This is a genomic window from Paraburkholderia sp. NMBU_R16 (assembly GCF_013282575.1).
Lineage (GTDB): Bacteria > Pseudomonadota > Gammaproteobacteria > Burkholderiales > Burkholderiaceae > Trinickia.
In genome coordinates this window covers 1-56,411 of the sequence record NZ_JAAAYE010000002.1, presented here as the reverse complement: position 1 = coordinate 56,411, position 56,411 = coordinate 1, and the positions used below count along the sequence as shown (strand labels likewise).

Annotated in this window: 54 protein-coding genes and 1 pseudogene (1 of these 55 running past the window's edge); 30 read left to right on the top strand and 25 right to left on the bottom strand. The window is 64.3% G+C overall.

Features of this window, described 5'->3' with window-relative positions:
* From GWC77_RS01160 to GWC77_RS01130, 7 genes and pseudogenes are all read right to left on the bottom strand, one after another.
* Positions 1-847, bottom strand: a pseudogene (locus tag GWC77_RS01160) (ATP-binding protein); its annotated part reaches 1,058 nt to the left of the window's first position; the annotation flags it as partial.
* A 71-nt stretch (positions 848-918) separates the two neighbouring features.
* Positions 919-2,214 (bottom strand): dicarboxylate/amino acid:cation symporter, encoded by a 1,296-nt coding sequence (locus GWC77_RS01155; protein ID WP_173255021.1) that lies wholly within the window; start codon positions 2,212-2,214, stop codon positions 919-921.
* Positions 2,215-2,426: 212 nt separating this feature from the next.
* Complete coding sequence (locus GWC77_RS01150) at positions 2,427-2,651, bottom strand: helix-turn-helix domain-containing protein (RefSeq protein WP_254366714.1); 225 nt, start codon at positions 2,649-2,651, stop codon at positions 2,427-2,429.
* A 52-nt stretch (positions 2,652-2,703) separates the two neighbouring features.
* The gene (locus GWC77_RS01145) at positions 2,704-4,011 is read right to left on the bottom strand and encodes a type II toxin-antitoxin system HipA family toxin (protein WP_254366712.1); all 1,308 of its coding nucleotides are present in this window, start codon (positions 4,009-4,011) and stop codon (positions 2,704-2,706) included.
* 75 nt (positions 4,012-4,086) lie between these two features.
* Complete coding sequence (lipA, locus tag GWC77_RS01140; RefSeq protein ID WP_173255146.1) at positions 4,087-5,076, bottom strand: lipoyl synthase; 990 nt, start codon at positions 5,074-5,076, stop codon at positions 4,087-4,089.
* A gap of 32 nt (positions 5,077-5,108) precedes the next feature.
* Positions 5,109-5,858, bottom strand: a complete 750-nt coding sequence (gene lipB, locus GWC77_RS01135; protein WP_173255019.1) for a lipoyl(octanoyl) transferase LipB — start codon at positions 5,856-5,858, stop codon at positions 5,109-5,111.
* A 105-nt stretch (positions 5,859-5,963) separates the two neighbouring features.
* Positions 5,964-6,290 (bottom strand): DUF2917 domain-containing protein, encoded by a 327-nt coding sequence (locus GWC77_RS01130; RefSeq protein ID WP_173255018.1) that lies wholly within the window; start codon positions 6,288-6,290, stop codon positions 5,964-5,966.
* A gap of 101 nt (positions 6,291-6,391) precedes the next feature.
* Between GWC77_RS01130 and GWC77_RS01125 the strand changes: the two genes are divergently transcribed.
* Positions 6,392-7,387, top strand: a complete 996-nt coding sequence (locus GWC77_RS01125) for a transcriptional regulator GcvA (protein WP_173255017.1) — start codon at positions 6,392-6,394, stop codon at positions 7,385-7,387.
* Here GWC77_RS01125 and GWC77_RS01120 read toward each other — a convergent pair.
* The 5 genes from GWC77_RS01120 to GWC77_RS01100 all read right to left on the bottom strand — a co-directional run bounded on the left by GWC77_RS01120 (position 7,342) and on the right by GWC77_RS01100 (position 11,208).
* On the bottom strand, positions 7,342-7,611 hold the full coding sequence (locus GWC77_RS01120; protein ID WP_173255016.1) for a DUF493 family protein: 270 nt from the start codon (positions 7,609-7,611) through the stop codon (positions 7,342-7,344). The genes GWC77_RS01125 and GWC77_RS01120 overlap by 46 nt on opposite strands.
* A gap of 16 nt (positions 7,612-7,627) precedes the next feature.
* Positions 7,628-8,860 carry a D-alanyl-D-alanine carboxypeptidase family protein gene (locus GWC77_RS01115; RefSeq protein WP_173255015.1) on the bottom strand — a complete coding sequence of 411 codons (1,233 nt, stop codon included), beginning with the start codon at positions 8,858-8,860 and terminating at the stop codon, positions 7,628-7,630.
* Between the two features lie 257 nt (positions 8,861-9,117).
* Positions 9,118-9,750: an alpha/beta hydrolase gene (locus GWC77_RS01110; protein ID WP_173255014.1), complete on the bottom strand. Its 633-nt coding sequence runs from the start codon at positions 9,748-9,750 to the stop codon at positions 9,118-9,120.
* Between the two features lie 16 nt (positions 9,751-9,766).
* Positions 9,767-10,087 carry a ferredoxin gene (locus GWC77_RS01105; protein WP_173255013.1) on the bottom strand — a complete coding sequence of 107 codons (321 nt, stop codon included), beginning with the start codon at positions 10,085-10,087 and terminating at the stop codon, positions 9,767-9,769.
* 173 nt (positions 10,088-10,260) lie between these two features.
* A complete protein-coding gene (locus tag GWC77_RS01100; protein WP_173255012.1) occupies positions 10,261-11,208 on the bottom strand; it encodes an AraC family transcriptional regulator in 948 nt (315 codons plus the stop codon).
* A gap of 247 nt (positions 11,209-11,455) precedes the next feature.
* On the opposite strand from GWC77_RS01100, the gene GWC77_RS01095 reads away from it, so the two are divergent.
* The 3 genes from GWC77_RS01095 (at position 11,456) to GWC77_RS01085 (ending at position 15,007) form a co-directional block, all read left to right on the top strand.
* On the top strand, positions 11,456-13,090 hold the full coding sequence (locus GWC77_RS01095; RefSeq protein ID WP_173255011.1) for an SMP-30/gluconolactonase/LRE family protein: 1,635 nt from the start codon (positions 11,456-11,458) through the stop codon (positions 13,088-13,090).
* Between the two features lie 73 nt (positions 13,091-13,163).
* The gene (locus tag GWC77_RS01090; protein WP_173255010.1) at positions 13,164-14,003 is read left to right on the top strand and encodes a LuxR family transcriptional regulator; all 840 of its coding nucleotides are present in this window, start codon (positions 13,164-13,166) and stop codon (positions 14,001-14,003) included.
* Positions 14,004-14,089: 86 nt separating this feature from the next.
* Positions 14,090-15,007, top strand: a complete 918-nt coding sequence (locus GWC77_RS01085) for an autoinducer binding domain-containing protein (RefSeq protein WP_173255009.1) — start codon at positions 14,090-14,092, stop codon at positions 15,005-15,007.
* A 31-nt stretch (positions 15,008-15,038) separates the two neighbouring features.
* On the opposite strand, the gene GWC77_RS01080 is transcribed toward GWC77_RS01085, so the two are convergent.
* The 4 genes from GWC77_RS01080 to GWC77_RS01065 are packed head-to-tail and all read right to left on the bottom strand — an operon-like array spanning position 15,039 to position 18,785.
* Complete coding sequence (locus tag GWC77_RS01080) at positions 15,039-15,707, bottom strand: ABC-type transport auxiliary lipoprotein family protein (protein ID WP_367948982.1); 669 nt, start codon at positions 15,705-15,707, stop codon at positions 15,039-15,041.
* 51 nt (positions 15,708-15,758) lie between these two features.
* Positions 15,759-16,724, bottom strand: a complete 966-nt coding sequence (locus GWC77_RS01075; RefSeq protein ID WP_173255008.1) for an MlaD family protein — start codon at positions 16,722-16,724, stop codon at positions 15,759-15,761.
* 47 nt (positions 16,725-16,771) lie between these two features.
* Positions 16,772-17,650, bottom strand: a complete 879-nt coding sequence (locus GWC77_RS01070; protein ID WP_173255007.1) for an ABC transporter ATP-binding protein — start codon at positions 17,648-17,650, stop codon at positions 16,772-16,774.
* Positions 17,651-17,657: 7 nt separating this feature from the next.
* A complete protein-coding gene (locus tag GWC77_RS01065) occupies positions 17,658-18,785 on the bottom strand; it encodes an ABC transporter permease (RefSeq protein ID WP_173255006.1) in 1,128 nt (375 codons plus the stop codon).
* 162 nt (positions 18,786-18,947) lie between these two features.
* Here GWC77_RS01065 and GWC77_RS01060 point away from each other — a divergent pair, with 162 nt between their 5' ends.
* The 3 genes from GWC77_RS01060 (at position 18,948) to GWC77_RS01050 (ending at position 21,036) form a co-directional block, all read left to right on the top strand.
* The gene (locus GWC77_RS01060) at positions 18,948-19,877 is read left to right on the top strand and encodes a biotin--[acetyl-CoA-carboxylase] ligase (protein WP_173255005.1); all 930 of its coding nucleotides are present in this window, start codon (positions 18,948-18,950) and stop codon (positions 19,875-19,877) included.
* Positions 19,874-20,689 (top strand): type III pantothenate kinase, encoded by an 816-nt coding sequence (locus GWC77_RS01055; RefSeq protein ID WP_173255004.1) that lies wholly within the window; start codon positions 19,874-19,876, stop codon positions 20,687-20,689. The genes GWC77_RS01060 and GWC77_RS01055 overlap by 4 nt, the downstream gene beginning before the upstream one ends.
* Positions 20,690-20,796: 107 nt before the next feature.
* Positions 20,797-21,036, top strand: a complete 240-nt coding sequence (locus GWC77_RS01050) for a hypothetical protein (protein WP_173255003.1) — start codon at positions 20,797-20,799, stop codon at positions 21,034-21,036.
* Positions 21,037-21,114: 78 nt separating this feature from the next.
* On the opposite strand, the gene rfaE2 is transcribed toward GWC77_RS01050, so the two are convergent.
* From rfaE2 to GWC77_RS01025, 5 genes are all read right to left on the bottom strand, one after another.
* Positions 21,115-21,603 carry a D-glycero-beta-D-manno-heptose 1-phosphate adenylyltransferase gene (gene rfaE2, locus GWC77_RS01045; RefSeq protein WP_173255002.1) on the bottom strand — a complete coding sequence of 163 codons (489 nt, stop codon included), beginning with the start codon at positions 21,601-21,603 and terminating at the stop codon, positions 21,115-21,117.
* The gene (locus GWC77_RS01040) at positions 21,603-22,469 is read right to left on the bottom strand and encodes a ferritin-like domain-containing protein (RefSeq protein ID WP_173255144.1); all 867 of its coding nucleotides are present in this window, start codon (positions 22,467-22,469) and stop codon (positions 21,603-21,605) included. Before GWC77_RS01040 ends, rfaE2 begins: the two co-directional genes overlap by 1 nt.
* Before the next feature lie 444 nt (positions 22,470-22,913).
* Entirely contained in the window at positions 22,914-24,137 is a 1,224-nt protein-coding gene (locus GWC77_RS01035) for a patatin-like phospholipase family protein (RefSeq protein ID WP_173255001.1), read from the bottom strand.
* Positions 24,138-24,354: 217 nt separating this feature from the next.
* Positions 24,355-25,077: a PhaM family polyhydroxyalkanoate granule multifunctional regulatory protein gene (locus GWC77_RS01030; RefSeq protein WP_173255000.1), complete on the bottom strand. Its 723-nt coding sequence runs from the start codon at positions 25,075-25,077 to the stop codon at positions 24,355-24,357.
* 132 nt (positions 25,078-25,209) lie between these two features.
* Positions 25,210-26,208: a fumarylacetoacetate hydrolase family protein gene (locus tag GWC77_RS01025; RefSeq protein WP_173254999.1), complete on the bottom strand. Its 999-nt coding sequence runs from the start codon at positions 26,206-26,208 to the stop codon at positions 25,210-25,212.
* Between the two features lie 134 nt (positions 26,209-26,342).
* Between GWC77_RS01025 and GWC77_RS01020 the strand changes: the two genes are divergently transcribed.
* From GWC77_RS01020 to metH, 5 genes are all read left to right on the top strand, one after another.
* A complete protein-coding gene (locus tag GWC77_RS01020) occupies positions 26,343-27,233 on the top strand; it encodes an IclR family transcriptional regulator (RefSeq protein ID WP_173254998.1) in 891 nt (296 codons plus the stop codon).
* 160 nt (positions 27,234-27,393) lie between these two features.
* Positions 27,394-28,584, top strand: a complete 1,191-nt coding sequence (locus GWC77_RS01015) for a DUF3108 domain-containing protein (RefSeq protein ID WP_173254997.1) — start codon at positions 27,394-27,396, stop codon at positions 28,582-28,584.
* Between the two features lie 266 nt (positions 28,585-28,850).
* The gene (locus tag GWC77_RS01010; RefSeq protein WP_018441084.1) at positions 28,851-29,108 is read left to right on the top strand and encodes a DUF3567 domain-containing protein; all 258 of its coding nucleotides are present in this window, start codon (positions 28,851-28,853) and stop codon (positions 29,106-29,108) included.
* A gap of 192 nt (positions 29,109-29,300) precedes the next feature.
* Positions 29,301-30,377, top strand: a complete 1,077-nt coding sequence (locus tag GWC77_RS01005) for a homocysteine S-methyltransferase family protein (protein WP_173254996.1) — start codon at positions 29,301-29,303, stop codon at positions 30,375-30,377.
* 2 nt (positions 30,378-30,379) lie between these two features.
* Entirely contained in the window at positions 30,380-33,097 is a 2,718-nt protein-coding gene (metH, locus tag GWC77_RS01000) for a methionine synthase (protein WP_173255143.1), read from the top strand.
* 221 nt (positions 33,098-33,318) lie between these two features.
* Here the strand turns inward: metH and GWC77_RS00995 are convergent, their stop codons facing one another.
* Positions 33,319-33,576, bottom strand: coding sequence for a hypothetical protein (locus GWC77_RS00995; RefSeq protein ID WP_173254994.1), 258 nt, complete (start codon positions 33,574-33,576; stop codon positions 33,319-33,321).
* Between GWC77_RS00995 and GWC77_RS00990 the strand changes: the two genes are divergently transcribed.
* Positions 33,575-35,398 (top strand): NEL-type E3 ubiquitin ligase domain-containing protein, encoded by a 1,824-nt coding sequence (locus tag GWC77_RS00990; protein ID WP_173254992.1) that lies wholly within the window; start codon positions 33,575-33,577, stop codon positions 35,396-35,398. The two genes, GWC77_RS00995 and GWC77_RS00990, sit on opposite strands and share 2 nt — an antisense overlap.
* Before the next feature lie 140 nt (positions 35,399-35,538).
* Here the strand turns inward: GWC77_RS00990 and GWC77_RS00985 are convergent, their stop codons facing one another.
* A complete protein-coding gene (locus GWC77_RS00985; RefSeq protein ID WP_173254990.1) occupies positions 35,539-35,865 on the bottom strand; it encodes a DUF1840 domain-containing protein in 327 nt (108 codons plus the stop codon).
* A gap of 275 nt (positions 35,866-36,140) precedes the next feature.
* On the opposite strand from GWC77_RS00985, the gene argS reads away from it, so the two are divergent.
* From argS to GWC77_RS00960, 5 genes are all read left to right on the top strand, one after another.
* Positions 36,141-37,922: an arginine--tRNA ligase gene (gene argS, locus GWC77_RS00980; RefSeq protein WP_173254988.1), complete on the top strand. Its 1,782-nt coding sequence runs from the start codon at positions 36,141-36,143 to the stop codon at positions 37,920-37,922.
* A 100-nt stretch (positions 37,923-38,022) separates the two neighbouring features.
* The gene (locus tag GWC77_RS00975; RefSeq protein WP_173254986.1) at positions 38,023-38,817 is read left to right on the top strand and encodes an SPOR domain-containing protein; all 795 of its coding nucleotides are present in this window, start codon (positions 38,023-38,025) and stop codon (positions 38,815-38,817) included.
* Positions 38,818-38,841: 24 nt separating this feature from the next.
* Positions 38,842-39,483: a thiol:disulfide interchange protein DsbA/DsbL gene (locus GWC77_RS00970; protein WP_173254984.1), complete on the top strand. Its 642-nt coding sequence runs from the start codon at positions 38,842-38,844 to the stop codon at positions 39,481-39,483.
* A 7-nt stretch (positions 39,484-39,490) separates the two neighbouring features.
* The gene (locus GWC77_RS00965) at positions 39,491-40,273 is read left to right on the top strand and encodes an SDR family oxidoreductase (RefSeq protein ID WP_367948980.1); all 783 of its coding nucleotides are present in this window, start codon (positions 39,491-39,493) and stop codon (positions 40,271-40,273) included.
* A 249-nt stretch (positions 40,274-40,522) separates the two neighbouring features.
* Entirely contained in the window at positions 40,523-42,106 is a 1,584-nt protein-coding gene (locus tag GWC77_RS00960) for an ABC transporter substrate-binding protein (protein ID WP_173254980.1), read from the top strand.
* 74 nt (positions 42,107-42,180) lie between these two features.
* Here the strand turns inward: GWC77_RS00960 and GWC77_RS00955 are convergent, their stop codons facing one another.
* Positions 42,181-43,755 carry a tetratricopeptide repeat protein gene (locus tag GWC77_RS00955; protein WP_173254978.1) on the bottom strand — a complete coding sequence of 525 codons (1,575 nt, stop codon included), beginning with the start codon at positions 43,753-43,755 and terminating at the stop codon, positions 42,181-42,183.
* Between the two features lie 215 nt (positions 43,756-43,970).
* Between GWC77_RS00955 and GWC77_RS00950 the strand changes: the two genes are divergently transcribed.
* The 4 genes from GWC77_RS00950 (at position 43,971) to trpS (ending at position 47,309) form a co-directional block, all read left to right on the top strand.
* Entirely contained in the window at positions 43,971-44,324 is a 354-nt protein-coding gene (locus tag GWC77_RS00950; RefSeq protein WP_173254976.1) for a YciI family protein, read from the top strand.
* Positions 44,325-44,431: 107 nt separating this feature from the next.
* A complete protein-coding gene (locus GWC77_RS00945; RefSeq protein WP_173254974.1) occupies positions 44,432-44,863 on the top strand; it encodes a YciI family protein in 432 nt (143 codons plus the stop codon).
* 15 nt (positions 44,864-44,878) lie between these two features.
* Positions 44,879-46,174: an RNA polymerase sigma factor gene (locus GWC77_RS00940; RefSeq protein ID WP_173254972.1), complete on the top strand. Its 1,296-nt coding sequence runs from the start codon at positions 44,879-44,881 to the stop codon at positions 46,172-46,174.
* 133 nt (positions 46,175-46,307) lie between these two features.
* Positions 46,308-47,309, top strand: a complete 1,002-nt coding sequence (trpS, locus tag GWC77_RS00935) for a tryptophan--tRNA ligase (protein WP_173254970.1) — start codon at positions 46,308-46,310, stop codon at positions 47,307-47,309.
* Here trpS and GWC77_RS00930 read toward each other — a convergent pair.
* Positions 47,297-48,376, bottom strand: coding sequence for an MBL fold metallo-hydrolase (locus GWC77_RS00930; protein WP_173254968.1), 1,080 nt, complete (start codon positions 48,374-48,376; stop codon positions 47,297-47,299). The two genes, trpS and GWC77_RS00930, sit on opposite strands and share 13 nt — an antisense overlap.
* Positions 48,377-48,539: 163 nt before the next feature.
* On the opposite strand from GWC77_RS00930, the gene GWC77_RS00925 reads away from it, so the two are divergent.
* The 8 genes from GWC77_RS00925 to GWC77_RS00890 all read left to right on the top strand — a co-directional run bounded on the left by GWC77_RS00925 (position 48,540) and on the right by GWC77_RS00890 (position 56,336).
* Positions 48,540-48,956, top strand: a complete 417-nt coding sequence (locus GWC77_RS00925; RefSeq protein ID WP_173254966.1) for a MerR family DNA-binding transcriptional regulator — start codon at positions 48,540-48,542, stop codon at positions 48,954-48,956.
* Positions 48,953-50,788: a bifunctional isocitrate dehydrogenase kinase/phosphatase gene (aceK, locus tag GWC77_RS00920; protein WP_173254965.1), complete on the top strand. Its 1,836-nt coding sequence runs from the start codon at positions 48,953-48,955 to the stop codon at positions 50,786-50,788. Before GWC77_RS00925 ends, aceK begins: the two co-directional genes overlap by 4 nt.
* A 96-nt stretch (positions 50,789-50,884) precedes the next feature.
* Positions 50,885-51,655, top strand: coding sequence for a carbonate dehydratase (gene can, locus GWC77_RS00915; RefSeq protein WP_173254963.1), 771 nt, complete (start codon positions 50,885-50,887; stop codon positions 51,653-51,655).
* A complete protein-coding gene (locus GWC77_RS00910; protein WP_173254961.1) occupies positions 51,648-52,853 on the top strand; it encodes an acetyl-CoA C-acetyltransferase in 1,206 nt (401 codons plus the stop codon). Before can ends, GWC77_RS00910 begins: the two co-directional genes overlap by 8 nt.
* Positions 52,854-52,929: 76 nt before the next feature.
* Positions 52,930-53,610: an SDR family oxidoreductase gene (locus GWC77_RS00905; protein WP_173254959.1), complete on the top strand. Its 681-nt coding sequence runs from the start codon at positions 52,930-52,932 to the stop codon at positions 53,608-53,610.
* Positions 53,611-53,692: 82 nt separating this feature from the next.
* Positions 53,693-54,823 (top strand): acyl-CoA dehydrogenase family protein, encoded by a 1,131-nt coding sequence (locus GWC77_RS00900; RefSeq protein ID WP_173254957.1) that lies wholly within the window; start codon positions 53,693-53,695, stop codon positions 54,821-54,823.
* Positions 54,824-54,887: 64 nt separating this feature from the next.
* Positions 54,888-55,337, top strand: a complete 450-nt coding sequence (locus tag GWC77_RS00895; RefSeq protein ID WP_173254955.1) for a YchJ family protein — start codon at positions 54,888-54,890, stop codon at positions 55,335-55,337.
* 120 nt (positions 55,338-55,457) lie between these two features.
* Positions 55,458-56,336, top strand: coding sequence for a patatin-like phospholipase family protein (locus GWC77_RS00890; protein WP_173254953.1), 879 nt, complete (start codon positions 55,458-55,460; stop codon positions 56,334-56,336).
* Positions 56,337-56,411: the final 75 nt, after the last annotated feature.

Below are 56,411 nucleotides of genomic sequence, written 5' to 3'. Positions count from 1 at the left end.
TCAGTTGCCACGCCGGCGAGCCAAGCCACCGCCGGGTCGCAAGAAAGTGCGGGCCGAAGCGCGCGTCGCCGACGCGCACGATCTGCGCATTGGCATCGATCGTACGAACCGTGGCCATCGGCAGCTCGGCGATCGTCTGTTGGGCATATTGGCGTGTGCGCTCGATCGCCGCGGTGACCGACGCGGGCAGCGGCGCCACGGCGCGGTACTTCCAGGCCGGCACGGAGGACAAGAAGATAACGCCATGATTGTCGGCAACGAGCAACGGCTCACCCGCATCCGAGCCGGGAAACCATTCGAGGTTGAGCTTGACGACGGCGGCGCCGATGATGCGGCCGTCGCGATAGACCGGCTGGGAGATGAAATAACCGGGCTCGTGCGAGACGGTGCCGATACCGAAGAAGCGGCCCACCTGGCCCTTCATGGCATCGATGAAATACGGCCTGAACAGGTAGTTGGAGCCGGCGAACGTATCCGCGAGATTCCAGTTGCTGGCCGCGAGACAGAGCCCGTCGGCCCGCACGATGTAAGTCACCGTCGCATGCGCATGCCGGTTGGCATCTTCGAGATAGTGGTTGGCACGCGCGATGGCGTCAGCCGTCGGGTGTTCCAGTGCTTCTTGGACGAGCGGGTGACTCGCGAGGAGGTAGGAAAGCGATTCGTAGCGATCGAGCGTGCTGCTCAATGCATTCGCCGTGCGGTCGGCTCGCACGGCGGCTTGTTGCTGGATGTCGTCGACACCGCGCAGCCAGGTGATGCGCCACGTAACGACGCATGCCGCGATGAGCACGGCGGCGAGCGCGAAAACGACGACAGCACGACGTTTCACAGCAGCGGATTCCGGGCGAGGATAAAGGGCCATTGTGGCACAGCGCGCGAAATCCGCCGGCGCCGGCCGGAGCGCCGGCGCATCGAGGTTCAAGCTTTGACCGCCTCGCCTACTTCGACGTCGCCGCCGCTCAGGGCGCGCTTGAGCTTCGCGCGGTCGAGCTCCTTTTCCCATGCCGATACGACGACCGTGGCTACGCCGTTGCCGACGATGTTCGTCAGCGCGCGGCATTCGCTCATGAAGCGATCGATACCGAGAATCAGGACCATGCCCGCGACAGGGATCGTGGGCACGACGGCAAGCGTTGCGGCGAGCGTAATGAAGCCGGCGCCCGTGACGCCGCTGGCCCCCTTCGAGGTCAGCATGGCAACCGCGATCAGGGTGAGCTGCTGAGCCAGCGTGAGGTCCGTGTTCGTGGCTTGTGCGATGAAGAGCACGGCCATCGTCATATAGATGTTCGTTCCATCGAGGTTGAACGAATAGCCCGTGGGCACGACAAGTCCAACGACCGAGCGCGAGCAACCGAGCTTTTCGAGCTTTTCCATCAGCTGCGGCAGCGCGGCTTCGGACGAACTCGTGCCGAGCACGATCAGCATTTCTTCCTTGATGTAGGCGATGAACCGGATGATGTTGAAGCCCACGAGGCGAGCGATCGTCCCGAGCACGACGAGCACGAATACGATAGCCGTCAGATAGAACGTGCCGATCAGCTTCATGAGCGGCAGCAACGAACCGAGGCCGTACTTGCCGATGGTGAAGGCCATGGCGCCGAAGGCGCCGATCGGCGCGAGCTTGGTCACGATGCGCACGATGCCGAACAGGACGTGCGACAAGCTTTCGATGAAGTTCGTGACGGGCTTGCCGCGCTCGCCGATCGTGGCGAGCACCGTGCCGAAGAGCAGCGCGATCAGCAGGATCTGCAGGATGTCACCGTGCGCGAATGCGTCGGTGAACGTCTTCGGAATGATGTGCAGGAAGAAGTCGACGGCGCTGTCGCCATGCGCCGCCTTCTCGGCGTACGTGGCGACGGCCTTGCCGTCGAGCGTTGCGATATCCACATTGAAGCCGGCGCCGGGCTTGAGCACATGAGTGGCGATCAGGCCCAGTACGAGCGCGAACGTCGAAACGACTTCGAAGTACAGGAGCGCCTTGCCGCCGACGCGGCCGACCTTCTTCATGTCCTCCATGCCCGCGATGCCGGTCACGACCGTACAAAAGATGATCGGCCCGATCACCATCTTCACGAGGCTGATGAATGCGTCGCCGAGCGGCTTCATGTCGATCGCGAGCTTGCTCGCGAAATGACCGAGCACGATGCCCGCGACGATCGCAGCGATCACCTGGACATATAGGATTCGATAGAAGGGTTTCTTGAGCGGGGGCATCGGCTGTCTCCTTGCTTGAATTAATGGGTAGGGCCCAGGGGCCGCGGGCCATCTATCTGCAAGGTCAATGCCAACGCTAACCTCTATCTAAATATCTGATTTATATAGAGAATTTTCCGGACGCGCTTCCTTCGATTCCGGAGTTCCGGAATCACGGAAGGAGGCCGTCTGGATAGCTGGACGGCTCCGTCCGTCCCTCAATGCCGAAAAATTCAACCGGAGGTCGGCTCGCCCAGTTCTTTCTTTCTAATGGGGACGAGCCCGACGCGCAGGCCGAAGAGCTTCGCGATGCTATTGAGCGATTCGACGGTCGGATTCCCGGTCCCGCGCTCGATGTCCTGGATCACCCTGCGGCTCACGCCGCGGTGTGCGGCAAATTCCGCCTGCGTCAGGCCCGTCATCTCGCGCATTGCTTTCATGGCCTCGGGAAGCGTCATGTCGCCCCGGCCGATCCTTTCATAGAAGGCACGGCGCAGCGCGTTCTGATCGTCAGGAGTCAGTCGGGTCCGGCGCCGCATGATGGGCCTCTGGCGATTGAAGGGCTTTCAGTTGTCGGACCTGGGTATCGATGGACGTCATCAGGAATTCGATGATGTCGTGATCGACGCCCTGTGCCTCCATGATGTCGGGCAAGCGCTCGGTTTGCGCGGCAAACCGGACCAGCGCATCGGCAAGCGTGCGGCGCTCGCCATCGGTAACCGGCAGTGCGGCGAGCACATCGGCCCACTCCGTGAGTTCGACCCGCGTATCCGGTCGATACCATCTCAACGTCCGCGGGACCACTTGTGGATCGAGATACATCGGCGCGAAATCGAAAAGCGGAGTGAGCCGGATTTCACCATCGAGCACCTGCACGGCCGTATTGCGCGCGTGATTGTCGGTATTGCGCATCGCCAGATTGAGCACGTCGCGCTTGATGAATTCGAGCGTTTCCTTCGCCGGATCGGTCACGACCTTGCGGATTCCGGCTACGACGTCGAATAGGCTCGGACGTAGGTCGAAGCCGGCCAGTCCCAAGATGGATGCCACGCTTTCCTGATGGAGTCGAACGACTTTCCCGTCGTGCGCAATGCGGTCGAAGCGTGGGATCAACAGCACGTCGCCATGAAGGGCCGGCAATCGCGCGTGCGTGCGGATGCCGACCGCTGCCGCCACTCGCATGTAGGCCGCCTCGTTGCGCAAGACCTTTTCATCGGCTGGGCTGTTGCCCCGCGGCAGTTTGACGATGAAATGCTCGGTGGCCTCGGCATCGGGGAGAACTGCATCGCCGTGCAGCAAGCCCGCTCGATCCCGGGTAAACAGGTATTTCGGCGCCGCGCCCTGGACACCGGTGGTCCCGGTGCCGAGCATTCCAAGCAGGAACATCCTTTCCTTGAAGTCGTCGCTGCGCACCACGACGTCGTCGATAGTAAGCCCAGGCAGGCCACGCGCGGCGGGATGCCGCGCCACGTGCGCCTCGAAGTAGTCGACTGCTTCGGCGACGCGAATCCGGCCCACTGGGTTGAAGGCGCCCGCGCAAATCAGCGGAAAATCCGCATCGGAACCGTCGGGCAGTTTCAATTCGCCCAACAGGAAGCGGCGCCCCCCCCCCTGCGGGACAAGATCGTAGAGGAAGGCCGGCAGAGCGCGATCCCCCCGGATATCCATATCCACGGGCTCGGCCAGCGAGAGCGGCGTATCCGGATGCTCGACGGCATACATGACCGGATAATTCCAACGGCAAATACCGGCTTGGAATCCGATTTCCGCGCAAACGACCCAGCGATCATCCAGGAATATCTGGAGGGTGCAATCCATGAGGCAACTCCGTATGCCTCATAAATGTAGCACAATGCAGCTAGAATCGCTCATATGCTCCTTAAACGAAGCACTTTATATTTCCGCCACGACACCGGCGCCGTGCGCCTGAAGATCAGCGTGGTAGCTCGAGCGCACCATCGCGCCGACCGCGGCATGCGTGAAGCCCATCGTGTAAGCCTCGGCCTCGTACATCTTGAAAACGTCCGGGTGAACGTACGCGCGCACCGGCAGGTGATGCTCCGACGGCTGCAGATACTGGCCGATCGTCAGCATGTCGACATCGTGCGCACGGAGGTCGCGCATGACCTGAAGGATCTCTTCCTCCGTCTCGCCGAGCCCGACCATCAGGCCGGATTTGGTCGCGACTTCCGGATGCAGCGCCTTGAAGTCCTTCAGCAGCTTCAACGAATGCGCGTAGTCGGAGCCCGGTCGCGCTTCCTTGTAAAGCCGCGGTACGGTTTCGAGATTGTGATTCATGACATCGGGCGGCGCGCTCGTCAGAATCGAGAGCGCACGGTCGAGCCGGCCGCGAAAGTCCGGCGTGAGGATTTCGATGCGCGTTTGCGGCGACAGTTCGCGAACCTTCTGGATACATTCGACGAAGTGCGCCGCGCCGCCGTCCCGAAGATCGTCGCGATCGACGCTCGTAATGACCACGTACTTGAGCTTGAGCGCCGCGATCGTTCGCGCCAGATTGAGGGGCTCTTCGGTATCGAGCGGGTCCGGGCGGCCATGGCCCACGTCGCAAAACGGGCAGCGCCGCGTGCATTTGTCGCCCATGATCATGAACGTGGCCGTACCCTTGCCGAAGCATTCCCCGATGTTCGGGCAGCTCGCTTCCTCGCAGACGGTATGCAGGTTGTGCTCGCGCAGGATCTGCTTGATCTCGCTGAAGCGCGAGCTACCCGTCGCCGCCTTCACGCGTATCCACTCCGGCTTCTTCAGCTTTTCGATCGGCACGATCTTGATCGGAATCCGTGCCGTCTTGGCTTGGGCCTTTTGCTTCGCGCTCGCGTCATAAGCGGCGGTGGCGGGCTCGCGGACGTCGGCGGCGCCTGTCATGGCGGCGTCGCCCGGTTGGGCATGAAGGTCTGTCATTCGGTAGATCCAGTCGATGAGCGATGCGCGAGAGCGGTGTCGAAGTTGGCGGCAAGGCGCGCGGCCAGCGTGCCGGCCACATCGCGCCAGCTGGCGGTGACGCCGAAAGTGGCCATATCCACCGTTTCGAGCCCCGCGTAGCCGCACGGATTGATCGCGAGAAACGGGCGCAGATCCATGTTCACGTTGAGGCTGACACCGTGATAGCTGCATCCGTTGCGAATCTTCAGGCCGAGCGCCGCGATCTTCGCGCCGGCGTGGGTCCCCGCACGGGGCCCGGGCGCCACATAGATGCCGGGGGCACCGGCACGGCGCTCGCCGGCGAGATTATACGCCGCGAGCGTCTCGATCACGGCCTCCTCGATCACCGTGACCAGTTGACGCACGAGAATGCCGCGCCGTCTCAGATTCAGCAGCAAATAGGCGACGACCTGACCGGGCCCGTGGTAAGTGATCTGCCCCCCGCGGTCGACTTTGACCAGCGCAATGGCAGGGTCCGCCGCCAGCAAATGCGCCGGATTGCCGGCTTGGCCCAGCGTGAAAACAGGAGGATGTTCGACCAGCCAGAGTTCATCGCCCGTTGCGTCGGTACGCGATTCGGTGAACTCGCGCATCGCGGCAAAGCTGGCCTCGTAAGGTTCGAGCCCACGCCAGCGGACGGTCAGACCGACGTCAACCGTGGCCCTCGGGCTGTGCGGAACGCATTCCGGAGAGACGGCGGTTTCGGGGGTCGACGCGGAGCACATGATTCGCGCAGTTTACCGGAATCGGCCCGACGCCGCCGGGCAGACCCGGCGCCAAGGTAACCTGGGCGGCCGCGAGACGCCGCCGCCGCGCGCCGCGCCTGGACATCAGACGGCGTGCCACCCACCGCGCCAGCGCTCGGCGAGCCGCTCCGTGAGTGCCCCGAGCCAGTCCCCGACGAGCGCACGCCTCGTCAGCGGCGCGACGAATCGTGCCTGCGCCTTCTCGCTGCCTTCGACGCTGAGCCACAAGCGCTCACCGCGGCGCAGATGCAGCGCAGTGCCGGGTTGGAGCCAATAATCCTCGACGTCGTTGCTACGCGTCACCCAGAGCGGCGCTCCCTCGGCTGTCAGCCGGGTGCTGTCGCCGATCAACATGGAAGCCGTTTCGCCAGGTTCGATTTCGAACGTGATGCTTGAGGATATTTTTCTCATGATCGTTTTCCAAAAAGGGGCCTTCGATGACTAGAATCCTAGGCGTGGCGGACCTCAGCGTAAAACGATCAATTCTCACCGGTATGTGAAATAAATTCACAATGGACCTGCGACACCTCCCCCCGCTCAATGCGCTGCGCGTCTTCGAGGCCGCGGCGCGGCACGAGAGTTTTTCGCGCGCCGCCAACGAATTGTTCGTCACACATGGCGCCGTCAGCCACCAGATTCGTGCATTGGAAGAGCAGCTCGGCACCCTCCTGTTCGCTCGCGACGGCAGACGCGTCCGGCTCACCGAGACCGGCGCCCGCTATGCCAAGGCCGTACGCGCCGCGCTGATGGCGCTTGCCGATGCGACCTACGACGTACGCTCGTCCGACCGCGAGCGGCGCCTCATCGTCTCGTCGGCTTCGTCGTTCTCCGCCCGGTGGATCACCCCGCGCATCGGCAGCTTCATCGAACGCAATCCACAAATCGACGTCGAGCTGCTGTCGACCAATGCGCTCACCGATTTCACGCGCGACGATGTCGATCTCGCCATCCGCTACGGCAGCGGACGCTACCCGGATCTGTATGTCGAGCCACTGCTGGATGAAGTGTTCTTTCCCGTGTGCGCGCCGTCCTACAACGGTGGCGCGCTGCCGAAGACGCCGGCCGATCTGGTGGACGCGCGGCTTTTGCGGTCGGATGACGAGCTTTGGCGCCCTTGGTTCGATGTGGCGGGGCTCGCCAATATCAGCGAGCCGCGGCGGGGCGTGCTCTATCAGGATTCGTCGAATTTGCTGCAGGCGGCCATCGATGGCCAGGGCATTGGACTCGTGCGCCGGTCGATCGCCACGCACGAACTTGCGGCAGGACGGCTCGTACGCCTTTTCGACATCGATGCGCCGAGCACCGACAGCTATTACTTCGTATGCCCGCCGCCTCTCATCGCAACCGCGCGGGTGCAGGCCTTCCACACATGGATATTCGAGGAGGTGGAGCGCTTCCGGGAGCTATATGTGAAGGCCTGTAGGGGTGCGGCTGGCCCGGAGGCGGCGGGCAGCGCGCTGACTCAGAGCACGACCGACACCATAGGATGCCCGGTGAGCGCGCGATAGATATCGTCGAGCTGCTCGCGGCTCGTGGCGCGCACGGTCACCGTCAAGCCGATGTAGTTGCCGCCGCTCGACGCCCGCATTTCGATGCGGGACGCCTCGAAGGTCGGATCGAAATCGCGCACGACGGTCACGATCGTTTCCGCGAAATCGGGGTGGGACTTCCCCATCACCTTGATCGGAAAGTCGCATGGAAACTCGAACAACGATTCATTGACCGGGCTCATTTCGATTGGCTCCACGTCACTTCTTACTGAACATCAGCATCAACGAGTCCCAGATACGCCCACCGATACCGGCAGCCGGCACGGGCTGAAGCGCGACGATGGGGAACTGGGTGAGCGTCTTGCCATCTCCGACGATCTGGACCGTTCCGAGCGGCTGCCCCTCGGCGATCGGCGCGATGAGCGGCGCATTCAGCGCCACCTGCTGCTTGACCTTGTCGCCCATGCCGCGTGGCACGGTGATGTACTGGTCGCTCTTCACGCCGACGGGCACGCTGTTGGCCGCGCCCTTGTAGACGCGCGGCGTCTGTACCACCTGATTCGCCTTCACGAGCCGGACCACGTCGTAAGCGCTATAGCCGTAGTTCAGCATCTTCATGCTGTCCTGTACGCGCTCGTGCTCTTTTTGCTCGCCCATCATGACGCTGACGAGACGGCGCGATGCATCGGGCACACCGGGCAACGGGCGCTTCGCCGACGCGATCAGGCAGTAGCCGGCCGCCTGCGTGTGACCCGTCTTCAGACCGTCGACGGTCGGATCGAGCCACAGCAGACGATTGCGGTTCGGCTGCTTGATCTTGTTATAGGTGAATTCCTTGACCGCGAAGATCGAGTAGTACTCGGGATAGTCCCGAATCAGATGCGCGGAAAGCGTCGCCAGATCGGCCGCTGTCGTGTAGTGCTGCGGGTCGGGCATGCCGTTGACATCGGCATAGTGCGTGCCGGTCATGCCGAGCTTCTTCGCCTCGGCATTCATCATCTCGACGAAATGCCCTTCGGTCCCGCCGACGAGTTCCGCCAACGCGATCGCGGCATCGTTGCCCGACTGCACGATCATTCCGTAGACGAGATCGTGCACGGTCACCGGTTTTTCGGCTTCGATGAACATGCGCGATTCGTCGTTGCGCACGCGCCGCACCGCGAGGCTCGGCGTCACGACCTGATCCATCGAAATCTTCTTCGTGTGCAGGGCCTCGAAGACGAGATAAGCCGTCATCAGCTTCGTGAGCGAAGCCGGCTCGACGCGTTCGTTCGCGTTGCCCGAGGCAAGAACCTGGTTGCTCGTGGCATCGATGAGCACCCACGAACGCGCCGTCACGGCCGGCGGCGGCACTTGCGCCGCGGCGCCCGGCGCATAGCATGCAGCCGCCAATGCGGCGGCGGATGCCAGCGTGGCAGGCAGCGTGCGGACGATCGAAGGGCAAACGAAAGACGAGGCAATGGACGGCATGCCGAAGAAGGAAGAGCGCATAGGATTCAGTTCGTGCGAGAGAAGTCAGCGTGGCGGCCGCGCCGCCCGGTGCAAAGCGAGCGTTGGACAGGCGGTGGCGCGTTCGGTTCGGCGCTCGAGCGCCGGATCGTCGAGCGGTGGAACGCCCGTCGCGCGGCGACGCTCGTGCAAAAAAATTGCGCCCATTATACGCGGCGCAATCGCGTCGATTTGCATTTTCCGCGTACCTGTGGCCCCCAAACGCGGACGAGCGGTACAGGACCGGGCGAGCGGCCCGGCTACCGCCAGGCCTCGGTCACGATCCGCTTGAGGATATGCAGTTTGCGATGCAAGAAATGTTCGGCGCCCGGAACGACCACCACGGGCAGCTCCTGCGGCCGTGCCCATTCGAAAACGGAACCGATCGGCACGGTCTCGTCCAACTCGCTATGGATGACGAGCGTGTTTTCCGGCACGGGTGCAACGTCCCAGCGGCTCGCGGCCGTGCCGACGAACACGATTCGCTCGATGGCGACGCCGGCATCGCGCAGCCGCGCCGCCACATGCGAGAGCACGACCGTGCCGAACGAGAATCCGGCCAGCACGAGCGGCAGCGTGCCGTGCTCGGGGTCGGGGTCGGCGCGCATATGCTCGATGACCGCCATCAAGTCGTCGCGCTCGCCGACGCCGTTATCGTGCTCCCCCTGAGTGGCACCCACGCCGCGAAAGTTCGACCGGTAGACGACATAGCCCAGTTGCACCAGCGTGCGCGCGAGCGTCACGGCAACCTTGTTGTCCATCGTGCCGCCGAACAGCGGATGCGGATGCGCAACGAGCGCCATGCCGCGCGGCGCATCGGCGGGCATATCGACGGCGACTTCGATCTTGCCGACGGGCCCGTCGATCAGAAATTTCTTCGTTTGGGCATTCATGGTGCGCGTGGTTCCGTCAATCGATCTTGAGCCGCTCGACAATCGTGCCGTGTTGGAGGTGCGATTCGACGATCTCATCGATATCCGATTCGTCGACATACGTGTACCAGGTGCCTTCGGGATACACGACGACAGTCGGCCCCAGTTCGCAGCGGTCGAGACATCCGGCTTTGTTGATCCGGACATTGCCGGGGCCGGCGAGCCCCAGTTCTTTCACGCGTTTTTTCGCATAGGCCTGCATCGCCTCGGAGTTGCAGTTCGCGCAGCTTGGGCGATCGGCGCCGGGCTCGCGCCGGTTGACGCAGAAAAATACGTGGTACTTGAAAAAGGAATCCATGATTTCCAGAAAATGAAGCGGCGCCAGACGGTGGCCGCCGCGGCATCGGCCCACGAGGCCCGGCCGATTATAGCCAGTAAGCGGCCTTGTCCGCTCGGGCAGGGCGTGCGCACGGTCAGCACTGATGCCGACGCTCAGCCGGCCTGTCCCGCGTACGACGGGCCGGTCCGGAATCAGCCTTCGGAGATCGCCGACGTCTCGAAGCCGGCGTCGATGCGCTTCGATGAACGGGCTCGTCGGTAGTGGGTCGGCGTGACCGCGGTCTGCGCGCTGAACGCACGGCTGAAATGGCTCTGATCAGCGTAACCGCACCGGATCGCGATCTCGGAAAGAGGCAGCGTGGTGTTGGTCAGCAAATCCTTCGCCCGGTCGACTCGTTTCCGTGCCAACCATTGATGCGGAGCATGTCCCGTCGACCGCTTGAACGAACGTGAAAAATGACTACGCGAAAGACCGCAATAATTGGCCAGTTCGAGCAATGAGACCTGACCATCGAGGCGCTCCATCAGATAGTCGGTGGCCCGCCGCATCTGCCACGGAGCGAGACCACCGTTCACTCTGGCGATCCGAAACCGCATTTTCCCGTACGTGACGGCAATATGCAGATTCAGCGCATATGAGACGTGCTCGACAAACAATTGGCTCGCCCGTTCCTGGTGCTCGAGCGCCGGCAGCAAGCTTGTCCCCAAGGAAAAAATCACCGGATCGAGGGTGTTCTCGTGCGGAGGGCAAACAAGATCCTCGATCCGCTGAGTGCCCGCTTCCCATGCGATTTCGTCGAATGCTGCGCGTGCGATATGAATGTGCAGGCAATCGAATGTCGCCCTCATGTTGGCCCGCCACAACTGATCGAGGTTGTATATCGCGACTTCCCCGGCTCGATGATCCACCACCGGTCGAGGCTTGCCGTCGCACCACAGGTCCCAACTGGGCATCGCTTGCAGCATCAGATAAACGGCGAATGCGTCCTCGAGCGGATAGTCCGGAGTGAGACCGTGGTTGGCTACCTCGCATCGTTCCCTGTTGAGGAACATCGTCGACTTCTGCAACGTCGTCACGAACAGCGTCGGCGTGTCTCGCACGCCGATGTAAGAGGTATGTAATCTTTCGCGCGGGTCCATTTCGTCGATGACAGTAGTTTGCGAAAGTTGCGCCTTCGTAACAACGAGCCGGCAGCACCGTCGTGCGGTGCCCCTGGATACGACAATGCGAATTGCATAGTGCGAGCCAGTCTACAGCCATTAAATAAAAAATAAGAGCACGCAGAGTCAAGCACGGCACGCCGATTCAAGCCGGCCGGGCACGTTCTACGGATCATGGAATGCGTCCCGCCCCCCCTTGACGCAGCGTTCTTGCCGGAAAACCACCATGAACCGTGCCCTTGCCCGCTTCTTGACCGCTTGCTCGCTGCTGGCGAGCCTATGCGCCTCTGCGCAAACTTCCCAACCCAATGGCTGGCGCGCCCCAGAGGCAATCGTTGCGCCGTCGCATTTCTCAGGTGTGCATGGCTTGGCAATCGACGAGCATGGCCGCCTGCTTGCGTGCACGATCATCGGCAATTCGATCTGGCAAGTCGACCGCACCACCGGTGAGGCAAAGGTGTTCATCGGTAGTCCCGATGGGCAGGCCGACGACGTGGCCATCGGCCCGCAAGGCCAGATGGCATGGACCAGCTATCTGATGGGTGTCGTGCACTATCGCGCGGGTCCGCGCGCGCCGATACAGGTGGTGGCCAGCAACTTGCCGGGCATCAATTCAGTCGCTTTCGACCCGAAGACGGGCAAGCTCTATGTCAGCCAGGTCTTCGCCGGCGACGCGCTCTGGGAAATCGACGTGACGGGCACCCATGCGCCTCGGCTCATCGCGAAGGATCTCGGCGGCTTGGACGGCTTTCAGGTCGGTGCCGACGGCATGATCTACGGCCCGCTGTGGTTCAAGCACAGCGTCGTGAGAATCGACCCGGCGAACGGCGCGCTCAGCGTGATCAACGCCGAATTCAACGCGCCCAGCGCCGTCAAACTCGATGCCGCGGACAACCTCTGGGTCGTCGACGCCGCAACCGGGGAACTGAGCAAGGTCGATCCGGTAACCGGCCGCAAGACGGTGTTCAAGACGCTGAAGCCCTCGCTGGATAACCTCGTGCTTGCATCCGACGGCACGATCTACGTCTCCAACTTCGCTGACAACTCGATCACGGCTGTCGATATGGCGAGCGGTTCGTCGAGGCTGCTGACCGGCGGGGTAGTTGCGGTGCCCGCCGGCATCAAGCTGTCGGGCGGGAACATGTGGCTTGCCGATATTTTCAGCTACCGCAAGGTCGATTTGGCAAGCGGCGGCGTGACAGACGTGATGCGCATGTGGGCCGCCGGCTCTACGTTGCAATATCCGTTCGCCCTCGGCCTCTCCGATAATCTGGTCGTTTTGGCCTCGTGGATCACCGGTACCGTACAGGTGCTCGATCGCGCGAGCAACACGACGCTCGCCACGACGACCGGCTGGCAGACGCCCTACGCTGCGCTGCCGCTCGCGGATGGCAGCGTGCTCGTCGCCGAGTTCGCCACCGGCAATATCACGCAGGCGAGCGGTGCGGGGTTCGCCACGCGCAAAATCGTGGCCACGGGGCTGGCGGGGCCGGCGCAAATGACGCTCGGCCGCGATGGCGCACTTTACGTCACCGAATCCGCCGCAGGCGACCTTGCGAGGATCGATCTGACGACGGGCAACAAGCGTGTGGTGGCCACCCAGCTCGCGCTGCCTGAAGGCGTCGCTCAAACGCCCTGGGGCACCTTCGTCGTTGCCGAAGCGGGCGCGGGCCGCCTGACCGAAATCAACCCCACCACGCAAAAGCGTCGCATCGTGGCCGATCAGCTGCCCATCGGCCTGCCCGGTGCTCCGGGCATGCCGCCCCCGTATGTGGCGACAGGCGTCGATGTCGGTACCGACGGCACGGTTTACTTCAGTGCGAATCGCAACAACGCGATCTACCGCGTGCGGCCATGGTGAGCGTCCGCGCGAAACTGTCCGGTCGGACCGACCCATCGAAACGAAATCCGTTATTCATCGCGGACCCTGGCGGATGAAGCTTGCAGACGATCATCGCATCGACGTGGCGGCGTTCGGCGAACGACAACTCGATGATGTCCGGTTGTCGAATGTGCCCGCGCCGGACGACGCGATTTACGGCACCTCCAGGCTGTTGTCGGCTCTCACACGTTGCCCCGACGGCGCCGCGCGCGAACGGCAGGTTCGCGCCGCGATTCAAGACGCAGGGTTCCAATGGCTGTGCTATTGGCGCATACATCGCATGGGCGGGAGCGTTCGACATGCCGCATGGTTCGACACGTATTCGCCCCCGGGCTGGCGTGCGTGTTTCGAGCGAAGCGGGTTTCTCAGCGGCGATCCTCGCATCGACCGGGCGAGCCGGTGCGACTGGCCATTTGCTTGGGACCTCGCTTCGCTCTGCGCGGACCGGCATGGCCGTCATGCCGATCCCGCCATCCGGCATTTCAGCGAGAAGGCGGCGCGGGCCGGCGTGCGCAGCGGCGTGACCATCGGGCTTCCTGCCGGCAGAAGGTTCCAGCGGGCGATCGTCACGTTATCGAGCGCGCGAGCCGATCGGCGCTGGATCACCGATAGAGTGATCGGCGAAGCCCATGCGCTCGCCCTTGCCCTGCATGAGTTCGTCGAACCGCGGCTACGGCATCTGATTTCAGATCCCGAAGCCGGCGTGTTGAGTCACGCGCAGCAGGCTGTGCTGCGCTTCGTCTCACAGGGAGTCAGCAATCGGGAAATTGCCGAGCGCTTATCGCTATCGACTCACGTCGTGGCGTACCACTTGGAGCAGTTGGAACGCAGATACGCCGCCCGGAATCGGGTCCAGCTTGCGTATATGGCGAGCCGGATTCTGCATGAGTAAAGCACGAGTCCTCACGGGCATCGCGAACGGCTGCATGGCGCATGGCCGGTAACCTACTCTGCGCTTCAGCAATCGGGAGGGCGGTAATGTCATACGAAGCACTCGATGACGAGCGGGCGAGTGCGATGTTGCTAAGCGAGTTCGACGCCTGTACCGGGTTCCAGGCGCCCGTTAGGGCCTTGCAGGCACCATGCTCCGCGCCCCAGATCCATTATGTGGATGAATCCGAGGTCGAGCCGATGCTGCGCAGCGATGAGCTCGGCAGCGAGACGCGCCTCGCCGCTGAACTTGGCGCGGCGGCCGACCTCGACGAACTGACGCGTCTGGTCGGCAGTGTCGTCCACGTACTGGGTTTCCGTCGTCTCGCTTATCTGACAGTGAAGACGGACGTACACGGCAGAATCGATCGCATCTATCTGCTACGCAACGCTTTCGCGCCGAGCCTCATGCAACGCATGGTGCGTACGGGCATGCTCGAACGCAACGCGCGTCTGCGCACCGTGCTGACCAGTCAGCTGCCGCAGCCATGGGAGCTGAAGACGTCGATGCGCACATCCGGTGCGAGGGAGTTCGCTGACGAGGACCGTCAGTTCCTCCATGAAATGCGCGAGAACGGTTTTCTAAGCGGTCTGGCCTTTGGCTTGCCGATTTCCAACACGTCGATGCGTTCGATCGTCATTCTTGCGTCGTCGCGCGAGAGCGTAGCCGACTGGCTCACCGAGGATGTCATCGTTCAATGCCTGACGTTCGGTTCGTCGCTGCATCAGCGTTGCGCGGCTTACTTGCGCGCGGCCCAACGGCAGGAGGCGTTCGGTTTGCTCTCGCCGCTGCACCGGCAAATCGTGGATTTGCTCGTGCTCGGACTGACGGACAAGGAGATTGCCGCCAGGCTCGATATGAGCGCGCACACCGTCGACTATCACTTGCGCCACATCAAGCAGCGATATGGCGCACGCGATCGCAGCCACCTGGCATTCATCGCGGGTAGCCGCGATTCGAGGTGAGGAAGTCGCGTCCCGTTGGGCCGCGGCCAGGTCACTGAGCTTGCGCGGCTAGCGGGGCCTGCATGCCGAGCCACGCGATCAACTGCGCGATCAGTTCGTCGCTCGCGGCGGACAGCGCACCGACCCCGCCCGCCGCGCTCGACGTCCTCGCCGGCGCGCGGGCGGTGAACGTGCGTTGCGCGAGGACCTTGCCACCGCGGGCCAGCGTCGCGCGCGCGGTGACGGCGCCATGGCTCTGGTCTTCGCTATCGAAATCCTGCTCGAACTGATCGAGCTCGACGGTGAGAAGCGGCGCACTCGCCGTTTCGTCGCCCGAGAGCACGGCCCCTTGCGCGGCGAGCGCGCTGCGCAAGCGTTGCGTGAGCAACTGCGGAGGCGCCATCGTCCAGTGGCTGTGCGCATATGACGAGGTCTGGCGCGGATCGACGTAGTTCATCCGGTAGAGGATCGCGTCGCTATCGAGCGCACGCGGCGAGCGCACTTCGAACATTCTCACCGCGGGCAACGGGACCACCGACGGAGGCGTCTTGGGCGCGGGCCCGAGGTCGTAGCGGATATCCGATACGGCTGCCGGCGTACCCAGCGTGCATGCCGCAAGCAGCATCGCCCCCAACGCCGCAAGCGTTGCCGACGCATAGTGCGCGCGCATGAAGATGCGCCCTGCGCGGGTATCCAAAATCGATTCCATCGAACGTGTGATACGTGACATAGATCGCTTCCTTTGCTTCCCTTCTTTCTCGAACGCGGATGCTCAGCGCGAGGCGGCAGCCGCCTTTGGCCATGCGAAGCCGCGCTCACCCGGTCCTGGCGTAGCGGCACCGACGCCGAACAGCACACTGCGCGGGCTCGTGCCGAACACCGTCGCCGCATGGTCGATCGAGCGCGCGGCGCCGCCGACGTCGGCCGCGAGTGCGTTCACGCGCGGCAATGTGTCGTACTCGATGCGCGCCGACATGGCTTCGATCGACGCGTCCATCTGCGCAACGGCCGCGCCCGCACGATCGGCCGCCGCCCCCATTTTGTCGAGATTCGCGTAGAGCGGTCCGCGCGGCGCACTGAGCGTGCTCATCAACGTCTCGGCCGATGCCAGCGTGCGCCTCGTCTGCGCAAGGGTGTCCGGTAATTGCTTCGCCGCGGGCGCGGCTTGCGAAGCGAGCACCGTCAAAGCGTCCGCTGCGTGCTGCACGCTCGCGGCGGTTGCCATCAATTGGGCCTGCATCTCGGGAGAAAGCATGGCGTCGACGCGCGTCGCGACGCTTTCGAGCTCGCCCAGCAATGCATCGCCGCGCCGTTGCAATTGATCGAGCAAGCCGGGCCGCAATTGCAACTGCGCGACATGCTTCGACGAAGACGGCAGTGGTGCCGGGTCGCCCCCGGTGTCGTCCAGCTGAACGAACGCGAGCCCCGTCACGCCTTGCAAGGCGAGGCTGCCGAATGTCGAGCGCGTCATGGGCGTGCTCTTGTCCACGAGAATCCGGATCACGATCTGCCCGGGATGGGCGGGGTCGAAACGGATCCACTGCACTTTGCCCACATCGAGGCCGCGATAGCGGACCGCGGCATCGGTCGTGAGTCCCGTCACGCTCGTACGCGATACGAGATCGTAGGGGATGCGCACCGCGCGATCGAAGTTGAACCAGAAAACCGCGAGCACGATGGTCACGGTCAGTCCGATCGCGAAAACCCCGGTCCAGAACGCATGCGACTTGTTTTCCATTCGCGTATTCCTTGAAGCTCAAAGTCGCGAGGCGCCGCGCCGGCGCCTCACAGGGGCACTTCGGCCGACGCGGCCTCGAGTGCGGCCGGCGGCAGCTTGGCCCGGCGCTCGGGCGGCAGCGCCTGCAGCGCGCGCCGCCCGCGGCGGCCGAGGAAGAACTCGCGGATGAATGGATGATCGACGCCCGCCGCCTCTTCGATGGGCGCCGCCACGAGGACCTTGCGATCGGCGAGGACGGCCACACGCGTCGAGATCGCGGCCATGGTGTCGAGATCGTGCGTCACCATGACGACAGTGAGGCCGAGCGCGCGATGCAAGGTCGCGATCAGCTCGACGAACTCTTCGGACGACTGGGGATCGAGGCCCGCTGTCGGTTCGTCGAGAAACAGCAGCTCCGGCTCGAGTGCGAGCGCGCGCGCAATGCCCACGCGCTTGATCATTCCGCCCGAGAGCGCGGCCGGCATTTTCGAGGCGTGCTTGCAAGGCAGTCCCACCATCTCCAGCTTGAGCATCACGAAGTCGTGCAACAGCGTGCGCGGCACCCGGCCGAGTTCGCGCAGCGGCTGAGCGACGTTGTCGAATACTGACAGCGACGAAAAGAGCGCGCCCTGCTGAAAAAGCATCCCGAGGCGGCTGCGCATGAGCTTCGCCGTTTTCGCATCGACCTTCGTCGTGTCTTCGCCGAAAAGCAGGATGGAGCCCGAGCTTGGCGCTTCAAGCCCGAGGATCTGCCGCACGAGTGTCGTCTTGCCGGAGCCCGAGCCCCCGACGATCGAGACGATTTCGCCACGCCGCACCGCGAAATCGAGGTGCTCGTGCACGATGTTGCTGCCGTAGCGCTTCGTGATATCGCGCACGTCGATGACCGTCTCGGCAATGGCCGGCGGCGGACGGTCGCGTACGGCGGCGGAAAGCGGCGCGGTCATGGGCGCTTTAGATCCCTACGTTCTGAAACATGATGGCGAAGATGGCATCGGCCAGAATCACGACCGTGATCGACGACACGACGGATGACGTCGTGCCGGTGCCGAGGCTCTGCGAATTCGGCTGAATGCGAAATCCGAAATGGCACGCGACGAGCGCAATCAGGATACCGAACGCCACGCCCTTGCCGAGACCGATGTAAAGATTGACGATCGGCACGACCTTCGGCAAGGCGCGCACGAAATAGCTGATATCGATGCCGAGCACGAATTGCGCCGAAAGCGCGCCGCCCGCCAGCGCGACCACGTCCGTCCACATCACGAGCAGCGGCATGGCCACGCCGAGCGCCACGACGCGCGGCAAAATCAGCCGCAGCCCATGCGGGATGCCCATGACGCGCATGGCGTCGAGCTCCTCCGTCACGCGCATGACGCCGATTTGCGCCGTGATCGCCGACCCCGATCGGCCCGCGACGAGGATCGCCGCGAGCACCGGCCCGAGCTCGCGAATCACCGCCAGCCCGAGAATGTTGACGATGAACTGATTGGCGCCAAAAAGCCGAAGCTGCTGCGCCGAGAGATAGCTGAGCACGATGCCGATCAGGAACGCCACGAGTGCGGTGATCGGCAGCGCGCGTGTGCCCGCGTGATAGATATTGGCCGAGATCTCGGTCCACGGGGCGCTCGACGGATGGCGCACGATCGAGAGCAGATCGAGTATCACGCGCCCGAACATCGTCACGCCGCCCTGGACGTGCCCTGCGAACGTGAAAATCGCTTCGCCGAGCGCCGTGACCGGACCGATGCGCTCCACGCGCTCGGGCTCCTCGCGCTGTTTCTCGAGCAACGCGATGCGCGCGAAAATGTCGCGCTGCGTCTCGGTCAGCGTGAGCCGCTCCGGCATCTTGCGCCCCCAAACGCTCCAGAGCGCCTGCGCACCGACGTGGTCCATCCGTGCGATCTCCGATAAGTCCCACTGCGCCGTCGTGTTCCCCATCAGGCCGACGAGGCGTGTGGTCGCACCGGCGCGGGCCCGGTCGCGCGCGAGCGCCAGCGCGGTCCATTGGCCCGACAGACGCACGAGCGGACCGGCGCTGCCGGCCATGACCTGCAACCCGGGCGGAGTATCGAAGTCCAAGGACGACAGGCTCCTTTCGCGATGGTGAGCGGCCATTGTAGCCAGCCACAGGGGCAAGCGCACCGTTCGCGTCGCGCGACTCCGCGCTCCATACGATGCCGCTCGATGCCGCCCGATGCCATTAGCCGCGTCGAGCGAATGACAGGCCCTACAATACGCGTCATGACCGATACCCATTTCGACGCGTCGTCCCCGACGCCCTCAGGCGAGTCCCGCCCAAATGAATCGCGCATCGATCGCGAGCGCGCCGTGGCGCTCAGCCCCGCCGTGTCCTCGCCGATGCTCGAGATCGTCGACGAAACAGCCTCGACGAATACGGACCTGATGCAGCGCATGAAGGCGATGCCGCGCGAGCGGGCCGTGGCCGGCGTGCACGTGGTGCGCGCAGCCTACCGGCAAACGGCCGGGCGCGGGCGACAAGGTCGTAGCTGGCAGGCGCAGCCGGGCCATGCGCTGATGTTCTCCGTGGGCTGCATCGTGCCGCGGCCTCTCTCCGGGCTCGCGGGCTTGAGTCTGGCCGTTGGCGCCGCGCTCGTCGAACGACTGCGCGCGCTGCCCGGGCTGGCGGCCGGCGACGCGGCGCGCATCGGCCTCAAATGGCCGAACGACGTGCTGCTCGACGGCGGCAAGCTCGCGGGCATCCTCGTCGAAACGGCCTGGAGCACGTCCTCGGCAACCGCCGCCGTGATCGGCGTGGGCATCAACGTTCGCAGCGACCCCGCGCTCGATGCCGAGCTCGCCGCAGCGGCAGCCGCCTTGCCCGAGCAGGCTCGGCCGACGCCCCCGGCGGCGCTCTCACAGATTCTGCCGGACGCGGACCTCACGCTGACACTTGCCGCCGCCCTCGCGGGGCTGTCCGCGATGGTCGACACGTTTTCCAGCCAGGGTTTCGCGGGCTTTCGCGCGCGCTGGAGCGCCTGCCACGCCTATGCGGGGCGCGAGGTCGTGCTGCTCGAAAACGGCGAACCGTTCGCGCGCGGCAGGGCACTTGGCGTGGACGACGCCGGCCAGTTGCTGCTCGAAACGGCCGACGGCATCCGGGCCATCGCGACCGGCGACGTCTCGCTGCGCCTGGCACCATCGACACCATGACAAGCGCGCCGTTTCTGCTGGTCGACGCCGGCAACAGCCGCATCAAATGGGCGTTGGCCACGGCTGATGGGACGATGTTGGAAACGGGGGTATTCGGGCACGCGAGCGCTGCGCAGGCGCAATCGGATCAGCCTGTTCCTGCTGAACCGGCGTGGCAGTCGTCGTCGCCGCGTCCTTCGGCGGCATGGATATCGAACGTGGCGGGCGCCGCCGCCGGGGAACGTCTGGACGCGCTGATCGACGCCGCTTGGCCGGGCCTGCCGCGTACGACGATCCGCGCATCGGCGCATCAGTGCGGCGTCACGAATGGCTATCGGGAGCCGGCGCGGCTGGGCAGCGACCGCTGGGCGGCGATGATCGGCGCGCGCGCGGCCTTTCCCGGCGAAGACCTGTTGATCGCGACGCTCGGGACTGCGACGACGCTCGAGGCGCTGCGCGCGGACGGCATGTTCACGGGAGGCCTCATTGCCCCGGGTTGGTCGTTGATGATGCGCTCGCTGGGCGAACACACGGCGCAACTACCGATACTCGCGGCCCACTCCGTAGAGGAGCCGTCCAGCGCGGCTCACGCTCGCGAGTGGTTCGCGACTGACACGCCGCAGGCCATTTCGGCGGGCTCGCTGCTGGCCCAGACGGCACTCATCGAGCGAGCCTGGCACGAACTGGCGCGCGCCTGGAACGCGCCGGTGCGGCTCGTGCTCGGCGGAGGAGCAGCCGATACGGTCGCGCGCGCGCTGAACGTGCCGTGCACGCGCCACGATTCGCTGGTGCTGTCGGGGCTGGCGCTCATTGCGGCCGAGGGTTCCGCATAGGAGAAAAACGGGAGAAAGCCGAGCGCGCCATGCGGCGCGCGGTGCGGGCGCGCTGGGCGCCTGCGGCTTTTGCGATCGTTCGAGTTTGACTACGAGGGAGACAGGCAATGTTGCGCTGGCTGATCGTCATTCTTTTACTAGCCAATGTGCTCGCCTTTGGCTTCGCGAGCGGCATGCTCGGCCGCCTGCCGGCATCCGGGCCGCTCGAGCCCGGCCACCTGAACCGGCAGGTTCACCCGGAATGGCTGCAAGCGCATCCGATCACGGCTGCCGACGCCGGTGAGCAAGCCGTTGTCGGAACCCCGGCACCGGCGCCGCTGGTTGCGGCGACGCCGCTCGGGCGATGACGCATGTGATTTGTTTGTAGTCGTTTGCTACGGTTGGCAGCGCAGCACAAGCCAAACGTACTGCAAACGACTGGTGGACTACGCGCCGGATTGCGCGCGGACCCTTGTCAACAGCGCTGTGGTCGAGCGGTCGTGCTCGAACGGGATCGCCAGCGCACGTCCTCCCCAGCCGCGCACGAGCGCCGATTCGGGTAGCGTGTCCATGTCGTAATCGCCGCCCTTCACCAGGATGTCCGGATGGAGCGCCGCGATCAGATCGATCGGCGTTTTTTCCTCGAAGGCGACGACCCAGTCCACGCTTTCGAGCGCGGCCAGCAAAGCCATGCGGTCGGCTTCACGATTGATCGGACGATCGTCGCCCTTGCCGAGCATGCGGACCGAGGCATCGCTGTTCACGCCGACAACGAGGCACGCGCCAAGCGCCTTGGCCTGCGCGAGGTAGGTCACATGGCCGCGATGAAGAATGTCGAAGACGCCGTTCGTGAACACCACGGGCGCCGCCAGCGTCGCGCGGCGCGCAGCCAGTGCTTCACGCGTGACGATCTTGCGCTCGAAGGAAACGCTCATCAGGCCGGTTGCTGCTCGGCCGAGCCTTGTTGCGACTGCAAACGCGCCGCGACTTCCTTGCGATAGCGATTGAGTTCCTGCGCCGTCGTGAACGTGCGTTCGAACAGGATCGACAGATTGTGCAGGATGCGCTCGACGACCTTCTTCTCCCAGCCGTCGTCGAAACGGATCTGCTCGTCGAGCCAGCGCTCGAGCCATTCGGGATCGGGAAGACGCGATTGGATCGTGTCGCGCGGAAACAGGTCGCGATTGACGTGCAGGTTGGTCGGGTGGAGCGGCTTTTCGGTGCGGCGGGCCGACGCCATCAGCACGCCGATCTTGGCGAACGCGGCACGTGCCACGTCGCCGCAATTGGTGAGCGCCTTTTTCATATACCGCAAGTACGCACCGCCATGACGCGCCTCGTCACGCGAGATCGTCTCGTAGATGTGCTTGATGACGGGCTCGGTATGCCACTCGGCCGCGCGGCGATACCAGTGGTTGAGGCGAATCTCTCCGCAAAAGTGCAGCATCAGCGTTTCGAGCGGCGGCGCGGGATCGAATTGGAAGCGCACGGCATGCAGCTCTTCCTCGCTCGGTACGAGTTCGGGGCGGAAACGGCGCAGATATTCCATCAGGACGAGCGAATGCTTTTGCTCCTCGAAGAACCACACGCTCATGAAAGCCGAAAAATCGCTGTCGTGATGATTGTCGCGCAGGAACATCTCGGTAGCGGGCAGTGCGGACCACTCGGTGATCGCGTTCATCTTGATCGTGGCAGCCTGCTCGTCGGTCAGCAACGAGGCATCGAACGTGTCCCAGGGGATGTCCTTTTCCATGTCCCATCGAACCGATTCGAGCGATTTATAAAGTTCCGGATAAAGCATGGTGTTCATCGTCCCACCCCTCGTCTGCCCATTGCGACTCGTCAGTCGTTCACTCAACTATTGCTGCAAATGCACCAATGAGCACATCGAAGCAGCCAAATTCACTATTTTACGCGGTAATGTTGGCCGATCGTTGATCGAGCTCAAGTCACGAGCCCACGGCATCGGCCCGGCAGTCCTCCCGCGAGGACGGCCTATCGACGCTCGTCGATGTCGGCCGCCGGATGTCGAGCGGGGCATCGCCCTGGCGCCGAGCCTTTCCTTTCGTGTACCCGGCGGACGGCGGCTCAACGGACTGCCGCGATCATGGTTTTCGGTATCGCCCACAAGATCGAAAGCTTTGGAATGATAGCATGGCGCCGCCCGCCAGCGGGGCATTTGGAGCCCCCCGAGGGCGACCCAGCGTCCGGGCAAACCGTCGCATCCGCTCGATGCGCATAGCGCTCAACGCGCCGCGCTGCCGCTTTCGTGCATCGGCGCGTTCGCAGGCGGCGGGCTCGCGCGCACGCCGCGGTGGTTCGCGGCCGCAATCCAGGCGCGCAGCTGCTCGCTGTGGGCCAGGGTGTCGCGGTAGCCGAGCTCGAGCAGCTCGCTCGCGAATTCGGCCTCGAAAAGCAGGTAGCTCGCGAACGACGCGCCGGCAGCGCGATTGCCCCCCACGGCACCGAGCAGCCCGCGCACGGTCAGCGGCAGCCGCTTCAGATGCCGTGCGGCGAGCAACTCGATGCGCTCGGACGGCGCAATGGCCAGCACCTCGATATGGCGCCATCCGCTGGCAGGCTCGATCTGATGCGGCAGGTGAAGAATCATCCGGTTGATGTGCTCGATACGCTCGATATCGGCGCCGATCGAATCGAGAAACACGCTGGCCAGTACCTGCTGACCGATCTGCGCCAGCGTCGGATAGCCGGAAGCCGCACCGGGTGCGACCGGCACTTCGGGCCGCGGCGCGGCGGCCCCGAGCACGACGATGCGCTCGGCTCCGAAATGGATGGCGGGGCTGAGCGGTGCGATCTGGCGAATCGATCCGTCGCCGAAATACTCAGTGCGCCCATCGAGCGGCAGCGGGACGGCCGGAAAAAGGAACGGGATCGCCGAAGACGCGAGCAGATGCTCGGGGCCGAGTTTCACCATGGCCGCCGAGCGCTGCGCGCGTCGCCACTGCTGGATCGGCTCGGCGGCCTGGTAAAAAGTCAGATGCCGGCCGCTCGAATAACTGAGCGCGGAGATCGACAGCGCATGCAGCGCGCGCGATTCGAGCGCGGCGCCAATGCGCGAGAAGTCCAGTCCTTGGGTCAAAAGTTCGGCTAGCGGGCTGTTGTCGAAGAGCCCCCGCGGCGCTTGATGAACCGCCCAACCGATGCTCATCGCCGCGAGCCAGCGCGCGCCGGCCGCCGCGACGCCACGCCAGTCCGTCCGATAGACCTGCCGGGCGCTGATATGGGACCAGAAATCGACGAGCCGCTCGACGCCTTCGGCAAAATCGTCGGCATGACTCGCGATGGAAGCCGCATTGATAGCGCCGGCCGAGGTGCCGCAAACGACTGGAAACGCGATCGTGCGCCGATCGGGATCGACCTCGCGGGTGATCTCGGCCAACGCCTTCAGCGCGCCCGCCTGATAGGCGGCTCGCGCGCCACCTCCCATCAAAACGAGCGCGAGCCGCACGGCGCCTCCTTGCCGAGCGCCCCATGCACACCCATCGATGCGTCCCGTCTGCCTGCTATTGCCACGTCAACCGCCTTCGCGCCATTCGGCCCGCCGTTGCGTCTCTCATTAGCGGGTTTATCGGCTTGTTCTCTCACTTCTTTACCGGCGCTTTCATGCAAGCCCGCAAGTCGTGCGCCCCGTACGCCACGCGCGCTTCGTACGGTCGCGTGAGCGCCTACTTTTCGTTCGACGAAGCCGGGGCGCCGCCGGCCGGTTTGCGCGTCGAGCTCCGCTTGGGCGAACTCTTCGCGCCCGTCTTCGCCGAGCTGCCCGTCGCCGTTTTGCGCGCGCCGGCCGCCGCGTCGTCCGGGCCGTCGGGCTTCGCCTCGGGCGCGGCGCCGGGCTGCGAGACCGCGAACGATGCGAGTTGGTTGAACTGAGACTGCAGCACGTTCCACCAGGCCGTCGGGTCGAACGCGCCGGCATCGCGCGCTGCCTCGTCCTCCTTCGCACCCGCGCTTTCCTCGCGTGGCGCGCTGTCGGTGCCCGAGGGCTTTGCCGACGCCGCCGATGCGGCCGATGCCTCGCCGGCCGCCGGCTGCGTCATCGACGCCTGCGCAAACGCGCCGAACGCGCGCAACGTGGCGAGCGTGGCGCGCTGCACCTCGAGCCCCTGAATCGCGGACTGCAGCATATTCAGATTGAGCTTGAGCCACTGTTCGACGGCACGCAGATCGGTGATGCGTTTATCGAGTTCTTCGACGTTCGTGAGCGGCGTCATCATGTCGGACATCGCCGAGAGCGGCGAAGGAAAGCCCTGCGCGGTCCCTGGCTGCGTGCCGGGAAACGCCGAGCCGAACGGGGTGAGGCGCATCATGCTCCACATCTTGTCGAGCATCTCGGCGGGCGGAAAACCCGGGAACCCGGGAAACGGCTGGTCGCCTTGGTTATCGGTCATTTGCGTCTAGCCTCTCAAGGTCTATCGGTTATCGGGGACGCGCCCCGCGCGCCGCCACCAGTGTAGGCTGCTTGTCTGCCGCATGCATCGGGCGAAACCCGGCGCGGCAAACGCGACGGCAGCTAGGGCCTGTCAAGCCGCGGCAGCGGCATCGAGCGGCGCGACGGATTGCTCGATCGCGCCGAAGATCGAGCGACCCGGCTCGTCGAACATTTCGATTCTGACCGTGTCGCCATATCGCATGAACTCGGTGACAGGCGCGCCGTCGGCAATCGTCTCGAGGCAGCGTTTCTCGGCGATACAGCAATAACCGCGCTGGGCATCCTTGTTCGATACCGTGCCCGAACCCACGATCGCGCCCGCTCGCAGGTTACGCGTTTTCGTGGCATGCGCAATCAACTGCCCGAAGTGAAAAACCATGTCGGTGCCCGCGTCGGGCTGTCCTACCTTCTTGCCGTTCCAATGCACGATCATCGGCAGATGCAGCCGTCCCTCGCGCCAATGTTCGCCAAGCTCGTCGGGCGTCACGGCCACGGGCGAAAACGCAGTGGCAGGCTTGCTTTGAAAGAAGCCGAATCCTTTCGCAAGCTCGGCCGGAATCAGATTGCGCAGCGACACATCGTTCGCGAGCATCACGAGTCGCACCGCCCGCAACGCGGCGTCGGGGGCGGTACCCATGGGCACATCGCCGGTGACGACGGCCACCTCGGCCTCGAAGTCGATACCGAACGACTCCGATGGGCACACGATGTCATCGCAAGGCCCCAGCAAATCGTCGCTGCCACCTTGATACATCAGCGGGTCGGTCCAGAACTCGGGCGGCATCTCGGCACCGCGCGCGCGGCGCACGAGTTCCACGTGATTCACGTAGGCCGAAGCGTCGGCCCATTGATAGGCGCGCGGCAGCGGTGCCATGCAGTCTTTGGGCTCGAACGCGAAAGTATTGCGCGCACGGCCCTGATTGAGGGCGTCGTAACGCTCGGCAAGCTGGGGCGCGTAAAACGGCCAGTCGTCGAGCGCGCGCTGCAGCGTGGGCGCAATGGCGTCGGCAATCGAGGCCGTGCGCAAATCGCGCGAGACGACGATCAATTGACCGTCGCGCGAACCGTCCTTGAGCGTGGCAAGTTTCATGAGTGGATGGAAATCGTTGTAGTGACGATGGAGGAAATCTATTTTACGATGGTGAATCCGCAACGGCGCCTTATCGTCCAGCATCCCTGTCTTCCCGATCGCTCCGATCATGCGCCGCACACGTTTCAGGCCATATGTCCGCTTCCCCGATCATCCCCGAAGATCCCACTGCGCGCACGGCCGCGTCCGGCGGTCAGCGCGGCCCGGGCGATCTGCCCGACGATACGCGCGAGACCGAAGAGAAGGCGCGTGCGGGAATTCAATCGATCGAAGTTGGCTTCCGGCTGCTCGACGTGCTGACGCAGGAGCCCCGCGCGATGATGCTGCGCGATCTTGCGAGCCGCGCGGGAATGAGCCCGGCGAAAGCACATCGCTATCTGGTCAGCTTCGTGCGGCTCGGCGTCGTCACACAGGATCCGCTTAACGGACGCTACGAACTCGGCGGCTTCGCACTGCAAATGGGGCTCGCGAGGCTTGCCCGCATCGACGGCGTGAAGCTGGCTCGCATCGCGCTGGCAGAGCTTCATGAAGCGCTCGACGCGACGCTCGGCATCGCCGTCTGGGGTAATCTGGGACCGACGGTCGTGCACTGGATCGAATCGAGCCGGCCCGCCAAGGCCGCGCTGAAGCTCGGCGATGTCATGCCGCTGATCGGCTCGGCCACGGGCCTGCTTTTCGCTGCATATTTGCCGCGCGGAAAGACGGAGCGGCTCATCGACCGCGAATTATCCATTGCGCGGCGCTCACCCCACGGTTCGGGGCCGCGCACGCGCGAGGAGCTCGAGCGCTTGCTGGCCGATGTCAGAGCGCATGGCGGCGCGCGCGTCGAGGGATTGCTGCTGCCGACGATCGACGCGTTTTGCATGCCCGTCTTCGATTCGACGGGCGGGCTCGCTCTCGGGCTCATTGCGCTCGGTCACGAAGGCACTTTCGACATTTCGTGGCAGGGCCAGATCTCGTCCGCGCTGCGAAGCTGTGCACACCGCCTCTCGTATGAGCTCGGATACAGCGCCGAGCCCCGTTAGTCGCAGCGGTCACCGGCTGCGGCGGGCAGCCCCGACGCCGGAACACGGTGCGGCGCATGCCGGTCGAACGAGACCTCGCCATGCGGCGAAGCGGCGTGTTGCACGCCGAAGCCTGCATCCCGCCGCTCTTCGTTTCATCTGACTTTTGCGTTGGATCGCCATGCCACTCAGTTACGCCGCCGATTCGCCCCAAGCGCTGCCGGGCGCCGCGACGCTGCCGTCGCGGCCATGGCGCTGGGGCCTCGTTGCGACCGGCGTCGTGCTGGCGCACGCCATTGCCGCGATTTGGGTCGTCCGCCATCGCGATGCGTTTGCGCCCGATATCGCGAAGCCGCCCGTCGAGGTCGCGCTCCTTACGCCCGAGCGCATCGCGCGCGAGCCGGCTCCCACCGCTACGCGCACTCCGGCGGCGCCACGCGCAGCGCGTGTTCGGCGCGAAAAAGCTCCGCAGCACGTGCTGCAGTCCATCGCGCAGGACGCACCGCGAGCCGCCGCCCCGAGTCCGAGCGCGGACGCCGCTACCTCGGCGAGCACGACATGGGGCAATGCATCGGCAGCGACTGCGGCCGGCGGCGCGTCGGCCGAAGGCTCGGGCACGGCACACGAGAAAGCAGTCGGAGTGAAATTTTCGGTGCCGCCGTCGGGCAACCTGAACTACGACACGTTTTACAACGGCGTGCAAAACGCGCCTGGCACGATTCATTGGACTAGCGATGCCACCGGCTATCGGATAGTGGTCTCCGTGCCGCTGCCGTTCGTCGGCACGTTCAGTTATGCCAGCGAGGGGCGCATCGACGCCTTCGGCCTCGCGCCGGAGCGCTATGTCGAGCGTCGCGGCCGACGCCCGGAGCAAGTGACCACGTTCGATCGCACGAGCCGCCGCATCGCTTTCACGCGCACGAGCGCAACGCTGGCGTTGCCCGACGGGGCGCAAGACCGCTTCAGCATGGTGATGCAGCTCGCGAGCCTCGTGCGCGGCGATCCGGACGCATACAGACCGGGCGTGACGCGCAATTTCTATGTAGCCGACGACGACAGCGGCGAAATCTGGCCGATCGAGACGGTCGGCGACGAGACGGTGCGTACCGCCGCCGGTTACATCGGCGCGCGGCATTTCGCGCGGGCGCCTCGGCACGCCGGCGATTTGCGCCGTATCGATGTCTGGCTCGCGCCTGCGCTCGGGTGGTTACCGGCAAGAATTACCCAGAGTGAACCGAACGGTACGCAGATCGAACTCGTCTGGCGGGGCCCCCTCGCTGCGCCGGGCGCGGAAAATGCATCGACGCAGATGACGACGGGCGAGCGCCCCGACGTTGTGCCGGTACCAGTTCCGACACGCGAAGAACCCTAAACCGGCGGCCTGAGCAGCCGTGGAGGGACGCATCCGAGTAATGTGCTCGTGCCCACGGTGCACGCCTCGAATGTACCTTCGCCGCTCGAACGTTTTGTATGACCGGGGTCTAACTTTCAGGTCTGCGACGCTTTGTTTCGAATTCGATGTATGTTTCTTGCACGGTTTAAGCGCCGTTTAAGACCCACCCCTTGAAATTCCATACACAACGCTCCAATTACAGGGCGGAAAACGGCCAGGAGCCAAACGGAATAAGGAGTGTCGCCATGCAAATGATCTACAACAGCCCTAATTATTGTGTCGTCGAGTTCGCGCCGCAGGCCGGCCACCTCGCGATGAATGCGGGCGGCTATGAAATCGTAGACAAGAACACGCAGCGCGAGATCTTCATCGACGGCGCGATGGCGGCACGTTTTCGCGAACACGTCCGCAAGCTGATCGAAGAGGAGCCCACCCTCGATGAAGTGGACGAGTTCCTCGGTCAGTTCGACAGCCTGATGAACCAACCCGTCGTGCTGCACTGACGTACGAGCGGAGCCGCGCACGGGCAGCGCCTCTCCTCCCGTAATCGACTGGAAACCCCCGTCCGGCATTCGCCGGCGGGGGTTTCGTCTTTATCGATTGCCACGGACCCGCACCGGCGGTGCCGGCGATGTCGAGCCGCAACCGCTACAATATCGGGCTCCCAACGTGCTCGGGCTCACGCCCCTTTAGCCATGACCTCGCAAGCCGCCCCATCCGTCGACACCGCCGCGGCCGGCGCAACGACCTATACGCGTGCCCACGCGCTGCCGGCACTGCTCGCATCGCGCATCCTCATTCTCGATGGGGCCATGGGTACGATGATCCAGCGGTACAAGCTCGACGAAGCGCGTTACCGCGGCGAGCGTTTCAAGGATTTTCAGCGTGACGTGAAGGGCAACAACGAGCTGCTTTCGATCACGCAGCCGCAGATCATCAGCGAAATCCACGAGCAGTATCTGGCGGCCGGGGCCGATATCGTCGAAACGAACACGTTCGGTGCCACAGCCATCGCGCAGGCCGACTACGGCATGGAAGCGCTCGCCCGCGAGATGAATCTGGCGTCGGCGCAACTCGCGCGAGCGGCCTGCGACAAGTACTCGACGCCCGACAAACCGCGCTTCGTAGCCGGCGCGATCGGGCCGACGCCGAAGACGGCGAGCATCTCTCCCGACGTCAACGACCCGGCAGCGCGCAACGTCACGTTCGACGAACTGCGCGCCGCCTACTACGAGCAGGCGCAAGCGCTGCTCGAGGGCGGCGTCGATCTTTTTCTCGTCGAAACGATCTTCGATACACTGAACGCGAAAGCCGCGCTCTTCGCGCTCGACGAACTGTTCGAAAACACCGGCGAGCGCTTGCCGATCATGATCTCGGGCACGGTCACCGATGCCTCGGGCCGCATTCTGTCGGGCCAGACGGTCGAAGCGTTCTGGAATTCGCTACGGCACGCGAGGCCACTGACGTTCGGTTTGAATTGCGCGCTCGGCGCCGCCTTGATGCGGCCTTACATCGCCGAGCTCGCGAAGCTCTGCGACGTCTACGTCTCGTGCTATCCGAACGCCGGACTCCCGAATCCCATGAGCGATACGGGCTTCGACGAGACACCGGCCGATACCTCAGGACTACTGAAGGAATTCGCCGAAGCCGGACTCGTCAATATCGCGGGCGGCTGCTGCGGAACGACACCCGAGCATATCGCGGCGATCGCCAAGGCCCTTGCCGGCGTCAGACCACGAACCTGGGCCCACTATCGGGAGAAGGCCGAATGAGCATGACCGACCACACGATGCGCCTTGCCGGCCTCGAACCGTTCAATGTCTCGACCGGCGCGCTTTTCATCAACGTCGGCGAGCGCACGAACGTCACGGGCTCGAAGGCATTCGCGCGCTTGATTCTGAACGGCCAGTTCGACGAGGCGCTCGCGGTGGCGCGCCAGCAGGTCGAAAACGGCGCGCAAGTCATCGACATCAACATGGACGAGGCGATGCTCGATTCGAAAGCGGCGATGGTCCGCTTCATGAATCTGATCGCCTCCGAGCCCGACATCGCGCGCGTGCCGATCATGATCGATTCCTCGAAGTGGGAGGTGATCGAAGCAGGCCTGAAGTGCGTGCAGGGCAAGGCCATCGTCAATTCGATCTCGCTGAAAGAGGGCGAAGACGCCTTTCGCCATCACGCGCGCCTCATTCGCCGCTACGGGGCCGCGGCCGTCGTGATGGCCTTCGACGAACAAGGCCAGGCCGACACCTTCGAGCGCAAGACGCAAATCTGCGCGCGCTCGTACCGGATCCTCGTCGATGAAGTGGGCTTTCCGCCCGAGGACATCATCTTCGATCCGAACATCTTCGCGGTGGCGACGGGCATCGAGGAGCACAGTAACTACGCGGTCGACTTCATCCAGGCCACGCGCTGGATCAAGCAAAACCTGCCGTACGCGAAGGTGAGCGGCGGTGTGTCGAACGTGTCGTTCTCGTTTCGCGGCAACGATCCGGTGCGCGAAGCGATCCATACCGTGTTCCTCTACCACGCGATTCAGGCGGGTATGGACATGGGGATCGTCAACGCCGGTCAGCTCGGCGTGTATGCCGATCTCGACGCCGAGCTTCGCGAGCGTGTCGAGGATGTCATCCTGAATCGCCGCGCCGATGCGACCGACCGGCTGCTCGAGATCGCCGATCGATTCAAGACCGGCGCCGCGAAGAAGGAAGAAAACCTCGAGTGGCGCAATCAGCCCGTCGAGGCACGCCTCGCGCACGCGCTCGTACACGGCATCACCACGTTCATCGTCGAAGACACGGAAGAGGCGCGCCAGAAGATCGACGCGGCGGGCGGACGCCCGATCAACGTGATCGAAGGCCCCCTCATGGACGGCATGAACATCGTCGGCGACCTGTTCGGACAGGGCAAGATGTTCCTGCCGCAGGTCGTGAAATCGGCACGCGTCATGAAGCAGGCCGTCGCGCATCTGATCCCGTTCATCGAAGCGGAAAAAAAGCTGCTGGCCGAAGCGGGCGGCGACGTGCGCGCGAAAGGCAAGATCGTCATCGCCACCGTCAAGGGCGATGTCCACGATATCGGCAAGAACATCGTTTCGGTCGTGCTTCAGTGCAATAACTTCGAAGTCGTGAACATGGGCGTCATGGTGCCGTGTAACGAGATCCTCGCAAAGGCGAAGGTCGAAGGCGCAGATATCGTCGGCTTGTCGGGACTCATTACGCCGAGCCTCGAAGAGATGGCCTACGTTGCGTCCGAAATGCAGCGCGACGAATACTTTCGCGTGAAGAAGATTCCGCTCTTGATCGGCGGCGCCACCACCTCGCGCGTGCATACCGCCGTGAAGATCGCGCCGCACTACGAAGGGCCCGTGGTCTACGTGCCCGACGCGTCGCGCTCGGTGTCGGTCGCCTCGAGCCTGCTCTCGGACGAAGGCGCAGCCCGGTACCTCGAAGATATCAAGACGGAGTACGAGCGGATCAGGCAGCAGCACGCGAACCGAAAGACGCAGCCGCTCGTCACGCTCGCGGCGGCCCGCGCCAACAAGGCGAAGATCGATTGGGCCCATTTCGAGCCCGTGAAGCCAAAGCTCGTCGGACGGCGCGTGTTCAAGAACTACGATCTGAACGAGCTCGTGAATTACATCGACTGGGGCCCTTTCTTCCAGACGTGGGACCTCGCGGGACCCTACCCCGCGATCCTCAACGACGAGATCGTCGGCGAATCGGCGCGCCGCGTGTTCTCCGATGCGAAGACGATGCTCGCGCGATTGATCCAGGGCCGCTGGCTCAGCGCGAACGGCGTGCTGGCACTGTTGCCGGCCAATACCGTCGGAGACGACGACATCGAGATCTATACCGACGACTCGCGCCGCGAGGTTGCGCTGACCTGGCGCAACCTGCGTCAGCAAAGCGTGCGGCCTGTCGTCGATGGCGTGATGCGGCCTAATCGGTCGCTGGCCGATTTCATTGCGCCGAAGGATTCCGGCATCGCCGACTACATCGGACTGTTCGCGGTCACGGCCGGCATCGGCGTCGACGTCAAGGAAAAGCAGTTTATTGCCGACCTCGACGACTACAGCGCGATCATGCTCAAAGCGCTCGCCGACCGCCTCGCCGAAGCGTTCGCCGAAGCGCTCCACGCGCGCGTGCGGCGCGATCTATGGGGCTACGCGGCAAACGAGGCGCTCGACAACGAGGCGCTCATCGCCGAGCGCTATACCGGGATTCGCCCCGCGCCCGGTTATCCGGCCTGCCCGGATCACCTCGTCAAACGCGATCTTTTCAGGGTGCTCAAAGCGGAAGAAGTGGGAATGAGCGTGACCGATTCACTCGCCATGCTGCCGGCCGCGAGCGTATCGGGGTTCTACCTTGCGCATCCGGATAGCCGCTACTTTTCGGTGGGCAAGATCGGCCGCGATCAGTTGGAGGATTACGCGCGCCGCATGGGCCTTGCCATGGCGGACGCCGAACGCGCGCTCGCGCCGCAGCTCTGAACCGGCGGGCCGCCCGTCGGCGGCCGCCGTTTCGCCCAGCGAGGATGGATTTCGTCGGCCCACCCCAAAGGCCTGGTGTGCCACGCGGTAGTTTATGCATTCCGAGTATTGCGGAGACGGCAGCGTGAAGCGGCTTTTCCCCCCGCGATGCCGGCCCATAAACACACCGCACTCGCCGGCCACGCGTTTCCGGCCGAGGGGAGCCACTCGATGCCTCGTTTTCACTTTTCGCCGACCGCGAGTCCCTCGATCACGGATTCGGCCGTGCCGACGCCGCCTGTCCGGCACAGCCCGCCGCGACCGCCATCGCCTGAGCCGCCCGCCTCATCGCCTGCCCGGCGCTCTGCGAGCGGGATGCTGAGCGCACTCTCCGGTTTGCACAGGTCGCCGCGAACACCAGCGCCAACTCCGTCGACAACGCCTGCCGCTTCGCCAACGCATGTCGCTTCGCGAACGGCTGCGGCTTCCTCGTCGGCCATGGCAGCGGCGCGTGCGCGCCTCGACACGACCGTTGCCGCAGACAGCAGCCCCGGCTACTGGGACGTCCACAACGGTATCCAGCATATGTCGGCGTTGTCCGCCAAGCGCGAGAAACGTTTGTTCAAGAAATCGGCGTCGCAGCAGTACCTCTATGCGAAAGGGCTGACGCCACAGGAGCGCACGGATCTGGAGGAGGCACTCGCGTTCACGATCAGGTCCGGCTCGGACGAAGAGGCCCGTCAGGCGATGACCATGTGGTTGTCGGTACAGCAGGCCCGGTTGCGCACGCATAGCCCGGTGCAGCGGCTCAGATACAAGACCGAGCAGTACCGAAACATCGCCGCCCCGCTGACAACGATCGTGGGTGCGCCGGTGGCGTTGCCGCTGCTTTACAGAACGCGCAACAGGTACTACGCCAGCGCAGAGCGCCCCGAGTACGCCACTGCGTTCAACAACTTCATGAAGATGATCGACGATCCGCAAGTCAGCGAGGATCTGCGGAACGTCGCGGCGTCGCGACTGGCCTATCATGCGCGCAGGGAAGGGACGATCGCGCCCTTGGAGCGATTGTTGCTGCGTGCGGGCGGTCCGGCCGGGCTTGCGGAAGAAGGCTATCGCGTCGATGCAAGCGAGACCGACATTGCGTCGCATATCGGATCGGCATCCGACGACATCGACGCTCAGCAACGGCCGCTTGGCGCCGAGATCAACCGCTTTCTGTATTTTGCGCGCCAGCCCGCGATGCCGGATGCCGGCCGTTTCGATGACGCGGTAGGCGCCCGCGCCTTTGCCCGGGTGTTGGCCCGCACCCTCGAAGACGTGGTCAACACGGAAACGCCCGATCTCCACAGCCACCCGACGATGCGGGCGGGCACCGACGTCTTGCATGCCATCTCGCAGGATGTCGAACTGCGCGAATTTGTCTTCGCGATGTCGGTCAACGCCCTGGGCTCATGCTCGGACAATGTCGCCGAGGGCTTTTCGTCGATCGTCAACGCCGTTCAGAAGCACAAGGTACTGGCGGAGATCGAGGCCGGACGGATGGGCGAGACAGAGTTGAAAGAGTGGGCCCACGCCCAATTCCGACTGTCGGCACTCGAGACCGAGGTTCATCGCTTCATCGAGGAGACGCTTGCCGAATGCAACCGGCTGCTGCCCGAGCACCGCCGGGCCTTGAACGAGATATCGCCGGAATTGGGGCAACTGGCGAATCAATCGGTCGAACCGCACCGCTCGGACCACGAACGTATGGCTATGCTGGCCCGGCTCCGAGACGCGCAGGAGAACATACGCGAACAACTGGATAGCGGGATGGAAAGCGGGGCACTGTCCGCCGACGAGAAGCAGCGTATGGAAGCGCAGTTGGTGCTGCTGCGAACGCACGACGACCTTGCCCGGCGCTGGATCGGCTTGACCTACGAGCCGGTCGAAACCATGCTTCATGCAAAGGCTGCGCTTTATAAAAAGTTACGCCTGCCGGAGAGCACGCCAAGAAGCCTGCAGTTCGACTTGTCGAGCGCCGTGACGAAGCAGGACCTGCGGAAAATGGCGGAAGCCGTTCTGAACCAGGAATCCGATCCCGAAGTCATGCGCGCCTACCGCCTCGGCCACGACACTTGGCGCGCGGGCATCCGGCTGATTCATCACGAGGCGTTCGACAAGCTCGAGGAGAAATTCGCGAGCGATCCGCTCTATGATCGCCCGATCCCACCGGCCGGCGACGAGCACATCGAGGAGCAAGCCGACTATGCTGCGGCCTTCAGGGAACTGGAGGCGCGCCAGCAACAGGCGGAGAACGCCCTTTTGCAGCAGTACGCCTGATAGACGCGTTGCCCGCCGCGCGAAAGTCGACTCCGCTCAAAGGCAAAAACCCGCTTCGGCGATGCAGCCCTGAAGCGGGTTCTTCGTCACGACCCTTACCGCATCGTCGTCGAGGCGACGGCGCACGTCAGGGAACTCGGTCAGACGCCCCAAAGAACGTCCGTGTTCTCCTTTTTTGCGGCGCGCAGCATGTCCAGAAACGGATAGGCGCGCTGAGCGAGCCCGATCGGCAACTCGTGCGGCTCGTGGCCTTCCTCGCCCTCGTGGAAATGGCCTTCGTGCTCGGCGGTTTCCTTCTTGTCGACGACGATGGCCGCCTCGAGCCGCGCGATGGCCGCATCGAGTTCGTCATGGGTGATGACGCCGCGCTCGCCCAGTTTCTTGCCGACGATGCCGACGAGGTACTGGGCCAGATTTTCCAGCATGACGACGTCCGGCGCCGAGCGGCATTTGAAGGTGATCAACATGAGCCATTCCTTACGTTTTTCTGTCGAATCGAAACGCCCCGGCGCACTCCGACTGGCGGCCCCGCGCGAGGGCTTCTGATTCGAGATATTAGCACCTGCTAAAATCCGGCTAGACCGAAAAACGCATCGTCGCATGGTATGGTGCGTCGCACCGTCATTCGACGTCCAGGGCTCGCGCCGGCTGCGTTCGGCGCGCCGCCAGCTTGCAAGCGAGCGCCTGCCTCCCTGCCGGTCCGCACGCGCGGGACCGCCTCACTCGATTCGCACGAAACAGCATGCTGCCTGATCAGAAAGAAACGCTTGAATCCCTGCTCGCCGCGAGCATTCGCCAAGTCACGACCGAGCCGGACGGCGCCGCCGCCGCGCCCGCGCTGCCCGCGATCGTGCTCGAGCGGCCCAAGGTGGCCGCGCACGGCGACATCGCCTGCAATGCCGCGATGCAGCTCGCCAAGCCGCTCAAGACGAACCCGCGCGAGCTCGCGCAACGCATCGTCGACGCGCTGATGGCCGCGCCCGGCGCGCGCGATCTGATCGAAAGCGCCGAAATCGCGGGCCCCGGATTCATCAACCTGCGCCTCGCCAGTGCTGCCAAACAGGCAGCGGTAGCGGCCGTGCTGAACGCCGGCGAGGCATTCGGGCGCGCCAGGCGCGCGACCGGTCAGCGCGTGCTCGTCGAGTTCGTGTCGGCCAACCCGACCGGGCCGCTGCATGTCGGCCACGGGCGGCAGGCCGCGCTCGGCGACGCGCTGGCCAACCTGCTCGCAAGCCAGGGCTTCGATGTGCATCGCGAGTTCTACTACAACGATGCAGGCGTGCAGATCCGCAATCTCGCCATCTCGACGCAAGCGCGCGCACGCGGGCTCAAGCCCGGCGATACGGGCTGGCCCGAATCGGCGTACAACGGCGAGTACATCGCCGACATCGCGCGCGATTACCTGAACGGCGAGACGGTAGCGGCCAAGGATGGAGAGCCCGTCAAGGGCGCGGGCGACCCCGAGGATCTCGACGCGATCCGCCGGTTTGCCGTCGCCTATCTGCGTCACGAACAGGACATGGACCTGCAGGCATTCGGCGTGAAGTTCGATCAGTACTATCTCGAATCGTCGCTCTACACGCACGGGCGCGTCGACGAGACGGTGCGAGCACTGATCGCGGCCGGCAAGACGTTCGAGCAGGAAGGCGCGCTGTGGCTGCGCACGACCGAGTATGGCGACGACAAGGACCGCGTCATGCGCAAGTCCGACGGCAGCTATACCTACTTCGTGCCCGACGTCGCCTATCACGTCACGAAATGGGAGCGCGGCTTCGCCAAGGTCATCAACGTCCAGGGCTCGGACCATCACGGCACGATCGCGCGCGTACGCGCGGGGCTGCAGGCATTGAACGTGGGCATCCCGCAGGGCTACCCCGACTACGTGCTGCACAAGATGGTGACCGTCATGCGCGACGGCCAGGAGGTCAAGATCTCCAAACGCGCGGGCAGCTATGTCACCGTGCGCGATCTGATCGAATGGTCGGGCGGCGCGGCCCCGGGCTCGGAAGCGGCGCCCGACCTGCTCGACGAAGCGACGATCCGGCGCGGGCGCGACGCGGTGCGCTTCTTCCTGATCTCGCGCAAAGCCGATACCGAATTCGTCTTCGACGTCGACCTCGCGCTCAAGCAAAACGACGAAAACCCCGTCTATTACGTGCAATATGCGCACGCGCGGATTTCGTCGGTACTGGCCGAGTGGAAGGCGCGCTTCAACGGCGACGAAGCCGCGCTCGGCACCTGCGACGTTGCGCCGCTCACGAGCGCGCGCGCGATGGCGCTGCTCGCGAAACTCGCCGAATACCCGGACATGCTCGCGCATGCGGCCACCGAGCTGGCCCCGCACGCGATCGCCTTCTATCTGCGCGAACTCGCAGGCGAATTCCACTCGTTCTACAATGCCGAGCGCGTCCTCGTCGACGAACGCGCCGAGCGCGAAGCGCGCATCGCGCTCATCGCCGCGACGCGGCAGGTTCTCGCCAACGGTCTTGCCCTCATCGGCGTGTCGGCGCCGGCCAAAATGTAACGCCGAGGCGGCAGGCGGCTCATCGCTATAATCGGGGGCCGCTCGCCGCGCGCTTTCAGTCGACGGGTTTTCCGGGTTTCTTTCGCAGGTGATTCAGACAATGGCCAAACCGAGCCGCACTTCGCCACGCAGCGCATCCAAGCAGTCCAGGCAAACGGGGAGCACTTTCCTGGGCATCGTGCTGGGACTCATCGTCGGACTCGCGATCGCTGTCGTGGTGGCGCTTTACATCACGCGCGCCCCCACGCCATTCGTCGATAAGGTCGCGCCGCCCGCCGCCTCGGGCGCAGGCGCCGATCAACAATACGATCCGAACCGCGCGCTGCAAGGCAAGTCGCCCGGCCAGCCCGTACCGCAAGCAGCCCAGAATCCGCCGCCCAATACGGCGCCCGGCCAGTCGACGGCCCCAGCCGGCAAGCCGAACGCGCCCGGCCTGCTCGAAGAGCCGCAGATCGTCGAGGTCCCCCCCGCCGGGTCGGCAACGAGCGCGACACCGGCGCAGCCCCCGCAGGCCGAGCAAAACGGCGGCGCGGCCGCTCCGACGAAAAAGCCGCCGCAAACGGCCAACGCACCGGCAGGCGGCAGCGTGCCGGCACCGCAGCACGCGAACAACGCGTCGGTACCCGCCGCGGCAAGCGCCGCGAACGCACAGGCCAATACGGGATACTTCCTGCAAGTGGGCTCGTACCGTACCGCGGCCGATGCCGAGCAGCAGCGCGCACGCCTGGCCTTCCAGGGCTTCGAATCGAAAGTGACACAACGCGACGCAAGCGGTACGACCTACTACCGCGTGCGCATCGGACCGTTCTCGAAGTTCGAGGACATGAACGCGACGCGCCAACGGCTCTCGGAAGCCGGCGTCGATACGGCCGTCATTCGCTTCACGAAACAGTAAATAATCAGGATCAACGCGACCGCCATGAAAAAACTGATTCGTTCCTTCCTGTTCGCATTCGGCCTCGCCGTCGTCGGCGCCACCCAAGCCGCGCCCGCGGCGCTCGTCGCCGGCAAGGACTACACCGTCATGAAGACGCCTCAGCCAGCGGACGTGCCCGCCGGCAAGGTGGAAGTCGTCGAATTCTTCTGGTACGGCTGCCCACACTGCAACGAGTTCGAGCCATATCTCGAATCGTGGATCAAGAAGCAGGGGCCGGATGTCGTCTTCAAACGCGTGCCGGTCGCTTTCCGTCCCGAGTTCGTCCCGCATACGAAGCTCTATTACGCGCTGAAGACGCTCGGCGTCGAAGAGAAGCTCACGCCGCTGGTCTTCAACGAAATCCATCAGAAGAAGGACTACCTGCTCACGCCTGAAACGCAGGCGGATTTTCTCGCGAAGCAAGGCATCGACAAGCAGAAGTTCCTGAGCGCCTACAACTCGTTCTCGACTACGAGCGAAACCAATCGCGCCGCCCAGATGGTCAAGGACTACGATATCGACGGCGTGCCGACGCTCGTCGTTCAAGGCAAGTACGTGACCGGTCCCGCGCAGACGAACAGCCTGCCCGGGACGCTGACCGTGCTCGATGCGCTCGTCGCGCAGGTCCGCGCCAAGAAGATGTAAGCCGGCTGTGCGCCGACGGGACGTACCGCTCAAAGTATTCATCACGGGCGCATCGAGCGGCATCGGGCTCGCGCTCGCCACCGAATATGCGCGCCGCGGTGCCGTGCTGGGCCTCGTCGCGCGGCGCACCGAAGTACTCGATGCATTCGCCCGCCGCTTTCCCGCTACAGCTGTTGCCGCCTACCGCGCCGATGTGCGCGACGCACGCGCGCTCGCCGACGCAGCCGAGCAGTTCATGGCCGCCCACGGGCTGCCCGATATCGTCATCGCCAATGCAGGCGTGAGTAAGGGTGTCGCGACGGGGCACGGCGATCTCGCCGCGTTTCGCGAAGTGATGGATGTCAATTGCTACGGCATGGCGGCCACGTTCGAGCCGTTTGCGGCCCGAATGAGCGAGGCGCGTCGCGGCACGATCGTCGGCATTGCCAGTGTGGCCGGCGTACGCGGACTGCCCGGCTCCGGCGCCTATAGCGCATCGAAGGCGGCGGCCCTCGCCTACCTCGAATCGCTGCGCGTCGAAATGCGTCCCTATGGGGTTGCCGTCGTGACCATCGCGCCCGGCTACGTCCGTACCGCCATGACCGCCCGCAATCCCTATCCGATGCCCTTCCTCATGGACGCCGATCGCTTCGCCGCAAAGGCGGCCCGCGCGATCGAGCGACGAGTGCGCTTCGCGGTTTTTCCTTGGCCGATGCGCGTCGTCGCTGTCTTGCTCAGGCTGCTGCCGCGCGTCCTCTACGATGCGATCTTCGAAAAGGCACCGCGCAAGCCACGCCAACCGGCGGCCTGAGGGCGGCCGGCGCGAAGCGGTCTCGCGCCGCGCTCGCGCATCGCCACCCACCTGTTTCGATATATCGATATAGTTTTCATGCCGTTGTCGCGCTCGTGGCATTGGTCTAAGCTGACCGCGGCCGGGCGCCGCGCGACAGTAAATGGAACACCGCGGATGCGCCCGGGCGCACGAACGAATACGATAACGCACGAAACTGCGCTAAACCGCGCCAAGCCGCGGATCACGCATCGCTCACTCGGAGAACCCATGCGCGTCAAACCGCTCGCTGCCTTGCTGGCTCTCTTGCCGGCTCTCTCGCTTGCCAAGCCGCTTACCGTCTGTACCGAGTCGAGCCCGGACGGCTTCGACGTCGTTCAATACAATTCGCTCGTGACGACGAATGCTTCGGCCGATGTCATCTTCAACACGCTCGTGTCGTACGACGAGGCGCAAAAGAAGGTCGTGCCGTCACTCGCCGATAAATGGGACGTCAGCGGCGACGGCCTCACCTATACGTTCCATCTGCGGCCGAACGTCCAATTCCAGCAGACCGACTACTTCAAACCGACCCGCCCGCTCACGGCTGACGATGTCGTCTTTACGTTCTCGCGCATGCTCGATGCGAACAACCCTTGGCACAAGGTCGCCGGTCCGAACGGCTTTCCGCATGCGCAATCGATGGGCCTCGTGAAGCTCGTGAAAGCGGTGACGAAAGTCGACGACTCGACGGTGAAGTTCGAGCTCAATGAACCGAATGCGACGTTCGTACCGGTCCTGACAATGGGATTCGCGTCGGTCTATTCCGCCGAGTATGCCGATCAGTTGCTCAAGGCGGGCAAGGAGACCGAGCTCAACGGCAAGCCGGTCGGAACCGGCCCGTTCGTGCTCAAGAGCTACACGAAGGACGCGCTCATCCGCTACGACGCCAACCCCCGGTACTGGGGGCCCAAGCCGAAGGTCGACAAGCTCATTTATGCGATCACGCCCGACGCGACGGTGCGCGCGCAGAAGGTCCGGGCACGCGAATGCGATATTGCGCTGTCTCCCAAACCGCAGGACGTGGCGGCCGCCAAGGCCGATAAAGCGCTGAAAGTGGTGGAAGCTCCGGCTTTCATGACGGCCTTCGTTGCGCTCAATACCGAGCACAAGCCGCTGGACAACGAGAAGGTCAGGCAGGCACTCAATCTGGCCTTCGATCGCACCACCTATCTGAAGACCGTCTTCGACAATACGGCCCAGCCGGCGACGAATCCCTATCCGCCCAATACCTGGAGCTATGACAAGTCGATCGTGCCGTACGGATACAACATCGAGCAGGCCAAAAAGCTGTTGCGTGACGCCGGCTTCCCGGACGGCTTCAAAACCACGATCTGGACGCGCCCGACCGGCAGTGTGCTGAACCCGAATCCGAAGGCCAGCGCGGAGCTCCTGCAGGCCGATCTTGCCAAGATAGGCGTGAAAGCCGACATCAAGGTCATCGAATGGGGCCAGCTCATCAAGGACGCCAAGCAGGGCCAGCACGACCTGCTCTTCATGGGATGGGCGGGCGACAACGGCGACCCCGATAACTATCTGACGCCGCTCTTCAGTTGCAATGCGGTCAAGTCCGGCATCAACTTCTCGCGCTATTGCGATCCGCAACTCGACAAGCTGATTGCCGATGGGCGTTCCACCCCCGATCAGGCCAAGCGGGCCAAGGACTACGAGGCTGCCCAGAAGATCATTCACGACGAGGCGCTGTGGATTCCGCTCGGTTATCCGACAGCGGCCGCGATTACGCGGGCCAACATCAGCGGTTATCGCGTCAGTCCATTCGGACGGCAGAACTTCGATGGGGTGCAGGTCCAGTAGCGCGATTCGAGCCACAGCCCCTGCCGCGCGCGGCGGGGGCTCGCACTGTGTCGTCCGACGTAGGTCGACGGCGCTCAACCGGCGATTGCCGCCAAGTCGTCCCGTACCGTATTCATGACGGAGCCCCAATCGCCGCGCGCAGGCTGTCGTATCAATCGCGCGCCCGGATACCACGGCGTCTCGGATCGTTCGAGACCCCAGCGCCAGTCCGGCGTATAGGACAACAGAACCCATACCGGCTTGCCGAGCGCGCCGGCCAAGTGCGCGACGGCGGTATCGACGCTGATCACGAGGTCGAGCTCGGCGATGAGCGCCGCCGTTTCGGCGAAGGTATGCAAATCTTCGGAGACGTCGAGCACCGAAGCGTTTCGCAGCACCGCGAGATCCTCGGCCCTCACATCCTTGACGAGCGATACGAAGCTCGCGCGCTCCGCGAACGCGTCGAACACGGGTTGCCATGCCTCGAGCGAAGTCGAACGATGGCGGCCGTTGAGGTTGCCGGTATTACCGCTCCAGGCCACGCCGACGCGCAGCCGCCCATTCGAAGCCGCAAGGCGTTCACGCCATCGCGCCCGCTTTGCCCCATCGGCGTGCAGATAGGGAATGTCGGCAGGAATCGGTGCGCGATGCGCGGCCAGGGCGAACGGCAGGCTCAGCAGCGGACAATGCAGGTCGAACGGGGGCAGCGGCTCGCTCTCCCCGATGACTGCGGCCGCGCCGCGGTAATCGGACACGAGCTCGAGCAGTGCGTCCTGCACGCGCAAGACGACGCGTGCGCCGCTCGCTGTCAGCAAATCGACGTAACGCACGAACTGCAACGTATCGCCAAAGCCCTGCTCGTTGAAAACGAGTACCGTCTTGCCCGCGACCGGCGACTCGCCGCGCCAAGGGTCAGGCCAGGGCGGCGGCACTTGCTCGCCGTCTTTCCAGCGCCATTCGTATTCGCGCCAACCGTGCTCGAACTGGCCGAGCAGCAGGTTCGTCTGCGCGCGGTTGGTGCGCGCGCCTGGATGATCGGGATCGAGCTGAACGGCCTTCTTGAACATGCGCAACGCTTCGTCGAACCGATGCAAATCGCGCAACGCAACGCCGAGATTGATGTAGGCGACCACGGCTTTCGGATCGATCTCGATCGCGCGGCGGTAGGCGGCGATTTCCTCTTCGTAGCGGCCCGCGAGGCCGAGCGCGCGGCCGACGTTGTAGTGGCTTTGCCAGGCCCGGGGTTCGAGATCGCGCACCGTGGATAGCAATCTCGCGGCGCGCTCATGGTCCTCGATCTCGCTGGCCGAGCGTGCCGCCGCATGGAGCGTCGCGATGGCACGCGGCGATAGCGCAAGCGCTTCGTCGAAGCAGGCCAGCGCACGCGCGTGCCGCCCCGCCGCCTGGTTGGCGAGGCCCGCGTCGTGCCAGCGAACGGCAGTGGCCGGCAACGATGCGAGCGCGCGTTCGAAGTAGTCAGCCGCCGCATTCGCGTCGCCTTGCCGCCCCGCGATATAGGCCAGCCCTTCCAGCGCGTCGCCGCAGCGAGGATCGGCCTCGATCGCCTCGCGCAGCAGCGCGGCCGCTTCGTCGAGACGCGAATCGCGAAAATGCGCATAAGCGGCTTGGAGTCGGGCATCGAAGTCGGACGGGTGAGCGCGGTCGGTCATGAGGCGGGCAGAAAGGGGAACGTTGCACGGCGGGTAAGCAGTTTAGCCGATGGCAGCCGGCAGCCTGCGATCGGTCAGTGCGCGCTGCGCCGACTGCGAGCGCATCGGCAAAGGGCTGCTTGCGCGGTTGATGGCACGCCGCGCGCCGGTGTTCTATGCTTGGTGCACTTTTCAGGTGCGAGCAGACGCGCCGCGCCTTTTTCCCGGAGTCCACCATGTCGTACCTGCTCCTTATCGTCGAGCCCACCGATCAGCGCGATGAACGCACGCCCGAAGAAGGGCGCGCCGCCTACGACGCCATGCTTCGCTTCGCCGACGACCTCAATTCCCGCGGCATGCTCGTCGCGTCCCAAGCGCTGGCACACCAGCGAGAGTCCGTGCGCGTGCAGGTGCGCGACGGAGAACGGCGTCTGGTCGACGGTCCGTTCGCCGAAGCGAAGGAAATGGTGGGCGGCTTTTACCTGCTCAATTGCGATCGCGAGGAAGAAGCCATCGCCATCGCCGCCGAATGCCCGGCGGCGCAATGGTGCACGGTCGAGGTACGGCGCCTCGCCCCTTGCTACGAATAGGGGTTATCCCTTGATCGAGTCCGTTGACGTCGAGCCGGTCGCATCCGAATCGTCGTATCGAAGGAGGCCCGCGGCTCGTGGGTCGTCAACGATAAAGGAGCGATGCGATGCGATTCATGATCATGGTGAGAGCGACGGGGGCGAGCGAGGCGCAGACACGGCCCGGCGAAGGCGTCGACGCGAAAGTGATGGCCGAGATGGCCGCCTATCACGAAGCGCTGGCGAAGGCCGGCGTGCTGCTGGACGCGAACGGTCTGAAGCCCAGCGCCGAAGGCTGGCGCGTGCACTATTCCAACGGCAAGCGCACGGTGATCGATGGCCCGTTCGCCGAAACGAAGGAGCTCATCGCGGGCTATACGATGATTCAGGTCCGCTCGCGCGAAGAGGCGATGGAATGGGCCCGGCGTTTCCCCGCGCCGTTCGGCGAAACGAAAGAAGGAACGATCGAAGTGCGCGAGGTGTTCGAGCTGGAAGACTTCGAGCCGGCCACCGCCGGCGCAGCAGCGCACGACCATGAACGCCAGACGACGCGGCGCTGATCGACGGTGAGCACGATGGAAACGACAAACGCGACGCACCGCGCAATCGAGGCCGTCTGGCGCATCGAAGCCGCGCGCGTCGTGGCGCATGCCGCGCGGCTCGTGCGCGATATCGGCGTGGCGGAGGAACTGGCGCAGGATGCGCTCGTGGCCGCGCTAGAACATTGGCCGCGCGAAGGCGTGCCCGACAATCCCGGTGCCTGGCTGATGGCCACGGTCAAGCACCGGGCGCTCGATAAGCTGCGGCTCGATGCGCTGCATGCGCGCAAGCACGAAGCGATCGGCCGCGACCTCGACGCGCTCGAAGCCCATATCACGCCCGATTTCGTCGACGGGCTCGATGCCGCGCGCGCGGACGACATCGGCGACGATCTCTTGCGCCTCGTGTTCACAGCCTGTCATCCGGTTCTGTCGACCGATGCCCGCGTGGCGTTGACCTTGCGGCTGCTGGGCGGGCTCACGACGCATGAGATCGCACGCGCGTTTCTCGTCTCCGAGTCGACGATCGCGCAGCGCATCGTCCGAGCGAAACGGACGCTTTCCGCCGCCAAAGTGCCGTTCGAAGTACCGCGGGCCGACGAACGCGCAACGCGACTGGCGTCGGTCCTCGAAGTGATCTATCTGATTTTCAACGAAGGCTATGCGGCGACGGCGGGCGACGACTGGATGCGTCCCGCGCTATGCGATGAAGCGGTGAGACTCGGCCGCATCCTTGCCGAACTGGCAAAAGAAGAAAGCGAAGTGCATGGGCTCGTGGCACTGATGGAATTGCAGGCGTCGCGGCTTCACGCGCGCACCGATGCGGACGGACGTCCTGTTCTGCTTGCCGATCAGGATCGCTCGCGCTGGGACCCGCTGCTGATTCGGCGTGGGCTGGCCGCACTGGAGCGGGCGGAGTCGCTCGGCGGCACGCTGGGGCCCTACGCACTGCAAGCGGCACTTGCGGCCTGCCATGCGCGGGCGCATAGCGCCGCCGAAACCGATTGGGCCCAAATCGTCGCGCTTTACGATGCGTTGGCGCAAGTCGCGCCTTCGCCGGTCGTCGAACTCAATCGCGCGGTGGCGGTGGGAATGGCGTTCGGCCCCGAAGCAGGGTTCGCCGTCGTCGAGCAATTGTCGGGCGAGCCGTCGCTTGCGCGCTATCACTGGCTGCCGAGCGTGCGCGGCGACCTGCTCGCGAAGCTCGGCCGACACGAGGCGGCCCGCGCCGAATTCGAACGCGCCGCCGCGATGACGCAAAACGGACGCGAGCGCGAATTGTTGCTCGAACGGGCCAGGCAAATGAGCGAGGCTGGCGCCGGCGGCGGCTAAGGGTGGAACCTGCGCGTCCCCCCGGGGCGTGGCGGCCGTCGGCGTTGCGCCGCAAAGTCAGAAAGTTCTACGGTCCCGGTCCGCTGGGAGCGACCACAATGTGGGGGCGACCTCAGAAGCGACATCATCGACCATGGACAAGCCCACGATACTGACCGGCGATCGCCCGACCGGCCCCCTTCATATCGGCCATTACCTCGGCTCGTTGCGTAATCGCGTCGCGCTGCAGGACAGCCATCGCCAGTTCGTGCTCATCGCCGACGCTCAGGCGTTGACCGACAATATGAACGATCCGGCCCGCGTTACGCGCAACGTCGACGAAGTGGCATTGGACTATCTCGCAGTCGGCCTGGACCCAGCCAAGGTCACCATCTGTCTGCAATCGCAATTGCCGGCGCTCAGCGAGTTGACGATGCTCTACCTCAACCTCGTCACCGTCGCGCGGCTCGAACGTAATCCGACGGTAAAGGACGAAATTCACGCCCGCGGGTTCGCCCGCGACATTCCGGCAGGCTTTCTCTGTTACCCCGTCGCCCAGGCTGCCGACATCACGGCATTTCGCGCCACCGTGGTACCGGTCGGCGAGGATCAATTGCCGATGATCGAGCAAACCAATGAGATCGTGCGGCGCCTGAACCGCCAGTCGGGACGAAATCTCCTCCCCGAGGCAACGGCGCTGCTTTCCGAGTTCGGCAGGCTGCCCGGCATCGACGGAAAAGCCAAGATGTCGAAGTCGCTGGGCAACGCCATCGCGCTGTCGGCCAGCGACGACGAGATCCGCCACTCGGTCAAGATGATGTACACGGATTCGAACCACTTGCGCATTTCGGATCCGGGCCGCGTTGAAGGCAACGTGGTTTTCACCTACCTCGATGCGTTCGATCCGGACAAGGCCGAACTCGACGAACTGAAGGCACGCTATCGGCGCGGTGGGCTCGGCGACAGCGTGCTGAAGCAACGGCTCGAAGCCATCCTCATCGATGTCATCGCCCCGCTGCGTGAGCGTCGCGCCGCCTATGCCGCCGACCCGGACACCGTGCGGGACATCGTTCGCAACGGTACGATGCTGGCTCGCGTCGTGACGCAGCAAACCCTCGAGTGGGTCAAATCGGCGCTCGGTCTTTACGCGTTCTGAATACTGAACCGCACAACGCCGTCCGCTCCTTCCACCCGTTCGAGCTCGCCCGCCAGCCAAAGCAAGTTGAGGTGCGCGAGCGCTTCGCCCATCGCGAACGTCAACTGGTGAACGTCGAGCGCGCGCTTGAACATCATGGGCACGATCTCGGCTGCCGATTGCGGCGCACGCGCGCACGCCTCGCGCACTTCCGCAAGACGCGCATCGTGATGCGTGCGCAATTGCGCGATGCGCGTGACGAGCCCTCGAAACGGCCGTCCATGCGAAGGCAGCACGAGCGTGTCGGCCGGCATCGGCTCGTAGCGGCCCAGCGATTCGAGGTAAAGCGCGAGCGGATTGCCCTCGGGCTCGATATCGAACACGGACACGTTGGTCGAAATGCGCGGCAACACCATGTCGCCCGAAATCAGCACGCCTGCGTCTTTGCTGAAAAGCGCGCAGTGTTCGGGCGAATGGCCGTAGCCGGCCACCACGTGCCATTCATGCGCACCGATTCTCAAGCTATCGCCGTCGCGCAGCCGGCGGAACTGCGACGGAATCGACGGTACGAGCCTGCTGTAGTAGTCGCGGCGATTGCGCAGCTTCTCCAGTGCGTCCTCATCGGCGAGCCCATGCCGCGCGAAATGACGCGCCGCACCCGCACCTCCGGCGTTGGAGCCGTCGCCCGCAGCCATGACGCGCCCGAACATGTACTCGCCGAGTGTAATCCAGAGCCGCACGTCCCAGCGCTCGCGCGCACCGCCCTTGCAAATCCAGTCGGCCAGCCCGAGGTGATCCGGATGGCAGTGCGTGACGAGCGTGCGCAGCACGGGCAACCCATCGAGCTGCGTATCGAAGATCGTTTCCCAATGCGCCTTGATGGTTTCGTCGGCGATACCGCAATCGACGACCGTCCATCCTTCGCGCCCATCGATTTCATCGCGCAGCAGCCACAGATTGATGTGATCGAGCACAAACGGCAGCGGCATGCGCAGCCAATAGATGCCGGGTGCGACTTCACGCGTGTGCCCCGGCTCGACGAGCGTGTCGCCGAACGGATAGTCGAGTTGATGCTCGAGGATATTCATCAGTCGAAAACTCTCTTGGCCGTCCCGTCGCCGCGCCCTCGGAAAACCGTGCCAGTTGCGCTTTGCGGAAGTTGACGATAACGTAAACGTCGATCGATTTTACCCGATCTGCCCGAAACGTCATTCGCGGCCGTTGCCGCAGGCGTTCGGTCGATCCCGACCTATGAGCCAGCACTACACGATCACCGAGCTTGCGCGAGAATTCGCCGTCACACCGCGCGCCATCCGCTTCTACGAAGATCAGGGATTGCTCGCGCCGCGCCGCGAAGGTTCGAGCGGGCTGCGCCGCGTCTATTCGAATCGGGACCGCACGCGGCTCAAGCTGACGCTGCGCGGCAAGCGCTTGGGGTTCACGCTCTCGGAGATTCGCAACTTGCTGGACCTCTACGAATCGCCGACCGACACCGTGCCGCAATTGCAGGCGTTTCTCGCCACCATCGCACAGCATCGCGACGTGCTCGAAAAGCAGCTCGAAGATCTGAATGCAACGCTTCAGGACCTCGCGCAGTACGAGGCGCAGTGCCGCTCGATGCTGGCCGAGAGCGAGACGAACGAAGCCAGCGAGGCGGAGCGCTCATGAATCAGTTTCCGAAACTGCTGTCCTCGCAGATCGGCTTCGATGTCGCGCAGTCGATCCTCGAGGGATTCAACCGCCACTATGGCGCGTTTCGGGAAGCGGCCGTGCATGCGAAGACGCTTTTCGAAGCGGGAGACTGGCACGGCTTGCAAAAGCTCGCCCGGGATCGCATCGCCTCGTACGACAATCGCGTCGACGAATGCGTGATGCGGCTCGAGGACGAATACGACGCGGAAAATATCGACGATGAAGTCTGGCAGCAGATCAAGCTTCATTACATCGGACTGCTCACGCATCATCTGCAGCCCGAGTGCGCGGAAACGTTCTTCAATTCGGTCTGCTGCAAGATTTTGCACCGTTCGTATTTCAACAACGACTTCCTGTTCGTGCGCCCCGTCATCTCGACCGAATATCTGGAGAACGAGGAGCCCGCGGCCAAGCCGACCTATCGCGCTTATTACCCGGGCAAGGACGGTCTCGCGAAAACACTCGAGCGCATCGTCACGAACTTCCAGCTCGACATTCCGTTCGATGACCTCGCGCGCGACGTCGCTTGCATCATCGACATGATTCACGATACCTACGGTGCGTTTTCGGAGGCGTTCAACTTCCAGGTGCACGTGCTGTCGTCGCTTTTCTTCCGCAACAAGGCGGCCTACATCGTCGGACGGATCATCAACGGCGAGGTGCTGCTGCCGTTTGCGGTGCCGATCCGCCACGTACGTCCCGGCGTGCTCGCGCTCGATACGGTCCTGCTCAAGCGCGAGCAGTTGCAGATCATTTTCAGCTTCTCGCACTCGTACTTTCTCGTCGACATGGAAGTGCCGTCGGCGTACGTGGACTTTCTCGCCACACTGATGCCGGGCAAACCGAACGCCGAAATCTATACGTCGCTCGGCCTGCAAAAGCAGGGCAAAAATCTTTTTTATCGCGACCTGCTCAAGCACCTCTCGCATTCGAGCGATCACTTCATCATCGCGCCCGGCATCAAGGGGCTCGTGATGATCGTGTTCACGCTGCCGTCTTTTCCGTACGTCTTCAAGCTCATCAAGGACTACTTTCCGCCGCCGAAGGACACGACCCGCGAGCGGATCCAGGAAAAGTATCTGCTCGTCAAACGGCACGATCGTCTGGGACGCATGGCCGATACGCTCGAATATTCGAGCGTCGCACTGCCGTTGTCGAGGCTCGACGACGCCCTGATCCGCGAGCTCGAAAGGGAAGCGCCCTCGATGATCGAATACGAGGGCGACTGCCTCATCATCCGCCATCTGTACATCGAGCGCCGCATGGTGCCGCTGAACCTGTTCCTGCAAAACGGAACGGAGGCTGACATCGATCATGCGATCAAGGAGTACGGCGATGCGATCAAGGAGCTCATGCAGGCGAATATTTTCCCCGGCGACATGCTCTATAAGAACTTCGGCGTGACGCGGCACGGGCGCGTGGTCTTCTACGATTACGACGAAATCGAGTATCTGACCGATTGCAACGTGCGCCATGTGCCGCAAGCGCAAACCGAGGAAGACGAGCTTTCGGCGGAGCCCTGGTACACCGTCGGTCCGAACGACATCTTTCCCGAAACGTACGGCACGTTCTTGCTCGGCGACCCTACCGTGCGTCGCCATTTTCTACGCCACCATGCGGACTTCTTCGACCCCGCCTTGTGGCAAAAACACAAGGAGCTGCTTCTCAGGGGCGAATTGCCCGACTTTTTCCCCTATGACCAGAGCGTGCGCTTTTGTAACCGCTACCCCCACCGTTTTCGCCCGGCCGGCGAAACCGAGGGCGAAGCGGGCAGCAATGCGTCCGATGACGACAAGCAGGCAGCGTGAACGGCCGGGGCTGTTCGTCCCCGGAACGATGAAGCGCCCGTCCAACGCCGCGGCATGCACACGCCGCTACGCCGAGGTCCAACCACTGATCCGACTATGAACGAAATCGACCAAAACCACCCCCTCGCACAGCTTTTCGTCAACAACCAGGCGTGGGTCGAGCGCAAGCTCGCCGAGGACCCGCAGTACTTCTCGCGCCTGGCGGACCAGCAAACGCCCGAGTACCTGTGGATCGGCTGCTCCGATTCGCGCGTGCCGGCGAACCAGATCATCGGTTTGCCGCCGGGGGAAGTGTTCGTCCATCGCAATATCGCGAACGTGGTCGTGCATACGGACCTGAACTGTCTGTCGGTCATCCAGTTCGCCGTCGATCTGCTCAAGGTCAAGCACATCATGGTCGTCGGACATTACGGCTGCTCGGGGGTGGGTGCGGCGCTCTTCGATCGGCGCGTGGGTCTGGCCGATAACTGGCTGCACCACATTCATGACGTGCGAGCCAAACACGCGGCGCTGCTCGACGAATGGCCGATGGGAGAGGTACGTCATCGACGTCTCGTCGAACTGAACACCATCGAGCAGGTCGTCAACGTCTGCCGCACCACCATCGTCAACGATGCCTGGGCCCGCAGCCAACCGCTGACGGTTCACGGGTGGACCTACGGCGTGCACGATGGACGCATGCGCAATCTCGGCATGACCATTTCGAACGCCGAGATGGTGGGTGCGACTTACGAACGTTGTATCGCCGCGCTGTCGGCCAAAGGGGCCGGCTCGAACGCGAACGATATGGTCGCCGCCGACGCCGCCCAGTTGGAAAAGCTGAGCGCCGTCGTCGAAGGTGTCATCCAGGAGATCAAACATGACTGACGCGAAATCAAACGCTCGCGACGCGATCGTGATCGTGGGCGCGGCCCGCACCCCGATGGCGGGCTTTCAGGGAGAGCTTGCATCGCTCACGGCACCTCAGCTCGGCGCGGCCGCCATTGCCGCCGCGCTCGAACGCTCGGGCCTGAAGCCGGAGGCCATCGACGAAGTGCTGATGGGCTGCGTGCTGCCGGCGGGCCTCGGCCAGGCACCGGCGCGCCAAGCCGCGCTCGGCGCGGCACTGCCTCTCTCGACCGGCTGCACGACCGTCAACAAGATGTGCGGCTCGGGCATGCGCACGGCCATGTTCGCGCACGACATGCTGGCGGCCGGATCGGTCGACGTCGCGATCGCGGGCGGCATGGAAAGCATGACCAACGCGCCCTATTTGCTGCCGAAAGCGCGCGGCGGCATGCGCATGGGGCATGGGCAGGTCATCGATCACATGTTCTACGACGGCCTCGAAGACGCGTACGACAAAGGGCGATTGATGGGTACGTTCGCCGAGGAATGCGCGGCCTCGTTCGGATTTTCGCGCGAGGCGCAGGATGCGTTCGCCGTGGAATCGCTCGTGCGCGCGAAACGCGCCAACGAAGACGGCTCGTTCGCGTGGGAAATCGCGCCCGTGAAAGTAGCGGGCCGCAAGGGCGACGAGACCACCATCGCGCGCGACGAGCAGCCGTTCAAGGCCAACCTCGAGAAGATTCCAACGCTCAAGCCCGCTTTCAGCAAGACGGGCACCGTCACCGCAGCCAACTCGTCGTCGATTTCGGATGGCGCAGCGGCGCTCGTGATGATGCGGGCCTCACACGCCGAGGCACTCGGGCTCACCCCACTTGCGCGCGTCGTCGGACATTCGACTTTCGCTCAAGAACCGTCGAAGTTCACCACCGCCCCCGTCGGCGCGATCCGCAAGCTGCTCGAGAAAAACCGCTGGCAGGCGAATGACGTCGATCTGTATGAGATCAACGAAGCGTTCGCCGTCGTCACGATGGCCGCGATGCGCGAGCATGCGATTGCGCACGAGAAGGTCAATGTGCATGGCGGCGCCTGCGCACTCGGCCATCCGATCGGCGCATCGGGTGCTCGCATCCTCGTTACGCTGATCGGCGCGCTCAGGAAGTACGGCGGCAAGCGCGGCGTCGCCAGCTTGTGCATCGGCGGCGGCGAGGCGACCGCCATGGGTATCGAGATCGTCTGATCTTCGAGCGTTCATTGCGCGCCGACCTGCCAAAGGCGTAGCGGTCCGCGGCGGCGCTTTCCGAGGGACGAATGACATGAGAACAGCATTGATCGTAGGCGCATCGCGCGGCATCGGCCATGAGTTCGTCCGTCAATACCGCGAGGCAGGCTGGCGCGTCATCGCCACGGCGCGCGATGGCGGATCGCTCGGAGCACTCGAAAGCACGCTCGGCGCGGAAGCCGTTTCGCTCGACACGACGGAGCCCGACGAAATCGCCGCCTTCGCGGACCGACTCGCGGGCGAGCGCTTGCATGTCGCCATCATCGCGGCCGGCGTCTACGGACCGCAGACGGAAGGCGTCGAAGCGTTCTCGGTCGAAGACTTCGACTACGTCATGACGACGAACGTGCGCGGGCCCATGCTGCTGATGCCCGTGCTATTGCCGCTCGTCGAATCGGTAGAAGGGGTTCTGGCCGTGCTGTCGAGCCGCATGGGCAGCATCGGCGAGGCAACGGGCACGACAGGCTGGCTTTATCGCACGAGCAAGGCGGCGCTCAATTGCGCGGTACGCATCTCCGCGCTGCAAACGCGCCACGCGAGCTGCATCGCACTGCATCCCGGCTGGGTACGGACCGACATGGGCGGTGCGCAAGCCGCGCTCGATCCTGCATCGAGCGTGGCCGGCATGCGCAACGTGATCGCGCAAGCGGGTGCCGCGCGCAAAGCATTCAACGGGCACTTCGTGCAGTACGACGGGACGACGATCGACTGGTGAGACTCGCGCGGGTAGACGCCGCGCACCGACTTGCCCGATGACAAAGGCGAGTCGAATCGTTATCGATGAGGAGACAGATTCAATGGTGCTCGATCAGGATCACACGATGATCCGCGATGCGGTGCGCACGTTCGTGCGCGATGCCATCCTGCCGCAGGCGGCAGCCTGGGATCGCGACCGCACCTTTCCGAAAGACGTGCATCGCCAGCTCGCCGAACTCGGCGCGTACGGCGTCATGGTGCCACCCGAACACGGCGGCGCGGGGCTCGACGCACTCGCGCTGGCGCTGATTCTGGAAGAGATCGCGGCAGGCGACGGCGGGACGTCGACCGCGATTTCCGTCAACAACTGCCCGGTGTGCAGCATCTTGCTGACCTATGGAAACGACGCGCAAAAGCGCGACTGGCTTGCCCCGCTCGCGCGTGGCGAGATGCTCGGTGCGTTTTGCCTGACGGAGCCGCAGGCGGGCTCGGACGCGTCGGCATTGCGCACGACGGCGCGACGCGATGGCGACAGCTACGTCATCGATGGCGTGAAGCAGTTCATCACGAGCGGCAAAGAAGGCGACGCGGCCATCGTGCTGGCGGTGACCGACAAGGCAGCCGGCAAGCGAGGCATCAGCGCGTTCATCGTACCGACGGCGACGCCCGGCTATATCGTTGCGCGGCTCGAGGACAAGCTCGGCCAGCACTCGTCCGACACGGCCCAGATCGTCTTCGAGAACTGCCGCATTCCGGTCGCCAACCGCATCGGCGTCGAAGGCGAAGGCTACCGGATCGCGCTCTCGGGGCTCGAGGGCGGGCGCATCGGCATCGCGGCGCAAAGCGTGGGAATGGCGCGCGCCGCGTTCGACGCGGCTCTGGCCTATGCCCGCGAGCGTGAGAGCTTCGGGCAACGAACCTTCGATCATCAGGCCGTGCAGTTCCGCTTCGCCGAAATGGCCACCCAACTCGAAGCCGCGCGCCAGCTCGTCTGGCACGCCGCGTCGCTGAAAGACGCGGGACTGCCGTGTCTGACCGAAGCGGCCATGGCGAAACTCTTTGCGTCGGAAGCGGCTGAACGGATCTGCTCGGCCGCGCTCCAGAGTTTCGGCGGCTACGGGTATGTCACCGATTTTCCGGTGGAGCGCATCTATCGCGATGTGCGGGTTTGCCAGATCTACGAAGGTACGAGCGACATCCAGAAGATCTTGATCGCGCGAGGGCTCGCTTGAGTACTCCGCTCGGCCGCGCGGCGGCCTTCTGCGCGCCGCGCTTGCCCGGTAATACGTCTATCCGATGAAGGCTGATCGAATCGAAGCTACGACGACTGTCTGTCCGTGCGGCGGCGCCGCGCCAGGCCGTGCGCCGACAGCGAAAGCCCCGCTTTTCGCGCAGTGCTGCGGCCGCTATCTGAGCGGTGCCGCCCACGCGCCCAATGCGCTCGAACTGATGCGCTCGCGCTATACGGCCTACGTACTCGGCGATACGGCGTATCTGCGTGCAACGTGGGAAACCGCCACCTGCCCACGCGATCTCGATGTCGATCCGTCGGCGCCCGACGCGCCCAACTGGTTAGGGCTGCAGATCAAACGCCACGAGGTGCTCGATGCGGCTCACGAATGCGTCGAATTCGTCGCTCGGTTCAAGCAGGGCGGGCGCGGCCATCGGCTGCACGAGCTCAGCCGTTTCGCGCGCTCGGACGACGGCCGATGGCGCTATGTCGATGGGGATGTGAGCGAGCGCTGACTCTCGAGGCAAGCGCCGCGATACGCGGTCCGCACGGGGCAAATCCGCGAATTTTCGCGCTCCGGCGCGTCGGCCGCTCAGGCACAGTGACAAGCTCAGAATCCAAAACGGTCACGTCCCATGCCCCGATCCGCCCAACGCTCCGATGCGCCCGCGCTCGCGCCCACTCAGATCGCGCTGCTGCTGCAAGGCGGCGGCGCACTGGCCAGCTTTCAGTGCGGTGCGTACGAAACGCTTCAAGCCGCCGGCATCGAACCCGCATGGGCCGTCGGCATTTCGAGCGGCGCACTGAACGCCACCGTTCTCGCCGGCAATCCTCCCGAGCGCCGGCTCGAGCGACTGCGCGCGTTCTGGGAGACGATCAGTCAGCCCGCGCTGCCCTACCCTCCGGCGCTGCGGGCATGGAGCACTTTCGTGCGGGGCCGCGCGGGCTTTTTTCGGCCCAAGGCTGTGCCGACCTTCATGCAGCGCTATTACGGCTCGGAATTCGAGAGCTGGTACGACGTCTCGCCGCTGCGCGACACGCTCGAACGGTTCGCCGATTTCGATCGCATCAACGATGCACGCTCGATGCGCCTGTCGCTCGGTGTGGTGGAAGTGCGCAGCGGGCAATGTGTCTATTTCGATAACCGGCGTACGCGGCTCACGGCCGAGCATGTCCTGGCCAGTTGCGCATTACCGCCCGGGTTCGCGCCTATCGAAATCGACGGCACGCACTATTGGGATGCCGGCCTGATCTCGAATACGCCGCTCGAGTGTCTGCTGCTCGATTGGCCGCAGGTTCCGACGCTCGTCATTGCGCTCGATCTCTGGCGGGCACCCGGCACGGTGCCCGTCGATTCGACCGGGATTGCGTCCGTCATGCAGGACCTCCAATACACGGCCCGGACCCAACCGATGCGGGCCATGCTGGACGCGATGGAGCAAACCAGAGGGTCGCTCGCCTCAGGGTTGTGTCGCGATAACGGAGCCATGACGAGCAAGCGGCGATTCGCTTAGGAGTCCTTACATAAGCAGCGAATAGAACTGCGCGGCGACCGTTCGAGTGGCGTGGTCACCCTTCATTTGGCCTTT

Excerpts from the sequence above, each read along its gene's own strand:
- GWC77_RS01155 (WP_173255021.1), bottom strand. The coding sequence starts at position 2,214 with ATGCCCCCGCTCAAGAAACCCTTCTATCGAATCCTATATGTCCAGGTG.
- GWC77_RS01150 (WP_254366714.1), bottom strand. The coding sequence starts at position 2,651 with ATGACGCTTCCCGAGGCCATGAAAGCAATGCGCGAGATGACGGGCCTG.
- GWC77_RS01145 (WP_254366712.1), bottom strand. The coding sequence starts at position 4,011 with ATGGATTGCACCCTCCAGATATTCCTGGATGATCGCTGGGTCGTTTGC.
- lipA (WP_173255146.1), bottom strand. The coding sequence starts at position 5,076 with ATGACAGGCGCCGCCGACGTCCGCGAGCCCGCCACCGCCGCTTATGAC.
- lipB (WP_173255019.1), bottom strand. The coding sequence starts at position 5,858 with ATGTGCTCCGCGTCGACCCCCGAAACCGCCGTCTCTCCGGAATGCGTT.
- GWC77_RS01130 (WP_173255018.1), bottom strand. The coding sequence starts at position 6,290 with ATGAGAAAAATATCCTCAAGCATCACGTTCGAAATCGAACCTGGCGAA.
- GWC77_RS01125 (WP_173255017.1), top strand. The coding sequence starts at position 6,392 with ATGGACCTGCGACACCTCCCCCCGCTCAATGCGCTGCGCGTCTTCGAG.
- GWC77_RS01120 (WP_173255016.1), bottom strand. The coding sequence starts at position 7,611 with ATGAGCCCGGTCAATGAATCGTTGTTCGAGTTTCCATGCGACTTTCCG.
- GWC77_RS01115 (WP_173255015.1), bottom strand. The coding sequence starts at position 8,860 with ATGCGCTCTTCCTTCTTCGGCATGCCGTCCATTGCCTCGTCTTTCGTT.
- GWC77_RS01110 (WP_173255014.1), bottom strand. The coding sequence starts at position 9,750 with ATGAATGCCCAAACGAAGAAATTTCTGATCGACGGGCCCGTCGGCAAG.
- GWC77_RS01105 (WP_173255013.1), bottom strand. The coding sequence starts at position 10,087 with ATGGATTCCTTTTTCAAGTACCACGTATTTTTCTGCGTCAACCGGCGC.
- GWC77_RS01100 (WP_173255012.1), bottom strand. The coding sequence starts at position 11,208 with ATGGACCCGCGCGAAAGATTACATACCTCTTACATCGGCGTGCGAGAC.
- GWC77_RS01095 (WP_173255011.1), top strand. The coding sequence starts at position 11,456 with ATGAACCGTGCCCTTGCCCGCTTCTTGACCGCTTGCTCGCTGCTGGCG.
- GWC77_RS01090 (WP_173255010.1), top strand. The coding sequence starts at position 13,164 with ATGAAGCTTGCAGACGATCATCGCATCGACGTGGCGGCGTTCGGCGAA.
- GWC77_RS01085 (WP_173255009.1), top strand. The coding sequence starts at position 14,090 with ATGTCATACGAAGCACTCGATGACGAGCGGGCGAGTGCGATGTTGCTA.
- GWC77_RS01075 (WP_173255008.1), bottom strand. The coding sequence starts at position 16,724 with ATGGAAAACAAGTCGCATGCGTTCTGGACCGGGGTTTTCGCGATCGGA.
- GWC77_RS01070 (WP_173255007.1), bottom strand. The coding sequence starts at position 17,650 with ATGACCGCGCCGCTTTCCGCCGCCGTACGCGACCGTCCGCCGCCGGCC.
- GWC77_RS01060 (WP_173255005.1), top strand. The coding sequence starts at position 18,948 with ATGACCGATACCCATTTCGACGCGTCGTCCCCGACGCCCTCAGGCGAG.
- GWC77_RS01055 (WP_173255004.1), top strand. The coding sequence starts at position 19,874 with ATGACAAGCGCGCCGTTTCTGCTGGTCGACGCCGGCAACAGCCGCATC.
- GWC77_RS01050 (WP_173255003.1), top strand. The coding sequence starts at position 20,797 with ATGTTGCGCTGGCTGATCGTCATTCTTTTACTAGCCAATGTGCTCGCC.
- rfaE2 (WP_173255002.1), bottom strand. The coding sequence starts at position 21,603 with ATGAGCGTTTCCTTCGAGCGCAAGATCGTCACGCGTGAAGCACTGGCT.
- GWC77_RS01040 (WP_173255144.1), bottom strand. The coding sequence starts at position 22,469 with ATGCTTTATCCGGAACTTTATAAATCGCTCGAATCGGTTCGATGGGAC.
- GWC77_RS01030 (WP_173255000.1), bottom strand. The coding sequence starts at position 25,077 with ATGACCGATAACCAAGGCGACCAGCCGTTTCCCGGGTTCCCGGGTTTT.
- GWC77_RS01025 (WP_173254999.1), bottom strand. The coding sequence starts at position 26,208 with ATGAAACTTGCCACGCTCAAGGACGGTTCGCGCGACGGTCAATTGATC.
- GWC77_RS01020 (WP_173254998.1), top strand. The coding sequence starts at position 26,343 with ATGTCCGCTTCCCCGATCATCCCCGAAGATCCCACTGCGCGCACGGCC.
- GWC77_RS01015 (WP_173254997.1), top strand. The coding sequence starts at position 27,394 with ATGCCACTCAGTTACGCCGCCGATTCGCCCCAAGCGCTGCCGGGCGCC.
- GWC77_RS01010 (WP_018441084.1), top strand. The coding sequence starts at position 28,851 with ATGCAAATGATCTACAACAGCCCTAATTATTGTGTCGTCGAGTTCGCG.
- GWC77_RS01005 (WP_173254996.1), top strand. The coding sequence starts at position 29,301 with ATGACCTCGCAAGCCGCCCCATCCGTCGACACCGCCGCGGCCGGCGCA.
- metH (WP_173255143.1), top strand. The coding sequence starts at position 30,380 with ATGACCGACCACACGATGCGCCTTGCCGGCCTCGAACCGTTCAATGTC.
- GWC77_RS00990 (WP_173254992.1), top strand. The coding sequence starts at position 33,575 with ATGGCAGCGGCGCGTGCGCGCCTCGACACGACCGTTGCCGCAGACAGC.
- GWC77_RS00995 (WP_173254994.1), bottom strand. The coding sequence starts at position 33,576 with ATGGCCGACGAGGAAGCCGCAGCCGTTCGCGAAGCGACATGCGTTGGC.
- GWC77_RS00985 (WP_173254990.1), bottom strand. The coding sequence starts at position 35,865 with ATGTTGATCACCTTCAAATGCCGCTCGGCGCCGGACGTCGTCATGCTG.
- argS (WP_173254988.1), top strand. The coding sequence starts at position 36,141 with ATGCTGCCTGATCAGAAAGAAACGCTTGAATCCCTGCTCGCCGCGAGC.
- GWC77_RS00975 (WP_173254986.1), top strand. The coding sequence starts at position 38,023 with ATGGCCAAACCGAGCCGCACTTCGCCACGCAGCGCATCCAAGCAGTCC.
- GWC77_RS00970 (WP_173254984.1), top strand. The coding sequence starts at position 38,842 with ATGAAAAAACTGATTCGTTCCTTCCTGTTCGCATTCGGCCTCGCCGTC.
- GWC77_RS00960 (WP_173254980.1), top strand. The coding sequence starts at position 40,523 with ATGCGCGTCAAACCGCTCGCTGCCTTGCTGGCTCTCTTGCCGGCTCTC.
- GWC77_RS00955 (WP_173254978.1), bottom strand. The coding sequence starts at position 43,755 with ATGACCGACCGCGCTCACCCGTCCGACTTCGATGCCCGACTCCAAGCC.
- GWC77_RS00950 (WP_173254976.1), top strand. The coding sequence starts at position 43,971 with ATGTCGTACCTGCTCCTTATCGTCGAGCCCACCGATCAGCGCGATGAA.
- GWC77_RS00945 (WP_173254974.1), top strand. The coding sequence starts at position 44,432 with ATGCGATTCATGATCATGGTGAGAGCGACGGGGGCGAGCGAGGCGCAG.
- GWC77_RS00940 (WP_173254972.1), top strand. The coding sequence starts at position 44,879 with ATGGAAACGACAAACGCGACGCACCGCGCAATCGAGGCCGTCTGGCGC.
- trpS (WP_173254970.1), top strand. The coding sequence starts at position 46,308 with ATGGACAAGCCCACGATACTGACCGGCGATCGCCCGACCGGCCCCCTT.
- GWC77_RS00930 (WP_173254968.1), bottom strand. The coding sequence starts at position 48,376 with ATGAATATCCTCGAGCATCAACTCGACTATCCGTTCGGCGACACGCTC.
- GWC77_RS00925 (WP_173254966.1), top strand. The coding sequence starts at position 48,540 with ATGAGCCAGCACTACACGATCACCGAGCTTGCGCGAGAATTCGCCGTC.
- aceK (WP_173254965.1), top strand. The coding sequence starts at position 48,953 with ATGAATCAGTTTCCGAAACTGCTGTCCTCGCAGATCGGCTTCGATGTC.
- can (WP_173254963.1), top strand. The coding sequence starts at position 50,885 with ATGAACGAAATCGACCAAAACCACCCCCTCGCACAGCTTTTCGTCAAC.
- GWC77_RS00910 (WP_173254961.1), top strand. The coding sequence starts at position 51,648 with ATGACTGACGCGAAATCAAACGCTCGCGACGCGATCGTGATCGTGGGC.
- GWC77_RS00905 (WP_173254959.1), top strand. The coding sequence starts at position 52,930 with ATGAGAACAGCATTGATCGTAGGCGCATCGCGCGGCATCGGCCATGAG.
- GWC77_RS00900 (WP_173254957.1), top strand. The coding sequence starts at position 53,693 with ATGGTGCTCGATCAGGATCACACGATGATCCGCGATGCGGTGCGCACG.
- GWC77_RS00895 (WP_173254955.1), top strand. The coding sequence starts at position 54,888 with ATGAAGGCTGATCGAATCGAAGCTACGACGACTGTCTGTCCGTGCGGC.
- GWC77_RS00890 (WP_173254953.1), top strand. The coding sequence starts at position 55,458 with ATGCCCCGATCCGCCCAACGCTCCGATGCGCCCGCGCTCGCGCCCACT.